52 protein-coding genes, 1 tRNA gene and 1 riboswitch (1 of these 54 running past the window's edge) are annotated in these 55,991 nt (G+C 64.5%); of the genes, 21 read left to right on the top strand and 32 right to left on the bottom strand.

The window, feature by feature from the left end; genetic code table 11:
- Positions 1 to 466 carry the 3' portion of a (2Fe-2S)-binding protein gene (locus tag ACCD11_RS03940; RefSeq protein WP_413312516.1) on the top strand. The gene continues 8 nt to the left of window position 1, outside the view, so 466 of the gene's 474 nt are visible here — the last part of the coding sequence; its start codon lies off the left edge, out of view; its stop codon occupies positions 464 to 466.
- Between the two features lie 10 nt (positions 467 to 476).
- Positions 477 to 2,723 (top strand): molybdopterin cofactor-binding domain-containing protein, encoded by a 2,247-nt coding sequence (locus ACCD11_RS03935; RefSeq protein WP_413312514.1) that lies wholly within the window; start codon positions 477 to 479, stop codon positions 2,721 to 2,723.
- A 47-nt stretch (positions 2,724 to 2,770) separates the two neighbouring features.
- Here ACCD11_RS03935 and ACCD11_RS03930 read toward each other — a convergent pair whose 3' ends face one another.
- Positions 2,771 to 3,724, bottom strand: coding sequence for an alpha/beta hydrolase (locus ACCD11_RS03930; RefSeq protein ID WP_413312513.1), 954 nt, complete (start codon positions 3,722 to 3,724; stop codon positions 2,771 to 2,773).
- Positions 3,725 to 3,911: 187 nt separating this feature from the next.
- A complete protein-coding gene (mutL, locus tag ACCD11_RS03925) occupies positions 3,912 to 5,807 on the bottom strand; it encodes a DNA mismatch repair endonuclease MutL (protein ID WP_413312511.1) in 1,896 nt (631 codons plus the stop codon).
- 115 nt (positions 5,808 to 5,922) lie between these two features.
- On the opposite strand from mutL, the gene ACCD11_RS03920 reads away from it, so the two are divergent.
- Positions 5,923 to 6,582, top strand: a complete 660-nt coding sequence (locus ACCD11_RS03920) for a DedA family protein (protein WP_007836574.1) — start codon at positions 5,923 to 5,925, stop codon at positions 6,580 to 6,582.
- A gap of 60 nt (positions 6,583 to 6,642) precedes the next feature.
- On the opposite strand, the gene ACCD11_RS03915 is transcribed toward ACCD11_RS03920, so the two are convergent.
- From ACCD11_RS03915 to tsaE, 3 genes are all read right to left on the bottom strand, one after another.
- The gene (locus ACCD11_RS03915; RefSeq protein WP_413312509.1) at positions 6,643 to 6,933 is read right to left on the bottom strand and encodes a glycine zipper domain-containing protein; all 291 of its coding nucleotides are present in this window, start codon (positions 6,931 to 6,933) and stop codon (positions 6,643 to 6,645) included.
- 150 nt (positions 6,934 to 7,083) lie between these two features.
- Positions 7,084 to 8,571 (bottom strand): N-acetylmuramoyl-L-alanine amidase, encoded by a 1,488-nt coding sequence (locus tag ACCD11_RS03910; protein ID WP_413312507.1) that lies wholly within the window; start codon positions 8,569 to 8,571, stop codon positions 7,084 to 7,086.
- On the bottom strand, positions 8,568 to 9,074 hold the full coding sequence (gene tsaE, locus ACCD11_RS03905) for a tRNA (adenosine(37)-N6)-threonylcarbamoyltransferase complex ATPase subunit type 1 TsaE (protein ID WP_007836569.1): 507 nt from the start codon (positions 9,072 to 9,074) through the stop codon (positions 8,568 to 8,570). The genes ACCD11_RS03910 and tsaE overlap by 4 nt, the downstream gene beginning before the upstream one ends.
- On the opposite strand from tsaE, the gene queG reads away from it, so the two are divergent.
- A complete protein-coding gene (gene queG / locus ACCD11_RS03900) occupies positions 9,060 to 10,133 on the top strand; it encodes a tRNA epoxyqueuosine(34) reductase QueG (protein ID WP_413312505.1) in 1,074 nt (357 codons plus the stop codon). The two genes, tsaE and queG, sit on opposite strands and share 15 nt — an antisense overlap.
- Positions 10,134 to 10,137: 4 nt before the next feature.
- On the opposite strand, the gene arsC is transcribed toward queG, so the two are convergent.
- The 15 genes from arsC to ACCD11_RS03825 all read right to left on the bottom strand — a co-directional run bounded on the left by arsC (position 10,138) and on the right by ACCD11_RS03825 (position 24,448).
- A complete protein-coding gene (gene arsC, locus ACCD11_RS03895) occupies positions 10,138 to 10,518 on the bottom strand; it encodes an arsenate reductase (glutaredoxin) (protein ID WP_413312503.1) in 381 nt (126 codons plus the stop codon).
- Complete coding sequence (locus ACCD11_RS03890) at positions 10,515 to 11,198, bottom strand: glutathione S-transferase family protein (RefSeq protein WP_413312501.1); 684 nt, start codon at positions 11,196 to 11,198, stop codon at positions 10,515 to 10,517. Before ACCD11_RS03890 ends, arsC begins: the two co-directional genes overlap by 4 nt.
- A 32-nt stretch (positions 11,199 to 11,230) precedes the next feature.
- The gene (locus ACCD11_RS03885; protein WP_007836561.1) at positions 11,231 to 11,743 is read right to left on the bottom strand and encodes a 6,7-dimethyl-8-ribityllumazine synthase; all 513 of its coding nucleotides are present in this window, start codon (positions 11,741 to 11,743) and stop codon (positions 11,231 to 11,233) included.
- A gap of 95 nt (positions 11,744 to 11,838) precedes the next feature.
- Positions 11,839 to 12,002, bottom strand: a riboswitch (FMN riboswitch).
- Positions 12,003 to 12,106: 104 nt separating this feature from the next.
- Positions 12,107 to 13,198, bottom strand: a complete 1,092-nt coding sequence (locus tag ACCD11_RS03880; protein ID WP_413312499.1) for a DNA glycosylase AlkZ-like family protein — start codon at positions 13,196 to 13,198, stop codon at positions 12,107 to 12,109.
- 196 nt (positions 13,199 to 13,394) lie between these two features.
- On the bottom strand, positions 13,395 to 14,273 hold the full coding sequence (locus tag ACCD11_RS03875) for a sugar phosphate isomerase/epimerase family protein (protein WP_413312618.1): 879 nt from the start codon (positions 14,271 to 14,273) through the stop codon (positions 13,395 to 13,397).
- A gap of 8 nt (positions 14,274 to 14,281) precedes the next feature.
- A complete protein-coding gene (locus tag ACCD11_RS03870; RefSeq protein ID WP_413312497.1) occupies positions 14,282 to 15,469 on the bottom strand; it encodes a dihydrodipicolinate synthase family protein in 1,188 nt (395 codons plus the stop codon).
- A 10-nt stretch (positions 15,470 to 15,479) separates the two neighbouring features.
- On the bottom strand, positions 15,480 to 16,643 hold the full coding sequence (locus ACCD11_RS03865) for a Gfo/Idh/MocA family protein (protein ID WP_413312495.1): 1,164 nt from the start codon (positions 16,641 to 16,643) through the stop codon (positions 15,480 to 15,482).
- Positions 16,644 to 16,685: 42 nt separating this feature from the next.
- Positions 16,686 to 18,116 carry an enolase C-terminal domain-like protein gene (locus tag ACCD11_RS03860; RefSeq protein WP_413312493.1) on the bottom strand — a complete coding sequence of 477 codons (1,431 nt, stop codon included), beginning with the start codon at positions 18,114 to 18,116 and terminating at the stop codon, positions 16,686 to 16,688.
- Between the two features lie 11 nt (positions 18,117 to 18,127).
- Positions 18,128 to 18,907: an ABC transporter ATP-binding protein gene (locus tag ACCD11_RS03855; RefSeq protein WP_413312492.1), complete on the bottom strand. Its 780-nt coding sequence runs from the start codon at positions 18,905 to 18,907 to the stop codon at positions 18,128 to 18,130.
- 156 nt (positions 18,908 to 19,063) lie between these two features.
- A complete protein-coding gene (locus ACCD11_RS03850; RefSeq protein ID WP_413312490.1) occupies positions 19,064 to 20,065 on the bottom strand; it encodes an ABC transporter substrate-binding protein in 1,002 nt (333 codons plus the stop codon).
- 38 nt (positions 20,066 to 20,103) lie between these two features.
- On the bottom strand, positions 20,104 to 20,877 hold the full coding sequence (locus ACCD11_RS03845; RefSeq protein WP_042673261.1) for an ABC transporter permease: 774 nt from the start codon (positions 20,875 to 20,877) through the stop codon (positions 20,104 to 20,106).
- Positions 20,878 to 20,904: 27 nt separating this feature from the next.
- Entirely contained in the window at positions 20,905 to 21,870 is a 966-nt protein-coding gene (locus ACCD11_RS03840) for a tripartite tricarboxylate transporter substrate binding protein (protein WP_413312488.1), read from the bottom strand.
- A gap of 143 nt (positions 21,871 to 22,013) precedes the next feature.
- A complete protein-coding gene (locus ACCD11_RS03835; RefSeq protein WP_413312486.1) occupies positions 22,014 to 22,670 on the bottom strand; it encodes a TetR/AcrR family transcriptional regulator in 657 nt (218 codons plus the stop codon).
- A gap of 255 nt (positions 22,671 to 22,925) precedes the next feature.
- Positions 22,926 to 23,369 carry an SWIB/MDM2 domain-containing protein gene (locus ACCD11_RS03830; protein ID WP_007832487.1) on the bottom strand — a complete coding sequence of 148 codons (444 nt, stop codon included), beginning with the start codon at positions 23,367 to 23,369 and terminating at the stop codon, positions 22,926 to 22,928.
- A gap of 155 nt (positions 23,370 to 23,524) precedes the next feature.
- Entirely contained in the window at positions 23,525 to 24,448 is a 924-nt protein-coding gene (locus ACCD11_RS03825) for a DMT family transporter (protein ID WP_413312483.1), read from the bottom strand.
- Positions 24,449 to 24,486: 38 nt separating this feature from the next.
- On the opposite strand from ACCD11_RS03825, the gene ACCD11_RS03820 reads away from it, so the two are divergent.
- The 13 genes from ACCD11_RS03820 (at position 24,487) to ACCD11_RS03760 (ending at position 37,628) form a co-directional block, all read left to right on the top strand.
- Positions 24,487 to 24,900, top strand: a complete 414-nt coding sequence (locus ACCD11_RS03820; RefSeq protein WP_413312482.1) for a gamma-glutamylcyclotransferase — start codon at positions 24,487 to 24,489, stop codon at positions 24,898 to 24,900.
- A gap of 205 nt (positions 24,901 to 25,105) precedes the next feature.
- Positions 25,106 to 26,437 (top strand): isocitrate lyase, encoded by a 1,332-nt coding sequence (aceA, locus tag ACCD11_RS03815; RefSeq protein WP_413312480.1) that lies wholly within the window; start codon positions 25,106 to 25,108, stop codon positions 26,435 to 26,437.
- Positions 26,438 to 26,762: 325 nt separating this feature from the next.
- Complete coding sequence (thrS, locus tag ACCD11_RS03810; RefSeq protein WP_413312478.1) at positions 26,763 to 28,670, top strand: threonine--tRNA ligase; 1,908 nt, start codon at positions 26,763 to 26,765, stop codon at positions 28,668 to 28,670.
- 101 nt (positions 28,671 to 28,771) lie between these two features.
- Positions 28,772 to 29,395, top strand: coding sequence for a translation initiation factor IF-3 (gene infC, locus ACCD11_RS03805; protein ID WP_413312617.1), 624 nt, complete (start codon positions 28,772 to 28,774; stop codon positions 29,393 to 29,395).
- A gap of 154 nt (positions 29,396 to 29,549) precedes the next feature.
- Positions 29,550 to 29,753: a 50S ribosomal protein L35 gene (rpmI, locus tag ACCD11_RS03800; protein WP_007832497.1), complete on the top strand. Its 204-nt coding sequence runs from the start codon at positions 29,550 to 29,552 to the stop codon at positions 29,751 to 29,753.
- A gap of 24 nt (positions 29,754 to 29,777) precedes the next feature.
- Positions 29,778 to 30,137: a 50S ribosomal protein L20 gene (gene rplT / locus ACCD11_RS03795; protein ID WP_007832499.1), complete on the top strand. Its 360-nt coding sequence runs from the start codon at positions 29,778 to 29,780 to the stop codon at positions 30,135 to 30,137.
- Between the two features lie 112 nt (positions 30,138 to 30,249).
- Positions 30,250 to 31,326, top strand: coding sequence for a phenylalanine--tRNA ligase subunit alpha (gene pheS / locus ACCD11_RS03790; protein ID WP_413312474.1), 1,077 nt, complete (start codon positions 30,250 to 30,252; stop codon positions 31,324 to 31,326).
- Between the two features lie 40 nt (positions 31,327 to 31,366).
- Positions 31,367 to 33,808 carry a phenylalanine--tRNA ligase subunit beta gene (pheT, locus tag ACCD11_RS03785; protein ID WP_413312472.1) on the top strand — a complete coding sequence of 814 codons (2,442 nt, stop codon included), beginning with the start codon at positions 31,367 to 31,369 and terminating at the stop codon, positions 33,806 to 33,808.
- A 5-nt stretch (positions 33,809 to 33,813) separates the two neighbouring features.
- Positions 33,814 to 34,185 (top strand): integration host factor subunit alpha, encoded by a 372-nt coding sequence (locus ACCD11_RS03780; RefSeq protein ID WP_042673257.1) that lies wholly within the window; start codon positions 33,814 to 33,816, stop codon positions 34,183 to 34,185.
- 64 nt (positions 34,186 to 34,249) lie between these two features.
- Positions 34,250 to 34,708 carry a MerR family transcriptional regulator gene (locus ACCD11_RS03775; RefSeq protein ID WP_007832504.1) on the top strand — a complete coding sequence of 153 codons (459 nt, stop codon included), beginning with the start codon at positions 34,250 to 34,252 and terminating at the stop codon, positions 34,706 to 34,708.
- Between the two features lie 26 nt (positions 34,709 to 34,734).
- A tRNA-Pro gene (locus ACCD11_RS03770) sits at positions 34,735 to 34,811 on the top strand.
- A 193-nt stretch (positions 34,812 to 35,004) separates the two neighbouring features.
- Positions 35,005 to 36,252 carry a tyrosine-type recombinase/integrase gene (locus ACCD11_RS03765; protein ID WP_413312470.1) on the top strand — a complete coding sequence of 416 codons (1,248 nt, stop codon included), beginning with the start codon at positions 35,005 to 35,007 and terminating at the stop codon, positions 36,250 to 36,252.
- A 506-nt stretch (positions 36,253 to 36,758) separates the two neighbouring features.
- On the top strand, positions 36,759 to 37,628 hold the full coding sequence (locus tag ACCD11_RS03760; protein WP_413312468.1) for a DUF2971 domain-containing protein: 870 nt from the start codon (positions 36,759 to 36,761) through the stop codon (positions 37,626 to 37,628).
- On the opposite strand, the gene ACCD11_RS03755 is transcribed toward ACCD11_RS03760, so the two are convergent.
- The 5 genes from ACCD11_RS03755 to ACCD11_RS03735 form a co-directional block, all read right to left on the bottom strand.
- Positions 37,614 to 38,360, bottom strand: a complete 747-nt coding sequence (locus tag ACCD11_RS03755) for an NYN domain-containing protein (RefSeq protein ID WP_413312467.1) — start codon at positions 38,358 to 38,360, stop codon at positions 37,614 to 37,616. The two genes, ACCD11_RS03760 and ACCD11_RS03755, sit on opposite strands and share 15 nt — an antisense overlap.
- Before the next feature lie 146 nt (positions 38,361 to 38,506).
- Positions 38,507 to 39,742 (bottom strand): NADH:flavin oxidoreductase, encoded by a 1,236-nt coding sequence (locus ACCD11_RS03750; RefSeq protein ID WP_413312465.1) that lies wholly within the window; start codon positions 39,740 to 39,742, stop codon positions 38,507 to 38,509.
- Positions 39,743 to 39,792: 50 nt separating this feature from the next.
- Positions 39,793 to 41,310 carry an efflux transporter outer membrane subunit gene (locus ACCD11_RS03745; RefSeq protein WP_413312463.1) on the bottom strand — a complete coding sequence of 506 codons (1,518 nt, stop codon included), beginning with the start codon at positions 41,308 to 41,310 and terminating at the stop codon, positions 39,793 to 39,795.
- On the bottom strand, positions 41,307 to 44,513 hold the full coding sequence (locus tag ACCD11_RS03740; protein WP_413312461.1) for an efflux RND transporter permease subunit: 3,207 nt from the start codon (positions 44,511 to 44,513) through the stop codon (positions 41,307 to 41,309). Before ACCD11_RS03740 ends, ACCD11_RS03745 begins: the two co-directional genes overlap by 4 nt.
- On the bottom strand, positions 44,510 to 45,685 hold the full coding sequence (locus ACCD11_RS03735; protein ID WP_413312459.1) for an efflux RND transporter periplasmic adaptor subunit: 1,176 nt from the start codon (positions 45,683 to 45,685) through the stop codon (positions 44,510 to 44,512). The genes ACCD11_RS03740 and ACCD11_RS03735 overlap by 4 nt, the downstream gene beginning before the upstream one ends.
- Positions 45,686 to 45,892: 207 nt before the next feature.
- Here ACCD11_RS03735 and ACCD11_RS03730 point away from each other — a divergent pair, with 207 nt between their 5' ends.
- From ACCD11_RS03730 to ACCD11_RS03720, 3 genes are all read left to right on the top strand, one after another.
- Positions 45,893 to 46,837 (top strand): LysR family transcriptional regulator, encoded by a 945-nt coding sequence (locus ACCD11_RS03730; RefSeq protein ID WP_413312457.1) that lies wholly within the window; start codon positions 45,893 to 45,895, stop codon positions 46,835 to 46,837.
- A gap of 283 nt (positions 46,838 to 47,120) precedes the next feature.
- Positions 47,121 to 48,509 carry a glutathione-disulfide reductase gene (gene gor / locus ACCD11_RS03725; RefSeq protein WP_413312455.1) on the top strand — a complete coding sequence of 463 codons (1,389 nt, stop codon included), beginning with the start codon at positions 47,121 to 47,123 and terminating at the stop codon, positions 48,507 to 48,509.
- Positions 48,510 to 48,574: 65 nt separating this feature from the next.
- On the top strand, positions 48,575 to 49,483 hold the full coding sequence (locus ACCD11_RS03720) for a LysR family transcriptional regulator (protein ID WP_018907319.1): 909 nt from the start codon (positions 48,575 to 48,577) through the stop codon (positions 49,481 to 49,483).
- A 78-nt stretch (positions 49,484 to 49,561) separates the two neighbouring features.
- Here ACCD11_RS03720 and ACCD11_RS03715 read toward each other — a convergent pair whose 3' ends face one another.
- The 7 genes from ACCD11_RS03715 to ACCD11_RS03685 form a co-directional block, all read right to left on the bottom strand.
- Complete coding sequence (locus ACCD11_RS03715) at positions 49,562 to 49,906, bottom strand: carboxymuconolactone decarboxylase family protein (RefSeq protein WP_021004317.1); 345 nt, start codon at positions 49,904 to 49,906, stop codon at positions 49,562 to 49,564.
- A 117-nt stretch (positions 49,907 to 50,023) separates the two neighbouring features.
- On the bottom strand, positions 50,024 to 51,115 hold the full coding sequence (locus tag ACCD11_RS03710) for an alkene reductase (protein WP_413312453.1): 1,092 nt from the start codon (positions 51,113 to 51,115) through the stop codon (positions 50,024 to 50,026).
- 26 nt (positions 51,116 to 51,141) lie between these two features.
- Positions 51,142 to 51,756 (bottom strand): glutathione transferase GstA, encoded by a 615-nt coding sequence (gstA, locus tag ACCD11_RS03705; protein ID WP_413312451.1) that lies wholly within the window; start codon positions 51,754 to 51,756, stop codon positions 51,142 to 51,144.
- A gap of 223 nt (positions 51,757 to 51,979) precedes the next feature.
- On the bottom strand, positions 51,980 to 52,852 hold the full coding sequence (gene yghU / locus ACCD11_RS03700) for a glutathione-dependent disulfide-bond oxidoreductase (protein WP_413312450.1): 873 nt from the start codon (positions 52,850 to 52,852) through the stop codon (positions 51,980 to 51,982).
- 509 nt (positions 52,853 to 53,361) lie between these two features.
- Positions 53,362 to 54,273: a PDR/VanB family oxidoreductase gene (locus tag ACCD11_RS03695; RefSeq protein WP_413312448.1), complete on the bottom strand. Its 912-nt coding sequence runs from the start codon at positions 54,271 to 54,273 to the stop codon at positions 53,362 to 53,364.
- A gap of 9 nt (positions 54,274 to 54,282) precedes the next feature.
- Positions 54,283 to 55,206, bottom strand: coding sequence for a pyridoxamine 5'-phosphate oxidase family protein (locus ACCD11_RS03690; RefSeq protein WP_413312446.1), 924 nt, complete (start codon positions 55,204 to 55,206; stop codon positions 54,283 to 54,285).
- 30 nt (positions 55,207 to 55,236) lie between these two features.
- Complete coding sequence (locus ACCD11_RS03685) at positions 55,237 to 55,608, bottom strand: DsrE family protein (RefSeq protein ID WP_413312444.1); 372 nt, start codon at positions 55,606 to 55,608, stop codon at positions 55,237 to 55,239.
- Positions 55,609 to 55,746: 138 nt separating this feature from the next.
- Between ACCD11_RS03685 and ACCD11_RS03680 the strand changes: the two genes are divergently transcribed.
- Positions 55,747 to 55,896 carry a helix-turn-helix domain-containing protein gene (locus ACCD11_RS03680; protein WP_413312442.1) on the top strand — a complete coding sequence of 50 codons (150 nt, stop codon included), beginning with the start codon at positions 55,747 to 55,749 and terminating at the stop codon, positions 55,894 to 55,896.
- Positions 55,897 to 55,991: the final 95 nt, after the last annotated feature.

The raw sequence follows: 55,991 nt of genomic DNA, 5'->3' as shown, positions 1-55,991 counted from the left end.
GCTCCACGTCAATGGCCGTGAACACACGGTCGATGCCGATCCCGGCACCCCCATCCTCTGGGCCCTGCGCGACTCGCTGGGCATGACCGGCACCAAGTTCGGCTGCGGTGCCGCGCTTTGCGGTGCCTGCACCGTGCACATGGACGGCCAGGCCATCCGCTCGTGCATCACGCCCATCGCCGCGGCCGAAGGCAAGAAGATCACCACCATCGAGGCCGCCACCGACGGCAGCGACAAGGTCGGCGCCGCGGTGCACGCCGCCTGGGTGCGGCACGACGTCGCGCAGTGCGGCTACTGCCAGAGCGGCCAGATCATGAGCGCGACCGCGTTCCTGAGGTCGCTCCCCGCGGGCAAGCAGCCCAGCGCCGACGAGATCGACTCGGCCATGGCCGGCAACATCTGCCGCTGCGGCACCTATGCGCGCATCCGCGCCGCCGTGGCCGATGCGGCCCGAACCCTCGCCTGAAGGAGTCCTCATGCTGCCCTCCATCGACTACCACGACCTGCCGCGCGCCCTGCAGCGCCTGATGGCCCAGGCTTCGGCCGAAGAGCCCGCCACGCTGCCTCGCCGCAGCTTCCTCAAGATGGCCGGTGCCGGCGGCCTCGCGCTCGGCGCCTTTCCCCACCTGGCCATGGCGCAGGCCGATGGTGCAAAGCCAGCGGCCGGCGGCCTCAAGCCGACGCAGCAACCCTCGGCCTTCGTGCAGATCGCGCCCAGCGGCGAAGTCACGGTGACCATCAACCGGCTCGAATTCGGCCAGGGCGTGCAGACCGGCCTGCCGATGATCCTGGCCGAGGAACTGGACGCCGACTGGGCGCTGGTGCGCAGCCGCAACGGCACGAACGATGCGGCATACGCAGACCCGCTGTTCGGCATGCACCTGACCGGCGGCTCCAATTCGATCAAGAACAGCTTCACGCAGTACCGCGAACTCGGCGCCCGCGCCCGGGCCATGCTGCTGTCGGCTGCGGCGGCGCGCTGGAAGGTCGACCCGGCCACGCTGCGCACGCAGGCCGGCACGGTGCTGGGCCCGGGCGGCCGCAAACTGGGCTACGGCGAACTGGCCGAGGCGGCCATGGCGCTGCCGGTGCCCGAGAAGGTCACGTTGAAGAACCCCAAGGACTTCCGGATCATCGGCCGCGCAACGACGCGCCTGGACGCGCGCGCCAAGAGCAGCGGAAAGCAGGACTTCGGCATCGACGTGCGGCAGCCGGGCCAGCTCACGGCCGTGGTGGCGCATCCGCCGGTGTTCGGCGCTCGCCTGGCCTCGGTGGACGACAGCGCCGCGCGCGCCGTCAAGGGCGTGAAGGCCGTGGTGCGCATCCCGCTGGACCGCGGCGCCGAAGGCGTGGCCGTAGTGGCCGACGGCTACTGGCCGGCCAAGCTGGGCCGCGACGCGCTGAAGCTGCAATGGGACACGGCCGCCGTGGAAAAGGTGGACAGCGACAAGCAACTGGTCCAATACCGTGACCTCGCCGGCCGCCCCGGCAATCGCAAGTTCGACGCCGACATGGCACCGCTGGCCACCGCGCCGCGCAAGCTCGAGGCCGAGTTCGTGTTTCCGTACCTCGCGCACGCGCCGATGGAGCCGCTGAACTGCACCGTGAAGCTGTCGGACGGACGCGCCGAACTGTGGGTCGGCACCCAGAGCGCCGACCTCGACGGCCAGGCTGCGGCACGCACGCTGAAGCTCGATCCCTCGCAGGTGAAGGTGAACGTGCAGATGGCGGGCGGCGGTTTCGGCCGGCGCTTCGTGGGCTCGAGCGACTTCGTGGTCGAGGCCTGCGAGATCGCCAAGGCCACGCGCGCGGCAGGCCTCGACGCGCCCGTGCGCCTGCTGTGGAGCCGCGAGGACGACATCAAGGGCGGCTACTACCGCCCCATGCACCTGCACCGCGCGCGCATCGGCTTCGACGAGCGAGGCAAGATCCTGGCTTGGGACCACGTCATCGTGGGCCAGTCCATCACCGCGGGCACGGTGTTCGCCGGGATGATGGTGAAGGACGGCATCGACGCCACGGCCGTCGAGGGCATGCGCGATCCGTACCCGGTGCCGATGCGCCTCACGGTGCACCATCCGCAGGTCAACGTGCCGGTGCTGTGGTGGCGCAGCGTGGGTTCCACCCACACCGCCTTCGTGATGGAAACACTGATCGACGAGATCGCCCGCAGCACCAGGCAGGACCCGGTGGCCTACCGCATGCAGCTGTTCGGCGACAAGCACCCGCGCCATCGCGCCGCGCTGCAGCTGGCCGTGGACAAGAGCGGCTACGGCAAGAAGAAGCTGGCGGATGGCCGCGCCTGGGGCGTGGCGGTGCACGAGTCCTTCGAATCTGTGGTGGCCTACGTGGTGGAAGCCTCGGTCAAGGACGGCCAGCCGGTGCTGCACCGCGTGACCAGCGGCGTGCACTGCAACCTCGCCGTCAACCCGCGCAGCGTGGAGGCGCAGGTGCAGGGCGCGGCGGTGATGGGGCTGTCGACCTGCCTGCAAGGCAGCGCGATCACGCTGAAGGACGGCGTGGTGCAGCAGGGCAACTTCGGCGACTTCACCGTGGCGCGCATCACGCAGGTGCCGGAGTTCGACATCCACATCGTGCCCAGCGCCGATGCGCCCAAGGGGATGGGCGAGCCCGGCCTGCCGCCGCTGGCGCCCGCGTTCGCCAATGCCGTCGCGCAGCTGACGGGCAAGCCTTTGCGGCAGCTGCCTTTCAACCTGGCCTGATACGGGATTGCGTTCGAAGGGGGTTGTCCTTTCGAACGCCGTCCGGGCTAGATCGCCGCGGGCACGCTGCTCGTGCGCGCCTCGCCGCGCACGTCCTGCGAAGCCACCGAGGGCGGCGACAGCTTCGGCTGGTTGCGCGCCACCATGCCCTCGGGCTTCATGCGGAACAGCTGTGTCAGCGCCGCGCGGTATTGCGCCTCGCCGACCGAGTTGGTGTTGTGGTGCGAGCCGCCTTCGACCAGCACGAACAGCTTGGGCACGGTGGCCGCGTCGTAGAGCTTGCGGCCCAGCGTGGGGTTGATCAGGCTGTCGGCCGTGCCATGCACCACCAGCAGCGGCGCACCGATGTCCTTGACGGTGTTGATGGCCTCGAAGCGCTGCGTGATGAGGGCCCCGAAGGGAAGCCAGCCCCACTTGAAGCCGCTGACCACGTCGGCGATGGAAGTGAACGTGCTCTCCACGATGGTGCCGCTTTCGTCGTTCACATGCGCCGCCAGGTCGATGCCGATGGCGCCGCCCAGCGAGTGGCCGAAGATGTAGCGGTGCTGCCTGGGATGGCGCGCAGCCAGCCAGGTCCAGGCGGCGCGGGCGTCCTCGCGGGCCGACTCTTCCGAGGGCAGGCCCTTGGAGCTCTTGCCGAAGCCGCGGTAGTCGATCGCCAGCACCGAGAAGCCCAGCTCGTGCATGCGCTGGATGCGCGGCGCCGAGCCGGCCACGTTGTAGCGGGCGCCGTGCAGGTACAGCAGCACGGGCGTGTCAGTGGTCTCGGGCGCGCCGCCCAGCCACAGGCCGTGCAGGCGGGCGGGCTCACCGGTGGTGGACGACTGGAAATCGATCCACACGTCTTCCATGCCCTTGGCCATGGTGGCGGTATTGCCCCAGCTGCTATCGCTGGGCTGAAAGATCCATTCGCGCTGCCGCTCGTCGAGCGTCGAGCAGCCGGCGGCCAGCAGGGCACACAGCGAGAGGACAGACGCGAGGAGGGTCCAGCGTTTCATCATGGGGTTGAAAGACAGCAGAGCCGGCTGAAAAGTTCATCTGCTTTCACCGAGGTGCGCCGACACTGCACTTTGGTAACCCCCCGAAACAACGCTCGCTGGCGCCTTGACGAACCTATGCAACGTACGTGCCCACAATTCCGATGACGGCGGAAAACCCTAGAAAAAAGGCCTAAAAACGCGGATCTGCCTATCGGCCGCGCATGAACAGCGAATCGAGCTCGCGGATCGACAGCTGGCGCCAGGTCGGCCGGCCGTGGTTGCACTGGTCCGAACGTTCTGTTGCTTCCATCTGGCGTAACAGTGCGTTCATCTCGTCGATGGTGAGCTTTCGGTTGGCCCGCACTGCCCCGTGGCAGGCCATGGTGGACAGCAGTTCGTTCTGGGCGCGTTGCACCACGGTGCTCGCGTCGTGCTGGCCCAGCTCGGCCAGCACGCTGCGCGCCAGTTCCACCGGATCGCCGTCGGCCAGTGTTCCGGGCACGGCACGCACCGCGAGGGTGCGCGCCGAGAAGGGGGTGATTTCCAGGCCCAGCGTCGGCAGCACTTCGGCGCAGGCTTCGGCCGTGGCCACTTCCTGCGGCGTGGCGGCGAAAGTGGCCGGGATCAGCAGCGGCTGGCTGGCGATGGCCGCGCCGTCGAGCTGCGTCTTGAGCCGCTCGTAGACGATGCGCTCGTGCGCAGCGTGCATGTCGACGATCACCAGGCCCTGGCTGTTCTCGGCCAGGATGTAGATGCCCTGCAGTTGGGCCAGCGCGCGGCCCAGCGGCCAGGCCCCCTCGTTGGTGGCGAGGGGGGCGGTGTCGGCGCGGTCGTTCGCGGGCAGCTCTGCGGATGGCGGGAACGTCGTCGCAACCGCACTGGCGGAAGGCCAAAGGAGCGAGGCGGTGGGCTCCGCCGTATGCGCCAACTGCTCGCTGCGCCTGGGCCACATGGCCTCGAAGTCGCCGGCGCCGCGTTCCCGCGCCGTGAAATTGATGCCGGGCTGGGCCCAACTGGCGTTCGATGGCAGCGGGGCCTGCTTGAAGAACGGCTGCGGTGCGCCCGCGGCCACCACGGCGTCGCCCGCGCGTGGAGCCGCCAGCGCGTCCTCGATGGCGTGGCGCACCGCCTGGTGCACCTCGCGCCCGTCGCGAAAGCGCACTTCGATCTTGGTCGGATGCACGTTCACGTCGACGCGCGCCGGATCGATTTCGAGGTACAGCGCATAGATCGGCTGGCGCTGTCCGTGCAGCACGTCTTCGTACGCGCTGCGCACTGCGTGCGAGAGCACCTTGTCGCGCACGAAGCGGCCGTTGACGTAGAAGAACTGCTGGTCGCCGCGCGAGCGCGCCGCATCGGGAATGCCGGCGCGGCCGATCACGCGCACCGGGCCGCCTTCGCGCTCGACGGCCACGCTCTGCGCCACGAAATCGTCGCTCAGTGCGTCGGCCAGCCGCTGCTCGCGCGTGGTGGCGGCGCGCCACTGCTCGACCAGCTTGCCGTCATGCCAGACCGAAAAGCCCACCTCCGGCCGTGCCAGCGCGTGGCGGCGCACCGCCTCGATGCAATGGGCCAGTTCGGTGGCGTCGGTCTTCAGGAACTTGCGGCGCGCGGGGGTTGCGAAGAACAGCTCGCGCACCTCGACCGTGGTGCCGGTGGAGCGGGCCACGGGCCGCAATTCGCCGGTGCGGCCGTCGAGTGCGAAGGCACCCTCGGAACCGGCGAAGCGCGAAAGGATGCTGAGTTCGGCGATCGCATTGATGGCGGCCAGCGCTTCGCCCCGGAATCCCATGGTGCCGACCGTTTCGAGGTCGTTGAGGCTCGCGATCTTGCTGGTCGCGTGGCGGCGCAGGGCCACCGTGAGTTCCTCGCGCGGGATGCCCAGGCCGTCGTCCTCGACCGAGATCAGCCGCACGCCGCCCGAGGCCAGCCGCACCGTGATCTGGCCGGCGCCGGCGTCGAGCGCGTTGTCCAGCAGTTCGCGCACCACCGAGGCGGGGCGCTCGACGACTTCGCCGGCGGCGATCTGGCTGATCAGCTCGTCGGGGAGTTCGCGGATGGGGCGGCGTTCGGTGGGGGAGATGGAAGTGGGGAGGGCGCTCACCGGGGCATTCTAAAAGCGGTGCTCGTTCAGGCGCTGGCCCGCATCGGTGGCACGCGTATGTGCGGCATGGGGTGATTGGCAGGGCGTTCGATGGCAGCAAGGATAATCCGCCCCCATGGAAATCATCAGCTTTCTCGTCGACTTCATCCTTCACGTCGACAAGCACCTCGAAGCCTTCGTCATTGCCTACGGGCCCTGGGTCTATGCGCTGCTGTTCCTCATCGTCTTCGTAGAGACCGGCGCGGTGGTGATGCCGTTCCTGCCCGGGGACTCGCTGCTCTTCATCGTGGGCGCGCTGTGCGGCGTGGGGCTCATGAGCTTTCCGCTGGCCTGCGGGATCCTCATCGCCGCGGCCATCCTGGGCGACCAGTGCAACTATTCGATCGGCCGCTACTTCGGGCCGAAGGTGTTCCAGTGGGAGAACTCGCGCTTCTTCAACCGCAAGGCCTTCGACCAGGCCCACGGCTTCTACGAGCGCTATGGCGGCATCACGATCATCCTTGCGCGTTTCATGCCCTTCATCCGCACCTTCGCGCCGTTCGTGGCCGGCGTGGCCGAGATGAGCCGCGCGAAGTTCACCATGTACAACGTGATCGGCGGGCTCCTCTGGGTGCTGGGCATCGCGACCGCGGGTTACTTCTTCGGCAACCTGCCCTTCGTGCGTCAGCATCTGGACAAGATCATCTGGGCGCTGATCTTCGTGCCCGGCCTGCTCGCGATCTTTGGCGCGTGGCGTGCATCGAAGGCAGAGAAGGAGCGCGCGGCGCGGGCCTGACGACTTGCTCCATCAACGACAAAGCGCGCCAATCGGCGCGCTTTGTCGTTCAGGCTGCTATCAGTAGTTCGGCCCGTTGCCCGGGTAGTAGCCGCTGCCCCGCGGATAGCGCTGCTGGTTGTAGTAGTAGTTGCGCTCGTCGGCACTGCGACCGATCTGGTTGCCGATGACGCCGCCGATGGCCGCGCCACCCACCGTGCTTGCGGTGTTGCCGCCGATGGCATTGCCCACCAGCGCGCCGCCTACGGCGCCTACCCCGGTCCCGAGATTCTGGTTAGGGCCGCTCGCGCAGCCTGCAATCGCCATGACCGAAGTGGCTGCGGCTGCAGCGATCCAGAGACGTGTGTTCATGATGTCCACCTTTCGAGGAGTGATGAGTCATCATGTCCGCAAGGCGGTGCCCCGGTGTAGGAGCCTGCCGCACCTGCCTGTGCGGTGTAGCGGGCCGCACGGCGTGGGACGGAAGGCGTGCTTTGGCTTTACAAAAGCCGCAGCGCGAGATCAGAGCTGCCGGCTGCGTGCCAGAGGCGGGTTCTGGGCGAAATAGCGCTGGATGCCGCGCATCAGCGCATCGGCCAGGTTCTCCTGGTAGTCGACACGGCGAAGGTTGGCTTCTTCTTCCGGGTTGCTGATGAAGGCGGTCTCCACCAGCACGCTCGGGATGTCCGGCGCCTTCAGCACCGCGAAGCCGGCCTGTTCGACCTGCCCCTTGTGCAGCCGCGCACCGATGCCCTTGATCTCGCCGAGCATTGCGCCACCGAGCTTCAGGCTGTCGTTGATCTGCGCGGTCGTGCTCATGTCGAGCAGCGCGCGCTGTACCTGAGCCTCGTGATTGCCGACGTTCACGCCGCCAACCTTGTCGGCGTCGTTTTCCTTGTTGGCGAGCCAGCGCGCCGCGCTGCTCGACGCGCCGCTCTGGCTCAGCGCGAAAACGCTGGCGCCGCGCGCGGCGGGCGTGGTGAAGGCATCGGCATGGATGCTCACGAACAGGTCGGCCTGCACGCGCCGCGCCTTCTGCACGCGCACGCCCAGCGGCACGAAGAAGTCGGCGTCGCGCGTGAGAAACGCGCGCATCGGGCTGCCGTTCACGCTGCTCGCGTTGATGCGCTCGCGCAGCCGGTGCGCCACCTGCAGCACGATGTCTTTCTCGCGCGTGCCGTTGGGGCCGATGGCGCCGGGGTCTTCGCCGCCATGGCCGGGGTCGAGCGCCACGATGATGATGCGGTCGGTGCGGCTCGCCGTGGCGTCACCGCGTCCGGCGGCTACCGGCGGCGCGACGGGCCTGGCGGGTGCCGCGGCCACCGCAGGCGGCGGGGGAGTCAGGGGCACGGGCAGTCCCGTCGGGCGCTCGCTGCCGGTCACCACGGGCGGCGGCGGTGCGGGTGGGCCGGGACGCACCGCCTGCTGTGCCATCAGGTCGCCCAGCGGATCGACGGCCGACGGGGCGAGGCGTGCCGGTGCGGGCGGTGCGCCGGCCACGGCTGCGGAGCTGTTGTTGCTGTTGCCGCTGCGGGGCGCATCGCGCAGGCGCTCGGCGATCAGCGCTTCCATCGGATCGACCGCCTGCTCGGGATACAGGTCGAGCACCAACCGGTGCTTGTATGCAGCCACGGGCGCGAGCGAGAACACCTGCGGCACCACGGCCTGCTTCAGGTCGAAAACGATGCGCACCACCTTCGGCGCGTTCTGGCCGACGCGCAGGCCGTTGATGTACGGGTCACCCGGCTTGATCTTGCCGACCAGTTCGCGCAGCTCGGGGCTGAGCTCGATGCCTTCGATGTCGACGGCCAGGCGCGGCGGGCTGCCGACCACGAGCTGCTGCGAACTGAGCCGCGCATCGGACTCGATGGTCACGCGCGTGTAGTCGGCCGCCGGCCAGACGCGAACCGCGAGGATGGTGGCGCCGCGTGCGATCTGGTGCACGCCGAGCATCAGCGCGATGCTGCCGCCCTGCAGCAGCACGCGCCGTTTCAGGCCGCGCCCCTTCATGCGGCGGTGCGCGCCAGCAGATCGCTGCCGCGAGGGGTGTTCGCGAGGAGGGTCACGCTGCGTGTGTCGTCGGTCATTGCTTCTATTTTAATAGCGAGGTCGGCAACTGGTGTGCGGCCCGCGGCGTTCTCCGGCCATTCGGCCAGCTTGAGGCCCGGCCCTGCGAAGATGTCGCGGAAGCCGGCGTCGTCCCATTCGCGCGGATCGGCGAAGCGGTAGAAGTCAAAATGGAAGATCTGCAGGCCGTCGGGCGCTTCGTGGGGCTCGACCACCGCGTAGGTGGGGCTCTTGATGCGGCCCGCGATGCCGAGCGCGCGCAGCAGGTGGCGTACGAAAGTGGTCTTGCCGGCGCCGAGGTCGCCTTGCAGCGCGATGAAGGCGTCGCGCAATGCGGGCGAAGCGGCCAGCGATCGCGCGAAGGCGTCGGTGTCGGCTTCGCTGCACCAGCGCAGGATGCGGGTGTTCTTGTGCGTTTCTACAATCGGCAAGTGATCGTCAGCCATCCACTCGTTGTTCGTATTCGGGCTTTGGCCCGGGAGCTCGGATTCTCCCAAATCGGGATCGCGGGCGTCGATCTATCGAGCGCCGAGGACGGTCTGATGCAATGGCTGGCCCATGGGTTCCATGGCGAGATGCAATACATGGCAACACACGGCACGCGCCGTGCCCGTCCGGCCGAACTGGTGCCGGGCACGGTGAGCGTGATCACTGCGCGCATGGACTACCTGCCGCGCAGCACCGAGTCCGAGTGGCAGGCCATCGAGTTCGACCGCCTCACGCGGCCCGGCGAAGCCATCGTCTCGGTCTATGCGCGCGGCCGCGACTACCACAAGGTGCTGCGCAACCGCCTCGCAAAACTGGCCGAGCGCATCGCGCAAGAGGTCGGGCCTTTCGGCCACCGCGTCTTCACCGACTCGGCCCCCGTGCTCGAAGCCGAGCTGGCCTCGCGCAGCGGGCAGGGCTGGCGCGGCAAGCACACGCTGATACTGGACCGCAACGCGGGCTCGATGTTCTTCCTGGGCGAGATCTACGTCGACATGGAACTGCCGCCGAGCGAGCCCGTCACGGCGCACTGCGGCAGCTGCAGTGCCTGCATCGACATCTGCCCCACGCGAGCCATCCTCGCGCCGCAGCGGCTGGATGCGCGGCGCTGCATCTCGTACCTCACCATCGAGCACGGCGGGCCCATTCCGGTGGAGTTGCGCCCCCTGATGGGCAACCGCATCTACGGCTGCGACGACTGCCAGCTGATCTGCCCCTGGAACAAGTTCGCGAAGAAGAGCGAGCTGCCCGACTTCGATGCGCGCGAAGGGCTCACGGGACGCACGCTGGCCGAGCTCTTTGCGTGGACGGAAGAAGATTTTTTGCGCCGCACCGAAGGCAGTCCCATTCGCCGCATCGGGCATGAGCGCTGGCTGCGCAACATCGCCGTGGCACTGGGCAATGCAGCGAGAGCGGGCGAGGCCGGTGCGCTGGAGGCGCTGGCGACACGCGCCGGGCATTCGAGCGAACTCGTGCGCGAGCATGTCGCGTGGGGCCTGGCGCAGCAGGCCGCGGGCTGACACTTCAGGCCGGCAGGATCTCGCGCACGCGCTCCCACGGCCGACACATCAGCGTGCCGCGCGGCGACACCACGATGGGCCGCTGCAGCAGGATCGGATGCTCGAGGATGGCGTCGAGCAGCTGGTCGTCGGTCCATTTCGGATCGGCCAGCTTCAGTTCTTCGTATGGCGCTTCCTTGGCGCGCAGCAGATCGCGCGCACCCATGTTCATCGCCTTCGCCAGCTCGCGCAGCTTCTTCTTCGATGGCGGCGTCTCCAGGTACAGCACGATCTCGGGCTCCACGCCGCTTTCGCGGATCAGCGACAGCACGTTGCGCGAGGTGCTGCAGTTGGGCTTGTGATAGATCGTCATCGGATAGGCGGTGGTCGGTGTGCGTGCGGTCATGGGGTCGAAGGGGTCGTGGTGAAGGGAAAGCGCGCCGCCCAGAAGTCTGCCAGCCGGGGATCGGCATCCACGAGGCGAACCACCCGCGCCATGCGCGGCGCCACGCGGTAGAAGCGCGTGCGCTGCGGCGTCCAGCGCGACATCACGGTCACGTACAGGTCGAGCATGCTCAGCTTCTCGCCGAGCAGGTAGGGCGCGGGCTCGTCGATCTGTGTGTCCATCAGGTGCCAGCAGTGCGCGATGCGCTCGGCGGTGCGTTCGAGCATCACGGCCTGCGCGGCCGGGTCGGGCGTGAGGCGCGTGGGTTCGTCGCGCACCCAGAACAGCGAATAGATGGACGCCGACAGGTAAACCATCCATCGCAGGTAGCGCGCGCGCAGCGGATCGCCGGGCGCGGGGCAGAGCCCGGCCTCGGGGTAGCGGTCGCCGAGCCAGATCAGGATGGCCGCGCTCTCGGTCATCAACTCGCCCGAAGGCAGCACGAGGGCGGGCACCTGCCGCATCGGATTGATGCTCGACATGCGTTCGCGCTCGGCCTCGCTTTCCCAGGGGGAGATTTCGACGGTTTCGACCTGCGCGCCGATCAGCGTCAGCGCGGCGTGTATGGGGGTGGCGCCCGAACCGGGCGCTCCGTAGAGGGTGTAGCGGTCTTCTCTGGGGGATGGTGATGAAGAACTCATCCCCCCAGATTACTGCAGGCTTGCGCCTGTTGTCACGCCGCCAGCAGCGCGTCGACCTTCTTCAGCCCTTCGAGCGTCTTGAAGCAGGCCTCGGCCACTTCCGTGCCCTTGACCGCGAAGTGGCGGTGGAAGTACTTGCGGTGCTCCACGTGCTCGTGGAAATGATGCGGCGTGAGCACGGCCGAGAAGATCGGCACGTCGGTTTCCAGTTGCAGCGACATCAGCGTGCTGACTACCGTGTTCGCCACGAACTCGTGGCGGTAGATGCCGCCGTCGACCACCAGCGCGCACCCGATGATGGCCGCGTACTTGCCCGAGCTGGCGAGCCGCTTGGCGTGCAGCGGGATCTCGAAGGCGCCCGGCACGTCGAAGATGTCGATGCGTTCGCGGGCCACGCCAAGGCGCGCCATTTCTTCGAGGAAGGCGTCGCGTGCCTGGTGGACGATGTCCGAATGCCATTGCGCTTCGACGAAGGCGATGCGCTCGCCACGCGATGCATTCGACGCGGTGATGGCGGAGAGGGGAAGGTCGTTGATCTGACTCATGGTGTGCCTCTGAAAGCAGGTTTCCTGAATCAGGGCGCACGAAACCGCAAGGCAGGCCGCGCGCTCACGGCAGAACGCGCGGGCTCGCCCGCATTTCGCGCTCTCTTTCATCCGGACTGTGACCGTCGGCTTCGGAATCGCACCGAAATCTGCTGACCCCTAGGCCTGCTTGCGCAGCCTCGGGCGCTCGCGGGCTTGTGCGGTTTTTTACGCCGCCATCACCGCCGGTGGGGAATTGCACCCCGCCCTGAGAACGCTTGCCGTCCGGCGAACCGGACAACGGCGCGATTCTAGAAGCCCGTTGCCGCGCGCGGTTGTCGCCCGCGCGCCAGACCTTCGGGCGCAAGGGGATTTTGTCCGGGCTCAGCGCCCGGCCAGGAACTGCGTCATGCGGTGCAGTTCGTCGTCCAGCGCCGCGCGGAAGGCCGCGTCGCGTGGCTTCTTGCCGGCGTAGCCGAAAGCCGGCTGCAGCCGGCCCTCGGGCGCCGTCACGTTGGCCCAGCCGATCACTCGGTCGTGCACGAGCATCGGCAGCGCGTAGTAGCCGAACTGGCGCTTGGGCGCCGGCGTGTAGGCCTCGAACTTGTACGTCCAGTCCCATAGCAACTCGAAGCGGCGGCGGTCCCACACGACCGGATCGAACGGCGCCAGCAGGCGCACCGCGTCGTCGGGGGCGTGCCGGCGCGAGACGGGGTTCTCGTCGGCAGGCCAGTACCACGTAGTGCCGTCGATGCGGCAGCTCGCGAGTTCTTCGCGGGCGATGCGCAGAGCCGCCTGCGTCTGCTGCGACAGGTGCGGCGCGCCATAGCCGAGCAGCCGCACGAGGTACGTCAGGCTCGCGGCCGGCAGCGGCGCGTACTTGCGCACCACCAGTTCGATCAGCGCGGCGGCGCGTTGGGCGCGGCCGGCGGGGCTGTCGTCGGCGGGCTGGTGCGTCACGGCTTCGTAGACGCGCGTGCCGCTGTCGCGCCGCACCACGCGCAGCATGCCGCGGTAGTGCATCTCGTCGAGAAGGTGCGTGGTCGCGTTGCTGGAACCGCCCCAGTAGTTCTTGATGCGGCCGTGTGCAAAGTGCTGTTCCACCTGCCGCGGGTGCACGGGGCCGTGTTCCCGCACGTAGGCGAGCACATCGGCTGCCTTGCGCCGCGTGTCGGCGTCCCATGCGCGCTTGGCTTCGCGCGGATGCATCAGCGCCAGGTGCTCGCGCGGCAGGAAGCCGTAGTTGACGAGGCAGTCTTCCTCGATGGCGAGCCGCGTGTAGCGGTTCTCGAGATCGCCTGCGCGGTAGTCTTTCACGCGATGGCGCAGGGTGAGGTCTTGCGCGCGCGCCGGTGCGCGGATCGGATCGGCCTGCACGAAGCCGAGCCGGCGGATCGCGCCCGGCAGCGTGGTCGGCTTGAACAGGGTGCGCGCTATTGCGTATCGGCGCAGGTCGTCGAGGGTCGTGGCAGCCATGGGCGAATTGCAGCACAGGTGGCTGCTGTTCGCGAGGTGTTCAGGGCGCGCTCACGCCGACGGGGTGCCTTGCTCCGCGAATGTCCTCCGACCCCTTCGGCCTCCCCCTGTATTTCGCTGCGCAAGGCACCCCGCCGGCGTGAGCGTTCGGCAGAGCGGTTGGACTGCCGGCGCTAGCGGAGCAGAACCCGAGCGCCTAGACGGCCCGCTTGTGCCGCTCGATGCAAACATCCAGCGTCTCTTCGCCGGCCCGTTGCCACCAATCGAGGTTCGAAAAGATCTCGACCTCGCTGAACCCAGCGAAACCCGCGTCCTCCACCCAGCCGCGGATCTTCTTCAGTTCGACCACGCCATCGCCCATCATCCCGCGGTCGGAGAGCAGGTCGCGCGTGGGCGTGAGCCAGTCGCAGACGTGGTAAGCCAGCAACCGCTCGCGGCCGGCGCGGGCGATCTGCTGCTGCAGCTTCGGGTCCCACCACACGTGGTAGATGTCCAGGGCCACGCCGAGCATGCCGGTCTTGTCCGCATCGAGTTCGTCGCACAGGTCGAGCGCGTGTTCCAGCGTGTTGATGCACGCGCGGTCGGCCGCCTGCATCGGGTGCAGGGGCTCGATGGCCAGCGGCATGCCGGCTTCGCGGGCGTATTCGAGCGAGGCTGCGATGCCGTCGTGCACCTCGCCGCGCGCGCGGCCGATGTCCTTGTAGGCGGCCTTGCCTTCGAGCGCACCGGGCAACGCGCCGACCACGAGCACTAGGCAGGGTGCACCGAGCGTCTTCGCTTCGTCGATGGCGCGGCGGTTGTCGTCGAGCGCAGCTTTCAGGCCTGCAGCGTCGGGTGCGGGAAAGAAGCCGCCCCGGCAGTAGCCCGACAGGCCGATGCCGTGCGCTTTCAGCTGCTTGGCCACCTTGTCGAGCCCGACAGCCGTTACCTGGTCACGCCAGGGGCTGATGGCGCGGATGCCGCGTTCGGCGCACTGGTCGATGATTCGGTCGAGCGGCACCTCGGAGCCCGACTGCTTGCGGATGGTGGCGGTGTTGATCGACAGCCAGTCGTGGTTCTGCGAGAAATCGCGCATGGCCTTGCTCATCCTTCCACGCCGTGCAGTGCCAGCAGCGTCTTCATGCGCCGAACGGCCAGCTCGGGTTGCTCCAGCAGGTTCGCCGCATCGGCCAGCCTGAACAGTTCGGCGAAGTGCTGCAGCGAACGCGTGCTCTGCTGGCCGCCCACCATCGTGAAGTGCTTCTGGTGGCCGTTGAGCCAGGCCATGAATACCACGCCGGTCTTGTAGAAGCGCGTGGGCGCCGCGAAGATGTGGCGGGACAGCGGCACCGTGGGGCCGAGGATCGCGTGGAACTTCTCGGTGTGGCCCTGGGCCAGTGCGCCCAGCGCGGCGCTCGCGGCGGGAGCGATGGCGTCGAAGATGCCAAGCAGTGCGTCGCTCTGGCCGTGCGTCGGCTCATTTCCGAACCCGTCGCCCGCAATCAGCTCGGCGTAGTTGAAATCGTCGCCCGTGTACATGCGAACGCCCTGGGGCAGCCGCCGGCGCATCGCGATTTCCTTGTCCTTGTCGAGCAGCGAGATCTTGATGCCGTCGACCTTGCCTGGATGCGCCGCGATGATGCCCACGGCGGTGTCCATCGCTGCATCGACATCCTTCGTGCCCCAATAGCCGGCCAGCGCCGGGTCGAACATGTCGCCGAGCCAGTGCAGCACCACCGGCTGCTTCGCCTGGCGCAGGATGCGGTCGTACACGCGCTCGTAGTCGGCCGGGCTCTTGGCCACGCGGGCCAGCGCTCGGCTGGCCATCACGATGAGCTTGCCGCCGAGCGCCTCGATGGCGGCCATCTGCTCTTCGTAGCCGCGGATCACGTCGTCGGCGCTCTTCACGTCGTCGATGTTGAGGTGGTCGGTGCCGCAACCCGAAGCGACCAGCGCGCCCGGCACGTCCTTCGCGGCATCGAGCGAACGTCGGATCAGCTCCAGCGAGGTCGGCCAGTCGAGCCCCATGCCGCGCTGCGCGGTGTCCATGGCCTCGGCCACGCCCAGGCCCAGCGAGAACAGGTGGCGGCGGTAGGCGATGGTGGTGTCCCAGTCGATCGCGCACTGCAGCCATGGGTCGATGGCCGCGAGCGGGTCGGCTACGACGTGCGCGGCCGAGTAGGCGATGCGGTTGAACTTGACGCACGCATCGGGCTTGACCGGTGCGCTGCCGCGCAGGGCGTAGGGCGCGAGGGTGCCGCTCGCGGTGGGGAGGGTCAGCGAAAGTGCCATGCTGCCTGCCTCAGACTTTCAGCGCGGGCACGTCGACCCAGCGGCGGTCCTTCCACGACTCGAGTGCGGCCTCGACCAGCTGCACGCCCTTGGCGCCTTCGGGCAGCGTCCATTTGTAGGGCTCGTTCTCGACCACGTGGCGAATGAAGTGCTCCCACTGGATCTTGAAGCCGTTGTCGTAGACCTGCGAATCCGGAATCTCCTGCCACTGGTCGAAGAAGTTCATGGTCTGCTTCTCGTCGGGGTTCCACACCGGGCGCGGCGTGGCGACGCGGCTCTGCGCGCGGCAGCTCGACAAGCCCGCGACGGCGGAGCCATCGGTGCCGTCCACATGGAAGGTCACGAGGTCGTCGCGGCGCACGCGCGTCGCCCAGCTCATGTTGATCTGCGCGATCACCGGCTCGCCGTTGTGGCCCGTGAGTTCGCAGGTGGCATAGGCGGCATCGTCGGCGGTGGCTTCGTAGGGTTTGCCGGCTTCGTCCCAGCGCTTCGGGATGTGAGTGGTACCCAGGCAGCTCACCGACTTCACTTCGCCGAACAGGTTGTCCAGCACATAGCGCCAGTGGCACATCATGTCCAGGATCATCCCGCCGCCGTCTTCCTTGCGGTAGTTCCAGCTCGGGCGCTGGATGGGCTGCAGGTCGCCCTCGAACACCCAGTAGCCGAACTCCAGGCGCACGCTGAGCATGCGGCCGAAGAAGCCGGCGCGGCGCAGCATGTCGAGCTTGCGCAGGCCCGGGAGAAAGAGCTTGTCCTGCACCGCGCCATGCTTCAAGCCGGATCCTTCGGCCAGGCGCGCGATCTCAACGGCTTCGTTCAGGTTAGTGGCGATCGGCTTCTCGCAGTACACGTGCTTCCCGGCGCGGATGGCCTTGGCCAACAGCATGGGGCGCATCTGCGTGGTGCCGGCATCGAAGAAGAGGGAGTCGTCCTTGTTCTCGAGCGCCTTGTCGAGATCGGTGCCCCAGCGCGCGATGTCGTGGGCCTTGGCAAGCGCTTCCATCTTCTCGGCGTTGCGGCCGATGAGGATCGGGTCGGGCATGACCTTGTCGCCGTTCGACAGCGTCACGCCGCCTTGCGCGCGAATGGCGCAGATCGAGCGGATCAGGTGCTGGTTCATGCCCATGCGGCCGGTGACGCCGTGCATGATGATTCCTAGACGTTGGGTGGCCATCGTTTTCTTCCTTGAGATGCGAGAGAGATTGAGAAGTTGGCTTCAGTAGACGGAACGCATGGCGTCCCAGGAGATGCCGGCGCCGGGTCTGCCGGTGGCGAAGCCGGGCGCGGTGGTAAGCGAGGACAGGTCGAGCTGGCCCTCGCGGATGGCGAGGCGCACAGCGCCGTCGCTCAGTTCGTACAGGCCCGGGTGGGCGCGCAGCAGGGCCTGCTGTTCGGCTTCGGGCGCCGCGGCCAGGCCGTTGACATAGTGGTGGCCGTTGCGCTCGACGTGCGACAGGCCGAGCCATGCGACCAGTGCCAGGTCTTGCTGCACGCCCAGGCCGGCCTGCATGGTCAAGTCTTCGCCTGAGAGAAAGTAGCGTGCGGCATCATCGGTCGAGTTCCACTGCGCGCAGCGCGCCGCGTTGACGACCGACTTGTAGAAACCCTTGCAACTCTTGCTCGACACCCCGGTGTAGCCCAGCGCGCGGGCCTGCACGAAGGCATCGAGCGTGGCGTCCGATTCGTCGATGAGCAGCGCAATGCGCTTGCCCAGCGCGGACACGTCGCGCTGCAGCGCCGCGTCGCGGCGGATTGGCTGTTCGACGAAGACCGTCTTCTGCGCGAGCTTCCAGAGCACGGGCGTGGACAGCATGCGGTCCAGGAAGGTGGCGAACGCATCGGCGTCGGCGTATTGCTCGTTGCCATCGAGCGTCACCAACTGCGCGTGCTCGTCGATGACGTGGGCGATGCGTTGGAGGCGCGCGATGTCCTGTGCGGTGTTGCCGCACAGCTTGAGCTTGAAGTGCGTGAGGCCGTAGCGGCGCACGGCGGCTTCGAGAGTCCTCGGAAGGCCGTCGGCGGGGGCGTCCGGCAGGGCGTCGTAGTCGTCGATGGCATCGGCCAGGCCCACCGTATGGCGCGCCGCGATGCGAGTGCGCGGCGATTGCTTCGCCAGGAAGGCCGGCATGTCGAAGCCGGTGAGGTCATCCGCGAGGCCGCTGCCTGCGATGTCGAGGCCGCAGAGGTTGCCGCTCATGGCCGTCGCGAAGCTCACGCCACTGCGCAGGCACAGCGCGTCGAGCAGGGCGCGGTCGATCAGTGCAGGGCCGTAGCTGGCCACGAGCGGTTGCAGGCCCTTGGCCTTGGCGCGCGCCTGCAGCGCCGCGTAGTTCGATGCGAAGTGTGTCCACGCGGTTTGCGCATCGGGCTCGGCGATATAGGCCTCGCGCGCATCGCGCAGCGCAAAGCGCAGTTGCTCGAAGTTCTGTTCGTTGGTGAGCGCCGGGTTCTTGTCGAACCACTTGGGCACCATCATCTCGGCGGCGCAGCCCTCGGCCGTGCGGCCGTTTGAAAAGCGGATGCGGGCTTTCACATAGACCTGCGGGCAGGCCGTGACGGTCGCCGCACCGAAGCGGAACGGCAGCCGCAGCGCCACGTCGCGCTCGGCAAAGCGGATCTCCTCGACATGAAAACGGATTGCATCCATGGCCGGTGCCTTCAGTGGTCCAGGATGCCTTGCGAGAAGAAATGCGCGCGCACCAGCTTCGTGTACGCGCCGAACTCGGCTGAGCCCATCATGTCGAGCGTGCGGGGGCGCGGCAGGTCGATGTCGTAAACAGCGGCAATCGAACCTGGCCGCTCGCTCATCACGATCACGCGGTCCGACAGGAAGATCGCCTCGGGGATGCTGTGGGTGATCAGCATCACCGTCTTCTTCGACGCCATCCAGATGCGCTGCAGCTCAAGGTTCATCTTCTCGCGCGTCATCGCGTCGAGCGCACCGAAGGGCTCGTCCATCAGCAGCACCGACGGGTCGTGCAGCAGCGCGCGGCAGATCGAGGCGCGTTGCTGCATGCCGCCCGAGAGCTGCCAGGGGTACTTGCCCTCGAAGCCCTTGAGGCCAGCCATTTCCATCAGCTCGCGTGCGCGGGCTTGCGAGGCCGCCTTGGGCAGGTGGCGCATCTCGGCCTGCAGCAGGATGTTGTCTTCCACGCTGCGCCAGGGGAGCAGCACCGCGCTTTGGAACACAATGCCCACGTCCTTCTGCGGCCCCTTGATCGGCTTGCCCGCCAGCGTGAGCTCGCCGCCGCTGATGGGCAGCAGGCCCGCCACCATCTTCAGCAGCGTACTCTTGCCGCAGCCCGAGGGGCCGACGACGGAGACGAACTCGCCTTCCTTGACGGAGAAGGCTAGAGGCTTGAGCGACTCGACCGGGCCGTCCTTGCTTTGGTAGGTCTTCGAGACGCCGCGCGCCTCGATCAGGACATCACTGGACATGGAGAGTAGTTAAAGGACGGAAGCGGACGAGGCGCCGGGATGCTGAGGTCTTTTCGGGGAACACCGCGGAACCGGCTTTGCCGGGCCGCAGGTGTTGCCCCCGGTAGGGGGAAGGAGAAGCGACACGAAGTGCGCGGAGCCTGGGGGCGAGCCTGCTTACGGCAGGAAGTCGAGGGTCACATAGTCTTCAGGCTTGCCGCGCGTCGACGGGTCCATGCCGCCGTACTGCACCAGCAGGTCGAGCGAGTCGTTCACGTTCTTCATCGCGACGCGGAACGGGCGCTGGTTGGCCGTTTCCTTCGTGTGATAGAGCGCCACGCTCTGCTTCATGCCCACGATCAGCGTGTCGCGCACGCCTGCTTTAGGGTTGGCCTTGAGCATCGCATCGACAGCGGCTTCGGGGCTCTTCTCGGCGGCTTCGGCGGCCTTGGTCGAGGCGCGCATGAAGCGCTTCACGAGGTCGGGGTTCTCGGTCAGAAGGTTCTTGTTGGCGATGATTCCGGAGCTGATCTGGTTCACGCCGGAGTCGGCAAAGCGGATCGGCGTCACCGGCTTGCCGGTAGCGTCCTGCAGCTTGATCGCCTGGTCCATCACATAGCCCAGCAGCAGGTCGGCCTGGCCGTTGGTCACTGCATTGAGCTTGGTCTGGGCGTCCCCCGAGACGATCTTCACCTGGTCCGGCGAGATGTTGTTGACCTTGAGGAACAGCGGCCACATCTGGGACATCGAATCGCCGGGCGTGACGGCCACGGTCTTGCCGACGATGTCCTTCGGCACCCTGATGTTCTTCTCGGTGAAGCCCATGACCGACATCGGACTCACCTGGAACAGCACGCCGGTCGACTTCAGCGGCGCGCCCTTGGCGGCGGCCTTGATCATGGTCGTGACGTCGATGTAGCCGAAGGTGGCCGACTTGGCGGCCACCGCTTGCGCGGTGACGGCGGAGCCGCGGCCCTCCTGGATCTCGAGGTCGATGCCTTCGTCGGCGTAGAAGCCCTTTTCCCTGCCGAGGAAGAAGGGCGCGTGCTCGCTGTAGAGGTACCAGTTGAGCATCAGCGTGACCTTGTCCTTGGGCTTGTCGGCCTGCGCGTGGGCGGGAGCGATAGCGAAGGTGACGAGCGCTGCGGCGGCGAGCAGCGAGGAAAGCAGCTTCTTCATGGTCTTGTCTCCGGGAGTTGTTGGCTTGGCGAAGGAACTCATTGGGCGTGGCGCTGCGAGGCGTGCCACGGAATCATCACGCGCTCGATGAGGTCGACGGCGACGAAAAGAATCACGCCGATGCTCGACAGCACGACCAGCGCGGCGAACATCAGCGGCAGGTCGAAGTTGCCGTTGGCCACCTGCAGCACGTAGCCGATGCCCGAGTTGGAGCCGACGAACTCGCCGACCACCGCACCCACCACGGCCAGCGTGACCGACACCTTCAGGCCGCTGAAGATCGCGGGCATGGCTTGCGGCAGGCTGATCTTGAAGAAGGTCTGCAGGCGGCTCGCGCCCATCGAGCGGGCCAGGTCGAGCATGTCGGGCTCGACCGACTTGAAGCCCATCACCGTGGACACGACCACCGGGAAGAAGCCCAGCAGGAAGGCGCTGATCACCTTCGGGAAGATGCCGAAGCCGAACCACACCACGAACAGCGGCGCGATCGCCACCTTGGGGATGCTCTGCGAGAACACCAGCAGCGGGTACACGTACGACTCGACGACGCGCGAGTAGGCGATGACCATCGCGATCGGAATGCCGATCAGGATCGTCAGGCCGAAGCCGCCGAGCGTGGCGAGCGTGGTCTTCCAGCTCTCGCCGAGCAGGCGCGGCCATTCGGCGACGAGCTGCTTCACGACCTCCCACGGCGGCGGGATCAGGTAGGCCGGAATCCTGAAGAGGCGGATTGCCAGGTCCCACAGCACCAGCAGCAACAGGATCAGGATGAAAGGACGCAGGGCCGGAGAGAGCAGGAGCTTGCGGAACATGGCGGGCATCGAGGCGTGCGTGCGTGTTTACTGCTGCACCGACAGGCCGGCGGCCTTCACGAGCTGCGCGTTGCTGGCGATTTCTTCCTTGATGTAGGCGTCGAACTGCTCGGGCTTGAGCGTCCATGCATCGGCGCCGAGCTTGGCGAAGCGCTCCTTCACCTCGGGCGAGGCCAGCGCCTTCGCCACTTCGGCGTTCAGCCGCTCGACGATGTCGCGCGGGGTCCTGGCGGGCGCCATCATTCCGATCCAGAAGTTGAATTCGGAGCCGGGCACGCCGGCTTCGGTGGTCGTGGGCACGTCGGGCAGGGCGGCGGCGCGCTTGGGCGAACCGACGGCCAGCGCCAGCAGCTGGCCTTCCTTGATCTGGCCGATGACCGGTGCGATGGGCGAGAAGTAATAGTCGACGCGGCCCGAGAGCACCTCGGTGACGGCCTCGCCCGATCCCTTGAAGGGGATGTTGGTGGCGTCTATCTTCGCGGCCATCTTGAATTTCTCGGCGTTCAGGTGCGTGGCGCTGCCTTGGCCGGCAGAGGCGAAGTTCATGCTGCCGGGCTTGGCGCGCGCGGCGGCAAGCAGCTGCGGCAGCGTCTTGATGTTCTTCGTGGGCGAGATGACCAGCGCGTTGGGCAGCGACGAGATGGGGGTGACGCCTGCGAAGTCGTGCAGCGTGTCGAAGGGCAGCTTGGCGAAGGTCGAGGGGCTCACCGTATGCGACGACGAGTGGATCATCACCGTGTAGCCGTCGGGCGTGGCCGTGGCCACCGCCTGCTGGCCGATGGTGCCGCTCGCGCCGCCTCGGTTGTCGATGACCAGCGCCTGGCCCATGCTGAGGCTCATCTTGTCGGCGATGGCACGCGCAATGATGTCGGTGGTGCTGCCGGCCGCGAAGGGCACGACCACACGGATCGGCTTGCTGGGGTAGGCGCCCTGCGCGGAGGCCACGCACGGCAGCAGGGCAAGGACGCAGGTCAGCGAGGCAAGGAACTTCATGGAATGTCTCCGCGCGGTCGGGCCGTCTTCTCGAATCGATCAATTCACCATTGAGTGAATTATTCATTGTAGAAACGGCTGCGCCGCAGCGTCAACGGCTGCTGCCTAGTGAATACCCGGGGTGTGCGAAGGTGCGCTGAGGCTCAGTGCAGGACGTAGCCCAGCACGAGGTCGGTCATGTGCGAGAGGCGTTGCGCCATCGCCTTGGGTGCGCGCAAGTCGCGCCCGAAGATGGCCGACAGCGTGTGGTTGTTCGAGAGATAGAAGTAGCAGAGCGACGCGATGGAGATGTACAGCTGCACCGGGTCCACGCCGGCGCGGAACAGCTTGTCGCGGCGGCCGCGCTCGAGCACCGTGTCGAGCAGCTGCACCAGTGGCGAGTTCATTTCCTGGATGCGTTCGGAGCGTTTCAGGTGTGCCGCGCAGTGCAGGTTCTCGCTGTTGAGCAGCGTGATGAACTCGGGGTGCTCGAGGTAGTAGTGCCAGGTGAACGACACCAGCTGGCGGATGGCCTCGACCGGCTCGATCTCGTCGAGGTGCAGGCGCTGCTCGGCCGCGCGGATGTCGGCGTAGACGCGCTCCAGCACCGCGAGGAACAGATCGTCCTTGCTGCCGAAGTAGTAGTAGATGAGGCGCTTGTTGAGGCCTGCGCGCTCGGCGATGCTGTCCATGCGCGCACCGGCAAGGCCGCGCTCCGCGAACTCGTCGCGTGCGGACGCGAGGATGGCGAGCTGCGAACGGTCTGCGTCGCGCGAGCGGGGCTCGAGCGCTTCGGGCGTGGGTTCCTTGAGGGCCTTCATGGCGAGAATTTAACCAATTGGTGAATTAACGCAAGGCGCCTGGAGTGGGCACAGAGAATTGCCGAGGACATTGCAGCTGAGGTTCTACTTCTCATGAGTACATCACAACCCGCGGGCCACCTGATCGTCGAGTGCCGGGTCGGATCCCGCGCTCGGCGAAGCAGCGGCACTCGCAGGGTCGAACGCGGCGCTGCAGGCGAAAAAAAAGCCCGCAGAGCGGGCTTCTTGATTCAGGAGCGCGAAGCCCCCGAGCGCTTACTTGACGTGCTTGCCGATCAGCGCGGCCAGCTCGAACATCGACACTTGCGGCTTGCCGAAGATTTCCTTCAGCTTGGCGTCGGCGTTGATGTTGCGCTTGTTGGCCTTGTCTTGCAGGTTGTTCTTCTTGATGTAGTCCCACAGCTTGCTCACCACAGCGGTGCGCGGCAGAGGCGTCGAACCGACCACAGCGGCCAGGGCCGGGCTGGGGGTCAGGGCCTTCATGAACGCAGCGTTGGGGGTGCGCTTCTTGGCGGGAGCGGCCTTCTTTGCAGGAGCCTTCTTCGCCGGAGCAGCCTTCTTTGCAGGAGCAGCCTTCTTGGCGGGTGCCGCTGCCTTCTTGGCCGGAGCGGCCTTCTTTGCAGGAGCCGCAGCCTTCTTCGCGGGAGCGGCCTTCTTTGCCGGAGCTTTCTTGGCCGGAGCCTTCTTTGCAGTTGCCATGGTTGATTTCCTTTTTTGGTTGAACGTTCACCAATGAAAAACTTGCGTCTCCAGTGGCAATGCGGATGCTAAATGAGAAGAAACGCGTTTCCAAGGGAAAAAGCGCTTTTTTCATTGGGAGCTGTTGTTTTTTCAGAGGGGAGAAGCGCGCTTTTTCACGTTCGGCGACCGGGCCACGTTGCAAGCACCACGCCCACGAGCGCGATCACGAACGCAACCAGCTGTGGCGAAGAGAGGCTTTCACCCAGTACGAGCACGCCCACGAGGGCCGCGCTCACGGGCAGCATCACGGCGAAAACGCCCGCCTGTGCGGCTGGTACGTTGCGAAGTCCGGTCATCCAGAGCCACACCGTCCAGATGCTCGCGGCAAGCGCGTAGGCCACGAGCAGCGCCCAGGTGCCGAAGCGCACCGAGGTGAAGTCGAACTGCAGCGCGAACCAGATGCCGAAGGGCATCGAGAGCACGAAGCCCCAGAGATTGATGAGCGAGGCGATGCGCTTGGGCCCCAGCCGCCCCGTGAGCGACTTGCCGATCACCGCATACGCCGTCTCGCACAGCACCGCGCAGAACACCAGCAGGTTGCCGAGCCAGGGCATGGACGATTGCGTGGAGGCGGGCGATGCCTGCGCGTGCGCTGGCGACAACGCGAGCAGGCCGATGCCGAGCGCGGCGCAGCCGATGGCCAGGCCGATGCGCACGGTGATGCGTTCGCGCAGGAAGAGCCAGCTCGCGACGGCCACGCATGCGGGGATCGACGCCATGATGACGCCCGCGGACACAGCACTCGTCAGGCTCACGCCGAACAGCATGCAGATCGAGAACATGAAGTTGCCGAGGAAGGACTCGAGGAACACCAGCCAGCGCGTGCGCGCCGCCATCGGTGGCTCGTCGGTCGCGCGCTTGAGCCAATGCGGCATGGCCAGCGCGGCGATGCCGAAGCGCAGCCAAGCAAGCAGCAGCACCGGAAAGGCCGCAACAAGAGGTTTGGAAAGGGCGACGTAGCCGCCGACGAGCGACATGCTCAAGGCCAGGCAGCCGTAGGCCACGAGGCGGCCTGATGCAGGGGTAGCGGAGTTCAATAGACTGCAGCCATGTAGTTGCGGAGAAAGCGATTTCGATGATGCCCCACGTTTTTGTCTACGGCACGCTGCGCCGCGGCGGGCGCAACGACATCGCGCGCTACCGGCCCGCGCCGGCGTGGATCGGCGAGGCGGGCATCGCCGGCACGCTGTACGACCTGGGCGCCTATCCGGGCGTCGTGCTGGGCGGGACGCGGCGTGTGAGGGGCGAGGTCTACGTCATCGAGCCCGCCGTCGAGGCGGCGCTCGATGTGCTCGAAGAGGTGGCTGCCGACGGCTCGGGTGAGTACGTCAAACGACAGGTGCGGGTGGAGGTTGGCAGCCATTGGTTCGACTGCCTGGTCTACGAGATCCATCCAGCGCGCATCGCGGGCCGTCGTGTGATCGAAAGCGGCGACTGGATCGCACATGCGGCGCGCGACGATGCCTGGTTTTCACAACCGAAAGACTGATTGCGCATAGCGAAATCCACGGCTGTTGCGCTGCAATATTTTTTCTCAATATGAGAAAAATAATTTTGCATTGAGAAATATCTCCATAAGTTGTTGATTTTGTTTGATGAAAAATATGTCTTATATAAGACATAAGAGTCTGCGATTCGATTAAAGTAACTCCACGGCCGCAGCGCCAAACTTCAATCAACCTCACGGAGTGACCATGCCCCAGACCCTCACAGAACAACTGAGCCGAGAACAGCAGATCGCCGCCCTCGAAAAAGAATGGGCCACCGACCCCCGCTGGAAGGGTGTCAAGCGCGGCTACAGCGCGGCAGACGTCGTGCGCCTGCGCGGTTCCTTCCCCATCGAGCACACGCTGGCCAAGCGCGGTGCCGAGAAACTCTGGGACAAGATCAACGGCGGCGCCAAGAAGGGCTACGTGAACGCGTTCGGCGCTATCTCCGCCGGCCAGGCGATGCAGCAGGCCAAGGCCGGCCTGGAAGCCGTGTACCTGTCGGGCTGGCAGGTCGCCGCCGACGGCAACACGTCGGAGACGATGTACCCCGACCAGTCGCTCTATGCGTACGACTCGGTGCCGACGATGGTCCGTCGCATCAACAACACCTTCCGCCGCGCGGACGAAATCCAGTGGGGCCGCGGCATCAACCCCGGCGACAAGGAATTCATCGACTACTTCCTGCCCATCGTTGCCGACGCGGAAGCCGGTTTCGGCGGTGTGCTCAACGCCTTCGAACTCATGAAGAACATGATTGCCGCGGGCGCGGCCGGCGTGCACTTCGAAGACCAGCTGGCCGCCGTGAAGAAGTGCGGCCACATGGGTGGCAAGGTGCTCGTGCCGACACAGGAAGCCTGCGAGAAGCTGATCTCGGCACGCTTTGCCGCCGACGTCATGGGCGTGCCCACCATCGTGCTGGCCCGCACCGACGCGGAAGCCGCGAACCTGATCACCTCCGACCACGACGCCAACGACAAGCCCTTCCTGACGGGCGAGCGCACGCAGGAAGGCTTCTACCGCGTGAAGAACGGCCTGGAGCAAGCCATCAGCCGCGGCGTGGCCTACGCGCCCTACGCCGACCTGGTGTGGTGCGAAACCGGCGTGCCGGACATCGGCTTCGCCCGCGAATTCGCACAGGCGGTGCACGCTGCCTGCCCCGGCAAGCTGCTGTCGTACAACTGCTCGCCTTCCTTCAACTGGAAGAAGAACCTCGACGACAAGCAAATCGCCTCGTTCCAGGAAGACCTGTCGGAGCTGGGCTACAAGTACCAGTTCATCACGCTGGCCGGCATCCACGTCAACTGGTTCAACACCTTCCAGTTCGCCCACGCCTATGCCCGCGGCGAAGGCATGAAGCACTACGTCAACATGGTGCAGGAACCCGAGTTCGCCGCGCGCGACAAGGGCTACACCTTCGTGTCGCACCAGCAGGAAGTGGGCGCGGGTTACTTCGACGACGTGACCACCGTGATCCAGGGCGGCTCGTCCAGTGTGAAGGCGCTGTCGGGTTCGACCGAGGAAGAGCAGTTCCACTGATCCGCGGACGCGGTTTTCGCTGTCACTCTCGAGCCCGGCCACGCGCCGGGCTTTTTTATGGGCAACCCGACGAGGCGCCGGGGCTCCACGGCGCCGCGGCCGCGGCTTGAACGGGCAGAAGTTAGAATCCCCGCCTCTGCACTCAACAAGAGCGAGAAAGGCATCTTGGTTATGACACCGCGAACTACTCCGCAAGGATTCAGCGGCTTTTTCTTCTTCGAAGGAAAAGGCCGGTAGCCCCGCGCTCGCTGGTTTCCGCCAGCTCTTCAACCAGGCAAAGCGCGGCATCCACCGCGCTTTTTTGTTTTTCTCCCGAGGTTTCCACATGATCCAGATCACGCTCCCCGACAACTCGCGCCGCGAGTTCCCCGGCCCGGTTTCGGTGGCCGAAGTCGCCCAGTCCATCGGCCCCGGGCTCGCCAAGATGACGGTGGCCGGCAAGATCGACGGCCGGCTGGTCGATGCCAGCGACGTCATCGACCACGACGCCAGGCTGCAGATCATCACGCCCAAGGACGACGAGGGCCTGGAGATCATCCGCCACTCGACGGCCCACCTGGTCGGCCACGCGGTGAAGCAGCTCTATCCGGCGGCCAAGATGGTGATCGGGCCCGTGATCGACGAGGGCTTCTACTACGACATCTCGTACGAGCGCCCCTTCACGCCCGAGGACATGGCCGCCATCGAGGCGCGCATGCGCGAACTGATCGCGCAGGATTACGACGTGATCAAGAAGATGACGCCCCGCGCCGAAGTCATCGAGGTCTTCAGGTCGCGCGGCGAAGACTACAAGCTGCGCCTCGTCGAGGACATGCCCGACGAGCAGGCCATGGGCCTGTACTACCACCAGGAATACGTCGACATGTGCCGCGGCCCGCACGTGCCGAACACGCGCTTCCTGAAGGTCTTCAAGCTCACGAAGCTGGCCGGCGCCTATTGGCGCGGTGACGCCAAGAACGAGCAGCTGCAGCGCATCTACGGCACGGCCTGGGCCGACAAGAAGCAGCTCGACCAGTACATCCAGCGCATCGAGGAAGCCGAGAAGCGCGACCACCGCAAGCTTGGCAAGGAACTCGACCTGTTCCACATCGACGAAGTGGCGCCGGGCGTGGTGTTCTGGCACCCCAAGGGCTGGGCCGTGTGGCAGCAGGTCGAGCAGTACATGCGCGGCATCTACCGCGACACGGGCTACTGGGAAGTGAAGGGTCCGCAGATCCTCGACAAAAGCCTGTGGGAGAAAACGGGCCACTGGCAGAACTACCGCGACAACATGTTCACGACGGAGTCGGAAAAGCGCGAATACGCGCTCAAGCCGATGAACTGCCCGGGCCATGTGCTGATCTTCAAGAGCGACCTGCGCAGCTACCGCGACCTGCCGCTGCGCTACGGCGAGTTTGGCCAGTGCCACCGCAACGAGCCCAGTGGCGCGCTGCACGGCATCATGCGCGTGCGCGGCTTCACGCAGGACGACGGCCACATCTTCTGCACGGAAGACCAGATCCTCGACGAGTGCATCGCGTACACGGAGCAGCTGCAGAAGGTCTATGCCGACTTCGGCTTTACGGACATCCTCTACAAGGTGGCCACGCGGCCCGACAACCGCGTCGGCTCCGACGAACTGTGGGACAAGGCCGAGCATGCGGTGATGGAGGCGCTGCGCCGTTCGGGCGTCGACTTCATCATCTCGCCGGGCGATGGTGCCTTCTACGGCCCGAAGATCGAATACACGTTGAAGGACGCGCTGGGCCGCCAGTGGCAGTGCGGCACGATGCAGGTCGACTTCAACACGGCCGAGCGCCTGGGCGGCGAGTACGTGACGGAATCGAGCGGCCGCGCGCACCCCGTGATGCTGCATCGCGCCATCGTCGGCAGCCTCGAGCGCTTCATCGGCATGCTGATCGAACACCATGCCGGCGCACTGCCCGCATGGCTCGCTCCGGTGCAGGTGGCGGTGCTCAACATCAGCGAAGGGCAGGCCGACTACGCTGCTTCAGTGGCGAAAACGCTGCAGAATCAAGGGCTTAGGGTCCAGCTGGATCTGCACAACGAGAAGATTACGTATAAAATACGGAAGCATTCGTTGCAAAAGCTCCCTTACATCCTCGTCGTGGGCGACAAGGAAAAGGAAGCAGGTGCCGTCGCAGTGCGCGCCCGGGGCAATCAAGACCTCGGAGCAATGTCCCTCGAATCGTTCGTGCAACGGCTCGTCCAGGACGTTGCCGACAAGCGTTGATTTGCCTCTGAAACACCCCATATGTTTCCTAGCCAGATCGTCCCGCTTGTCCGCGAGGACTGACCGGCGTTCGCTACAGATTTTGTAGCAATTTTTGAAGGATTCTGACCATCGCTACTGCATTTCGCGACCGCCGCCACCGCGAGGAACGCCAACACCGCCTGAACCGGGAAATCATGGCCCCGGAAGTCCGCCTTGTAGGCCCGGAAAACGAGCCATTGGGTGTTATGAGCCTCTCGGAGGCCTTGCGCCTCGCCGGCGAGGCCGATGTGGATCTGGTGGAGGTCGTCGCGGCGGCCAACCCGCCGGTATGTCGCCTGATCGAGTACGGCAAGTTCAAGTACCACGAGCAGAAGAAGGCAGCCGAGGCGAAGTCGAAGCAGAAGGTCATCGAGGTCAAGGAAATCAAGTTCCGGCCCGGTACCGACGATGGCGACTACAACATCAAGATGCGCAACATCAAGCGCTTTCTTGAGGACGGCGACAAATGCAAGATCACGCTGCGCTTCCGCGGCCGCGAGATCACGCACCAGGAGCTGGGTCTGGCATTGCTGCAGCGCATTCGCGACGAACTGGGCGACCTGATCATGGTCGAGCAGTTCCCGAAGCTCGAAGGCCGGCAGATGATCATGATGATCGCGCCGGGCCGCAAGAAGGCCGGCGGCGGGGTTCCCAAGCCGGCAGCAGACGCTGCGCCGGCAACGGCGCCGGCTGCAACTGCCTGAGGCGTTTGCAGCAGTCAGGGTTTTGAAGGGATTTCGCCGTTGCCGGCACTTTGAAAGAAGAGCGGGCAGGGGCGAGATAAAGAAGTGTCTCGGGGCCAACAAGTCCGTGGAGCATCCATGGCGCCTCACGAGCACAAACTAAAGGAGCATTCACATGCCCAAAATGAAGACCAAGAGCAGCGCGAAAAAACGTTTCCGCGTTCGTCCCGGTGGCACCGTCAAGCGCGGTCAAGCCTTCAAGCGTCACATCTTGACGAAGAAGACCACCAAGAACAAGCGTCACCTCCGTGGTGCAGTCGCAGTGCATGAGACCAACATGGTTTCTGTCGCCGCCATGCTGCCCGGCCGTGGCATTTAACTCAGACGAACAAGGAGTACACACATGCCTCGCGTCAAACGTGGTGTAACGGCTCGCGCCCGCCACAAGAAAGTTCTCGCACTCGCCAAGGGTTTCCGCGGTCGCCGCGGCAATGTCTTCCGCGTCGCCAAACAGGCGGTGATGAAGGCGGGCCAATACGCCTACCGTGACCGTCGTACCAAGAAGCGCGTGTTCCGTCAGCTGTGGATCGCGCGTATCAACGCCGCCTCGCGTGAACTGGGCCTGACCTACAGCCAGTTCGCCAACGGCATCCGCAAGGCCGGTATCGAGATCGACCGCAAGATGCTTGCGGACATCGCCGTGCACGACAAGGCCGCTTTTGCCGGCATCGTGGAGCAGGTCAAGGCCAAGCTGGCTGCTTGATTTTGCACAGCAGGTCGCCGTCTCCGGACGGCTTCTTGCGCCCACGGCTCAAGGGCTGGCGCTTGAAAAGGCTCCAGCTCTTTTTTATTTCCCCTCGAAGATTTTTGTTGCTATGAACGAGTTGGACTCCCTGGTCGACACCGCACGCGCCGCTTTCGCCGAAGCGAAGACGCCCGCCGAGCTCGAAAACGCCAAGGCGCAGTTCCTCGGCAAGTCGGGCCGCATCACCGAGCTGATGAAGGGCATGGCCGCGCTGAGTGTCGAAGAGAAGAAGTCCCGCGGCGCCGCGATCAACGTGGGCAAGCAGTCCATCGAGGCCGCGCTGACCGACCGCCGCCAGCAACTGGCCGACGAAGAACTCTCGCTGCAACTGCGCGCCGAAGCGCTCGACGTGAGCCTGCCCGGCCGTCGCCGCATTTCCGGCGGACTGCATCCCGTGAGCCGCACCCTGGAGCGCATCGAGGAGATCTTCTCGAGCATGGGCTTCGACGTGGCCGACGGCCCCGAAATCGAGAGCGACTGGCACAGCTTCACCTCGCTCAACAACCCGCCGAATCATCCTGCACGTTCGATGCAGGACACCTTCTACGTCGACCTGAATGGCGACGACGGCATTCCCTACAACCTGCGTCCGCACACCAGCCCGATGCAGGTTCGCTACGCGCATCAGCACATCAAGAAGTACGCGGCCGAATTCGCCGCTGCTGCAGCCGACACCACCGGCACCGTGAAGGCGCCCGAGATCCGCGTGATCGCGCCGGGCCGCACCTATCGCGTCGACAGCGATGCCACCCACTCGCCCATGTTCCACCAGTGCGAAGGCCTGTGGCTCGGCGAGAACGTGAGCTTCAAGGACCTGAAGGTTGTCTTCACCGACTTCTGCCGCACCTTCTTCGAGCGCGATGACCTCGTGCTGCGCTTCCGCCCGAGCTTCTTCCCGTTCACCGAACCGAGCGCCGAGATCGACATCCAGTTCGCGAGCGGCCCGCTGGCCGGCCGCTGGCTCGAGGTGGCCGGCTCGGGCCAGGTGCATCCGAACGTGGTGCGCAACATGGGGCTCGACCCCGAGCGATACATCGGCTTCGCCTTCGGCATGGGCCCCGACAGGCTCACCATGCTGCGCTACGGCGTGAACGACCTGCGCCTGTTCTTCGACGGCGACCTGCGTTTCCTCTCGCAGTTCCAGTGAGCCCCTCCACAGATAGAAAAACCAGATCGAGATCGAAGAGATGCAATTCCCGGAATCCTGGCTGCGCGAGTTCTGCAACCCGCCCATCGACAGCGCCGCACTGGCCGAAACGCTCACCATGGGCGGCTTCGAGGTCGAGGAGCGCCGACCGGTGGCGCCGCCTTTCACGCGCATCGTGGTCGGCGAGATCAAGGAAGCGGTGCAGCACCCCAACGCCGATCGCCTGCGCGTGTGCCAGGTCGACGCGGGGCAGGGCGCCTTGCTCAACATCGTGTGCGGCGCGCCGAATGCGCGCGTCGGCATCAAGGTGCCGTGCGCGCTGGTCGGTGCCGAACTGCCGCCGGGCGAAGACGGCAAGCCCTTTCTCATCAAGCTGGGCAAGCTGCGCGGCGTCGAGAGCCAGGGCATGCTGTGCTCGGCGCGCGAACTGAAGCTGAGCGAAGACCACGGCGGTCTGCTTGAACTCGCTGCCGATGCGCCCATCGGCGCCGACGTGCGCGACGTACTCAAGCTGGACGACGCGTTGCTCACCCTGAAGCTCACGCCGAACCTGGCGCACGGCCTCAGCGTGTACGGCGTGGCGCGCGAACTCGCCGCACTCACCGGCGCACCGCTGAAGACGCCGGCCATCGCGGCCGTGGCCACGTCGTTCTCTGATGTGCTGCCCGTCAAGGTCGAGGCGCCCGACCTGTGCGGCCGCTTCTCGGGCCGCATCGTACGCGGCGTGAACACCAAGGTCGCCACGCCGGCATGGATGGTCGAGCGCCTCGCGCGCTGCGGCCAACGCAGCGTGACGCCGCTGGTCGACATCTCGAACTACGTGATGTTCGAGTACGGCCAGCCCAGCCACATCTTCGACCTCGACAAGATCCACGGTGGCCTCACGGTGCGCTGGGGCAAGGCGGGCGAGCAGCTCAAGCTGCTCAATGGCAACACGATCACTGTGGACGACAAGGTCGGCGTGATCGCCGACGACCGCGAGGTCGAGTCCCTCGCCGGCATCATGGGCGGCGACGCCACTTCGGTGTCCGACGACACGCGCAACATCTACGTCGAAGCCGCTTTCTGGTGGCCGGAGGCGGTGCAGGGCCGCTCGCGCCGCTTCAACTTCTCGACCGACGCGGGTCACCGCTACGAGCGCGGTGTCGATCCGAGCCGCACGGTGCAGATCATCGAGCGCATCACGCAGCTGATCATTGAAATCTGCGGCGGCGAGGCTGGCAGGATGGACGACCAGACGCTGCGCGTGCCCGAGGCCGTGCCCGTCACGCTGCGCGTCGAGCGTGCGGCGCGCGTGATCGGCATGCCGCTGACGCAAGCGCAATGCGCCGACGCGCTGAATCGCCTCGGCTTCGCGATCACCGAAGGCGAGGGCACGTTGACTGTGACCCCGCCGCCGCACCGCTTCGACCTGCTGATCGAAGAAGACCTGATCGAAGAGGTCGCGCGCCTGATCGGCTTCAACAACCTGCCGACCATCGCACCGCTCGCACCCATCACCGCCCGCGTGCGGCCCGAGGCGCAGCGCAGCCGGTTCGCGGTGCGCCGCAGCGTCGCAGCGCTGGGCTATCAGGAAACGATCAACTTCAGTTTCGTCGAAGCGCATTGGGAGCAAGACCTCGCAGGCAATGCCAACCCGATCAAGCTGCTGAACCCCATCGCCAGCCAGATGAGCGTGATGCGCTCGTCGCTGCTCGGCTCGCTGCTGCAGGTGCTCAAGTTCAACCTCGATCGCAAGGCGCCGCGCGTGCGCGTGTTCGAGCTGGGCCGCGTGTTCATGCGCGACGACAGCGTCGTCACCACCGACAGCACCGTGCGCGGCGTGAATCAGCCGATGCGCGTGGCGGGCCTCGCCTGGGGCGATGCCGACGAGGCGCGCTGGGACGGCAAGCCGAACCGCGTCGACTTCTACGACGTCAAGGGCGACGTCGAGGCACTGCTTGCACCGCTCGTGCCGGTCTTCGAAGTGGCTGAGCATCCTGCGCTGCACCCGGGCCGTTCGGCACGTGTGCTGGTCGATGGCAAGGCCATCGGCTTCGTCGGTGAACTGCATCCGCGCTGGCGCCAGAAGTGGGACTTCGCCCAGGCGCCAGTGCTGTTCGAACTCGACCTCGACGCCGTCACTGCACGCCCCGTGCCGGTTGCGCAGCCCGTGCCGAAGCACCAGGCCGTGGAGCGCGACCTCGCCGTCGTCGTGGCCGAAGCCGTCACGCACGATGCACTGGTACAGGCCATTCGCACGGCAACAGCCGCACAGGGTCTGCTGCGCGACGTGACGCTGTTCGACATCTATCGTCCGCAGCCATTGCGCGATGGTGCCGTGGTTGCGCCCGGTGCACTGGCCCAAGGAGAGAAGAGCATGGCGGTTCGCCTGACCTTCCAGAACGACGGCGCCACCTTGACGGACGAGCAGGTCGAACCTGCGGTCCGCGCAATCGTCGAACAATTGGGCGCCTCGCTCGGCGGCCGCTTGAGGGGATGACGGGAATGAACGCTGCCGAATTCACGCTCGAGGCTCTCGAAACGCCCGCGCTCACCAAGGCGCATCTGGCCGACCTGCTGTTCGAGCAGATCGGCCTGAACAAGCGTGAGTCCAAGGACATGGTCGAGGCGTTCTTCGAACTCGTGGCCAACAGCCTCATCGAGGGCACGGACGTGAAGATCTCGGGCTTCGGCAACTTCCAGATCCGCGTGAAGGCGCCTCGGCCGGGCCGCAATCCGCGCACCGGCGAGGCGATTCCGATCGGCGAGCGCCGCGTGGCCACGTTCCACGCGAGCGCCAAGCTCAAGGAACAGATTCACGGAAGCATCGACCAGAACGGCGCAGCCGAAGTCGAGTGGAGCTTGGGCGCGGAATAGTGCTTGGTGCTGTGCGCCCGGGTGGAGTAATCTCTAAGGTTTCCCGCGCACAGTCTTGATTTCAATGGAGAAAACGCTCCCACCGATTCCCGTCAAACGCTACTTCACCATCGGTGAGGTCGGCGAGTTGTGTGGCGTCAAGCCGCACGTGCTGCGCTATTGGGAGCAGGAGTTCACGCAGCTGCGGCCGATGAAGCGGCGCGGCAACCGCCGCTACTACCAGCACCACGAGGTGCTGATGATCCGCCGCATCCGCGATCTGCTCTACGACCAGGGCTTCACGATCAGCGGAGCGCGCAACAAGCTGCAGGAACTCGTGCAGGGCGAGCGCGACCGTCGCAAGGCAGGAGAGGTGCCGCTTGAAGGCGTGGAGGCCATCGAGATCGATCAGGAAGAATTCGACGCCGCGGTGGTGCAGGAGTCCGCTGCACCCGCTGCTGCGCAGACGGTCGATCTGTCGCAGTTGTTGCACCTGCGGCGCGAACTCTTTGAAATTCGTGAGCTGTTGACCATCGGACGCTGAATTTCAACCGCTATAATCGAGAGCTTCGGTGTGTGGCGCAGCCTGGTAGCGCACTTGCATGGGGTGCAAGGGGTCGAAGGTTCGAATCCTTTCACACCGACCATTTAAATGTCCAAGGGCGTCCGGTTTCATCCACCGGACGCCCTTTTTCATTGGGAAGCTGGGCGAAAGGAGTCCGGAGGCATACACTGAAATCCGGTGACTGCCAGCGCCAAGTGGGGGTACAGAAGGGGGTACAAACCTCTTGAACGCCCCGGGACGGCAGTTTTGTACCCCCACCCCCCTGGATGTACCCCATGCCGTTGACCGATGCCGCATGCCGCAATGCCTCCTGTCCGCCTGACCGCAGGCAGGCACGCTATTCCGACGCAGGAGGCCTCTATCTGGAAGTCACGGCCTCGGGCTCTCGCCGATGGTTCTGGAAGTTCAGGATCGAGGGAGTCGAGAAGAAATTCGCCTTGGGCTCCTATCCCGACGTGAGCCTCGCTGCGGCGCGCAAGGCGCGTGATGCGGCCAAGGCGCAGAAAGCGGCCGGGATCAACCCCATTCAGGCGAGGCAGGTCGTCAAGCTCAAGGCGGCCGTGAACACCGGCGACACTTTTCGAGAGACCGCGCTCGAGTGGTTCGACAAGCACCATACACGGTGGAGCGGCCACTACGCCACGCGCGAGAAGCGCAACCTGGAAAAGGATCTTTTTCCGTACTTTGCTGCTCGTCGCATCAGCGAAATCGAGGCCATCGAGTTGTTGGCGGCCCTACGCCGTGTCGAGGAGCGTGGCGCTCTCGACATGGCCGGCCGCGTCCTGATGACGGCACGCGCGGTGTGGCGCTACGCGGTGGCGACTGCGCGGGCGCCGCGCGATATCACGGCGGATCTCAAGGGGGCACTCACGCCCCACAAGAAGCGGCACTTTGCGGCGATCACCGATCCGGCCCAACTGGGGACGCTGATACGCGTCATCCGGGGCTACCAAGGCGGAGCCATCGTGCGTACGGCGCTTCAACTGGCGCCCATGCTTTTTCAACGCCCCAGCGAACTTCGAGCGGCGGCCTGGGCCGAGATCGATCTCGACGGAGCGCTCTGGACCGTGCCCGCTGCGCGGATGAAGCGGCGCATCGATGGCAAGCAACATGGTGATCCGCACTTGGTACCGCTGCCCAGGCAGGCTGTGGAGCTGCTGCGCAAGCTGCATCCCATTACAGGCCACAGTACGCTGGTCTTTCCGGGCGAGCGTAGTCATGAACGGTCGATCTCGGACAACACCCTGCGCGCAGCGCTTCTGACCCTGGGGTACGGCCCGACCGTGCAGACGGTTCATGGCTTCCGGGCGACAGCCCGAACCCTGCTGGCCGAAACGCTGGAGATCGATCCACTGGTGATCGAAGCTCAGCTGGCGCACGCCGTCAAGGATGCCAATGGGCGCGCCTATAACCGTACTCAGTACCTCAAGCAGCGCGCCGTGATGCTCCAGCGGTGGGCGGACTATCTGGACGTGCTGGCTACCAAAGCGAGTTCGGCGGTTGAGTTGAAAGCGGCCGCATGAGAACGGCTCCTGTCGGGTGTTAGTGCGGCACTCCGATCCGCTGTGGCGTGGAGCGCCGCCGACGACCGTTTTTTTGTCGGGGGCGCGACGCATCACCGCTGCGGAAATCGGCCCTTCGCTAACTAATCCGATCGAGAGGGGAATATCGCCTTTCTGCCGCTGTAGCGGACGGAAAGTCTCGGCCAAGATCGAAATTTCTCGACTGACCGCTTAGAGTGGCGGCGCTGTGGCAAGTGAATCGAGCCGGCTGCGTACCGCCGCACACGACCCACCCTTAGGTCATGAGTGGTCGCCACTTCCCACTCCTTGTCAACGCCGATTTAGATCTGCCCCACAGTGGGTCAGTATTACTTCGGCACCAACAGCAACTCCTACCCCAGCCCATTGTCAGCGACGTGCTTCACTAGGGCCGTGGAACGGACGCCTCGTCAGGCGAGGGAAGACGCTCGCACTATTATTGTCGAGCACCGCCCAACAACAACGCCCCCCGGGGTATGGAGAACCGGATGGCAAACGGCCCTGTAGATCTGGTTTTTGACAAGTTCGCGCCCGATCACGTACCTGCGACTTTGCATCATTACTGTAGCACCGAGACATTCATGGCCATCGTGGCTGGCAAGAGCATCAGGCTGTCGGCCCTGTCCATGTCTAATGACAGCGAGGAGGGCCGATTGGTACTCCGGCTTACGGAGAAGTTAGGGCAGGCCAACCGCACGGACCCTGCGGTCATCGCATCCCTCACGGCTCATTGGAATGAAGTAATGGCGGCCAACGAGGGGCTGGGCTTTTGTCTATCTGAGCGGGGCGATCTCCTGAGCCAGTGGCGGGGCTATGCGACTCAAGGCCGTGGGGTTTCCATCGGCTTTTCGACCGATTTTCTTAAACGCATTTCTGTTGCAGATGAAGCAGATGCGCATTTCGCCACTCTAGAGCGAGTCGAGTACGGCGAGGGACAGCAGTTGCACGAATACGGGCCGACGTTCAGGACGCTAGTCAATGCAATAGAAGAGGCACAGGGATACCTGCAGTACGGTCACGTATCGATCAGCGAAAAGCTCAAGGCCGCGCTGAACCGCAAGCTCCGTCCATGGACGCGAAAGATCTACACGTTCAAAAATGACGGATTCGCCGAGGAGCGTGAGTGGCGGATGCTCGCGCTTCTCACTAGCGAGGAGCAAGAAGCCTGCAGTTACCGTGCCATCGACGACAAGATTGTGGCTTTCAGGGAACTACGATTGGACGCTCAGCCAGGCCCCGCGATCGTGAGCGTGACATTGGGCCCGAAACATGTGACTCCGGTCGATCAGGTGGAGCGAATGCTGCTGCGCAATGGAATCGTGGCAACCGTTGCCAAGTCCGGCTTAACCTACCGCTAGATAGGGTTGTTTCCTGATGAGCTCGCTGAGTTTCTTGAAGCCGTAGTTTCGTGAGTCGAACGACGTGTGGTTCTTGCCAATATACGACCCCACGGTGGCCAAGCGAGTCCAGCCGTTGTCCCGGACCGTCTCTCGAATCGCGTGAAGCAAGAGTTCCTTTAGGTCAGGAACATCGAGCACCGGCTGCGTCGCGGCCGACTCGGCCGGTTTCTTCAGTACTTCAAAGAAGACGAACTTATCGCATGCGGCAATAAACGGTTCGGGGGTCTTGCGTTCGCCGAGGCCATAGACCACCTTCCCGGCTTCCCGCATGCGCGTTGCCAAGCGAGTGAAATCGCTGTCACTCGAGACAATGCAGAAACCGTCCAGGTTACCGGCATACAGCAGGTCCATCGCATCGATGATGAAAGCCGAGTCCGTGGAGTTCTTGCCTTGGGTGTACGTGAACTGCTGGATTGGCTGGATCGCATGGCGATGCAGGTGCGCTTTCCAGCCGGTGAGATTGGTAGTCGTCCAGTCCCCGTAGGCACGCTTGACCGTCGCTGTCCCGTACTTCGCGACCTCCTCAAGCAACTCCTGGATGACCGACGAGGACGCGTTGTCGGCGTCGATCAAAACCGCCAGCCGGTTGGAATCTGTATTTGCCAAGGCCGTCCTTCTGTTGATAAATTGGGATGCGCGTTCTGCATCAACCTCGCCGAGATTTTGCGCCAATGACGATGACAACGTCATGCATCCGTCAAGCTCAAGCCGCTGTAACCGATGTCTGCCGCGTCGAATCTTAGTCGTGGAAAATCTGGCTGCGTAAGTTCTAGTGTCTCTATCGAGTGCTATTCACAGGCTGCCAGCACGCGACGCAAAATCAACCGTAGCCAAACCTACTGCGAGCCGTGCAGGACAAAGGTTTGCCATCCCCGCATATGGTCGATAAAGCGCTCGCTCAGCCCGCGCTCGCGCAGGTACTCAGCCGGCACGGGCAGCTCGGGACTGTCGTAGGTCGGATTGGCCATGACCTGCAGGGGAAAGTCCCGCTGAAGAATGCCGGCTCGGGCAATCAACACGAAGTCGCAGCCCTCGTCCAGCAACTCGCCGGCACGCTTGGCACTCATGATCTTGCCGGCGGTCCCCAGGCGAACTCCCTTGCGAGGCAATTCTGTGAAAAGACTGAGCATGGTCCTGCCGCGGAATGGCCCTTCTCTGACGACCTGAGCTGAGTCCCACAAGGCCAGGTCAAGATAATCTATCAGCTCGCGATCGAAGATATAAGCGGTGACCTCGCGCAGTTCCTCCAGGCGCAACCCGTACCGCTCGATCGACAGCCGCCAGCCAATCTGAAAATCAGGGCCGCATTCTCGGCGAATGCCTTCGATCACCTCCAGGGTCAGGCGAGCCCGGTTCTCGAGGCTGCCGCCGTATTTGTCTTTGCGATCGTTCAGGAACGGCGACATGAACTCCGAAAGGATCCAACCGAATGCGCCATGCACCGCGACGCCGTCGAACCCTGCCAGTTGCGCCCTTTTCGCAGCGGCGATGAAGCTGTCGCGGATCCGCTCCACCACTTCGGTCGAGATCGCCTGAATGCCCGGCAAAGTGTCACTCGAAGCAGGAGCTGGAATGCCCCCTAGCAGCGGGTTGGCACGGTGGCCGGCGTGGTGCAGTTGCACCGCCGACAGACCACCGCCACTCCGAATGGTTGTGGCCATCCGCGTCAGGCCCGGCAGGTGGTCATCGCTGTGGATTCCCAACTGCCGCGCAAACGCAATGCCGCCCGCTTCTACGGTCGTGGCACAGGTCTGGATCAACGCATAGCCACTTTGAGACAGCTGCTCCATCCAGAAATGGTCGTACACGGAGGCAGTGCCGTCGAGCTCGCTTTGCTGGTTGGTCAGCGGCGCCAACATGAAGCGATTCCTCATCGCCGGACCGTGCAGGAGAGTGAGCGGTTTGAAGAGATCAGAAACAGACACAGGAAAGCTCCAAAAGATGGTTAGGAAATGCAGATCGGGATCGGGCAACGACCTTGACCAGCCACACCCGAGCTCGAACTGCCAGCGCAGCGGATGCCATCGCTCGCACGCGCAGGCTTCATATGCCTTCGAAATCGAGCTCGGCATGCGGCCGTGTGGAAGGAGGCAGCCTTGGCCGCTCCTGCGACACCGTCGGATCAGCCTTTGATGTCGGACTTCTCGGTTTTTGAGAGGTCCCAGCCACCGCCGAGCGCTTTGACCAGATCAACGGTCGCGCGCGCTCGCTCACCCTCGGCTTGGATGCGCAACTGGCGGCTGCGCAGGCGAGTGCGCTCGGCGTCGACCACGACCAGGTAGTCGATGTCGCCTTCGTCGAATCTCGCCTTGGCAGATCGCGCAACGCCAGACGATGCGTCTTCTGCTCCCCGCTGTAGGATGATTCGCTCGTCAAGGGTTCTTATCGAGACTAGGGAGTCCTCAACCTCGCGGAAGGCCTGGAGCACCGTCTTGCGGTACTCGGCGACCCTCTCCTCATAGACGCCGCGCACGCGGGCCAATTCGGCGCTTCGCCTTCCTCCATCGAAGATTGGTATGCTGAGGACTGTCCCCACCAGGGGACCCAGCAGGAACGTGCGTTGAGACCAATTGGCCAGGTTTCCCAGGTCGGCCGACTCGTAGCCCAGGGACCCCGTCAGCGAGAGCGCCGGAAAGAATGCTGCCCTCGCAACGCCGATGCGCGCGTTCTCCGCGGTCATGGCGCGTTCGGCGGCTGCGATGTCCGGCCTGCGCTCGAGCAACGTCGAGGGCATGCCTGGCGGAAGCTTGACCATGACGTTGTCCAGAGGCCGCGCCTCGACGGCGAACGCTGCAGGCACCTTGCCCAGCAGGATCGCCAAGGCATGCAAGGCCAGGGCATGCTGCTGCTCGACAGCCAGTTGCTCCGAGCGGGCCGAGAACAATTCAGTCTTCACCTGGTCAACGACGTAAGGGGCCACAGCGCCCACATCGAGCTTTCGTTCCAACAGCGACATGGCGTCTTGTCTCAGCTTCACGGTGTCCCGGAGCAGGCGAAGCTCGCCCTCGGACTGTCGCAGGCTGAAATACGTCTTTGCGACGTCGGCTTGGACCAGCAGCAGCATCTGGTGCGCCAGCGCCTGCTGCCGCGCCGCATCGGCCCGTGCGGCAGCGACCCCCGACGAGACCCGGCCAAAAATGTCCGCTTCGTATGCCAAGGAGACCTGCCCGCGCCACAAGGTTTGCGTAGTTCCCGGTGCACCGTCCCCGCGCCCCGCAGCTGTGCCGCTGATGCGCTGTCGAGTGGGGCCGAAACCTACGCCCACTTCGGGAAGCTGCGCTGACTCGCTTTGCGAAATCAGTGCGCGAGCCTGTTTGAGCCTTGCCATCGCGATGGACACATCCGGATTCGCCTTGAGCGCCTCCTCCTCGAGCTGCACAAGGACAGGGTCACCGAAGACTCCCCACCACGGAGATGGCGCCTGCTGGTCTGCCGGTTCAGCCGGCCGCCACCGGCCTGGGTCTTCTGTGGGCTGGAGCGCGACCGTGCGTGCCTCGTACTCGGCGAAGTTCGCGGGAATGTCGATGCCAGGACGATTCTCGACGGGCGTGAGGGAGCACGCGGACAGCAGGAACAGGCTTGCTGCCAAGGCAAGCGCACTTCTGGAGAGTTGCTGGATCGCTTGGGTTGAGCGGGTCATGCCTGAACCTCCGGCTGTTGATTTCCAAGGTGATGCGGAGCGATCACAGGCGCCTCATGATGCGCGGCAGATCGCAGCGGCCTTCCTCCGCCAAGCGCCCGGGCGAGCACGTAAAAGAGGGGGGTGAGAAACAGGCCGAACAGCGTGACGCCGATCATTCCGAAGAACACCGAGATGCCCATCGCCTGGCGCATTTCTGCACCTGCGCCTGTCGAAAGAACAAGAGGGATCACGCCCATGATGAAGGCCAGCGACGTCATCAGGATGGGCCGCAGCCGCAAGCGGCAGGCCTCGATCACGGCCTTCAACGTGGACATCCCCGCCATCTCGAGCTCGCGCGCGAACTCGACGATTAGGATGGCGTTCTTCGACGCCAGGCCGACAAGCACGATGAGTCCGATCTGGGTGAAGATGTTGTTGTCGCCCTTCGTGAGCCACACACCGAGCAGCGCGGAGAAGATGCTCATCGGAATGATGAGGATGATGGCCAGCGGCAGCGTCAGGCTCTCGTACTGGGCCGCCAATACGAAGAACACCAAGAGAACGCAGAGTGGAAGAATCCAGACCGCGCTGTTGCCGGCAATGATCTGCTGGTAGGTCAGGTCGGTCCATTCGAACGTCATCCCTGGTGGCAAGGTTGCAGCCGCAATCCGCTGGATGGCCTCCATTGCCTGGTCCGACGAGTAGCCCGGCGCCGGGCTGCCGCCCACGTCGGCCGACGTGAAGCCGTTGTAACGGGTGACCTGGTCGGGGCCATAGGTCTGGCTGACCTTCGCGAACGACGCGAGCGGAACCATCTGCCCGGACTCGCTGCGAACGTGCAGTTGCCCGATGTCGTCCGGCTTGGAGCGGAACTGGCCATCGGCCTGCATGCGCACTTGGTACACGCGGCCCAGGAAGTTGAAGTCGTTCACGTAGTAGGAACCAAGGAACGACTGCATCGCACTGAAGGCCGCTGGCGTATCCACGCCCAGCTGCTGTGCTTTCGCACGGTCGATGTCCACCTTGAGCTGGGGTGCGTTCACGTTGTAAGTCGAGAAGAGCGGGCCGAGCTCAGGCGCTTCGGACGCCTTCTTGATGAAGGCTTGCGTCGCCTTGTAGAGCTCGTCGTAACCCAGGTCCGCTCGGTCCTCGATCTGCAGCTTGAAGCCGCCCAGGGTTCCGAGGCCGTAGACCGGCGGTGGTGGAAAGATCCCGGTGAAGGCGTGTCCGATGCTGCCGAACTCACGGCCCAGGTCGGCCGCGACCTGGTCGGCGCTGATCCCCTTTCGCTCCTTGAACGGCTTGAGCAAGACAAATGTCAGCGCCGTGCTCGAGCTCTTGGTCACCCCATTGATCGAAAGACCGCTGTAGCTCGATGTTCCGAGGACGGCAGGGTGCTTGAGCGCCATGGCATTCATCTTGTTCATGGTCGCCTCGGTGCGGTCCAGCGTCGAGCCCTCGGGCAGTTGCGCCAGGCTCACGAGGTACTCCTTGTCCTGTGCAGGAACGAACCCACCCGGGACATGATCGGTAAGCCACCAGGTTCCCCCCAGCAAGAGTGCGTACACGACGAGCAACGCCCCCTTGTGCCGCAGCAGACGGCCGACGCCTCCTCCATATGCCTCTGAGGTGCGATCGAAGGTGCGATTGAAGCGCCCGAAGAAGCGGCCGAACACCTTCTGCGTTACCCGGGTCACCGCGTCTGGCGCATCGCCATGTCCCTTCAGCAGCAAGGCCGACAGCGCCGGAGACAGCGTGAGCGAGTTCACCGCCGAGATCAGCGTGGAAATGGCGATGGTCACCGCGAACTGCTTGTAGAACTCGCCTGTCAGTCCGCTGAGAAAGGCCAGCGGAAGAAACACCGCAGACAGCGTCAATGCGATGGCGATGATGGGCCCACTGACCTCGCGCATGGCCTGGTAGGTCGCCTCACGGGGACTGAGCCCGCGTGCGATGTTCCGCTCCACGTTCTCGACGACCACAATGGCATCGTCCACCACGATGCCGATGGCCACCACCAAGCCGAACAGCGACAGCGTGTTGATGGAGTAGCCCGCCAGCAGCAGGAAGGTGAACGTGCCGACGATCGAAATGGGAACCGCGATAAGCGGGATGATGGAAGCGCGCCAGGTCTGCAGAAAGAGAAACACGACCAGCACCACGAGCGCCACCGACTCCAGCAGAGTTTCAATGACGGCGTCGATGCCGGACTGGACTGCGCGGCTCGGCTCATAGACGATGCGATAAACCACGTCTTCGGGGAAATCTTTCTCGAGCTCCTTCATGGCCTTGTGCACGTCGCGGGAGATCTGAAGCGAGTTCGCGCCAGGTGATTCCTGCACGGTCACGGCGACGGCGGGCGAGTTGTCCAGCGTGGCGCGGATGCCGTAGTCTTCTGCGCCGAGTTCCACGCGCGCCACGTCGCCCAGGCGCGTGATCGCTCCACGAGCATCGGACTTGATGACGATGGCCTTGAATTCATCGGGCGACTTGAGCCGGCCGTCGGCGTTAACGTTGAGTTGGAAGGCTGTGTCCGCGGACGTGGGTGCACTTCCGATCGTTCCGACAGCGGCCTGGATGTTCTGGCGTCGAATGGCGCTGGCGACATCGCTCGCACTCAGTCCCCGCTCGGCCAGGGCGGCCGGATCCAGCCAGACACGCATGGCATAGCCGCCGGGGCCCCAGATCGCCACGTCGCCGACTCCCGTGATCCGGGCCAGACGATCCTTCACGTGAAGGATGGCGTAGTTGCTGATGTAGTTGTTGTCGTAGGTCCCCTTCGGCGACACCATGTGCACGGCGATGGTGATCATCGGCAGGTTCTTGACCGCCGTCACGCCCAGGCGCTGAACGTCCTCGGGCAGTCGCGCCTGGGCTTGGGAGACCCGGGTCTGCACCAACTGCTGGGCCCTGTCCGGATCGGTTCCCAGCTTAAAGGTCACGGTCAGGTACAGGTGACCATCGCCGCTGGCCTTCGAGTCCATGTAGAGCATGTCCTCGACACCGTTGACAGACTGCTCCAGCGGAGCCGCGACTGTTTCTGCAATGGTCTTGGCGTTGGCCCCAGGGTATTGCGCGTGCACCACGACCGACGGCGGAATGACCTGCGGGTATTCGGACACCGGCATGTTGAACGACGCCACGATGCCCGCAAGGAGAATCAACGCCGACAGGACGGCCGCGAAGATCGGCCGGTCGATGAAAAATTTCGAGATGTTCACGACCGGCCTCCATTGGCGGTGCCAGCGGAGGCCTCGGGGGCCTCTGCAGCGACGGCCGAGACTGACGCGCCGGGGGACGCGCGGAAAGAGCCGTCCACGATGACCTTTGCACCTGGCGCGAGCCCGCTGCGCACGACCCGCTGTGTTCCTTGCAGCACGCCAAGGTCGATGGCGCGGCGTTCGACCTTGTTCTCTGCGTTGACGACCAGAACGTACTTCCGGTCCTGGTCGGTGCCCACGACGGCCTCGTCCACCAACACGGCGTCGTAAGGCGCACCGCCTTGCAGACGGATGCGTGCCCGCAGACCAGGAAGCATCTCGGGATTCACCTTGTCGATGCGTGCTCGAACCCGCACGGTTCCCGACCGGACATCCATCTGGTTGTCGATCGCTTCGATGGATGCTGAGTAGGGAAAGTCGGTGTCGGTGGCCAAACCGATCTTCACTACAGGCTGCGTGCCCGCCCTCAGCGAAGGGGCGATGATCTGGAGGTAGCTCTGCTCGTCCACGTTGAAGGATGCGTAGAGCTTGCTGTCAGAGACGATCCTGGTGAGCGGGGTCGCTTCCCCGCCTGCCGTCACCACATTGCCCGCCGTGATTTCCGCCCGGGAGATCCGTCCCGCAATAGGGGCGCGAACCTGGGTGTAGCTGAGCTGCAGTTGAGCCTGCGCGAGGGCGGCCTGCGCTCCCTTCAGTGACGCGGCAGCCTCGCGCGCCGCATTGTCGAGCGTGTCGAACTCCCTGCGCGCGATTGAATTCGATTCCAGCAGCCTCTGTCCGCGGGCGCGCTCCGTGTCTGCCAGCCGTTGCCGTGCTTCGGCACCTGCCAGGGTGGCCTGCGCCTGGCGCACCTGGGTCTCGAAGGGTGCTGGGTCGATGACGAAAAGAATGTCACCCTGGCGAACATGCTGGCCCGGCTTGAAGTGCACCGCGAGCAGCGAGCCCGGTACCTTGGCGCGAACGTCGACGAGGTCCACGGCTTCGATCCGCCCCGTGTAGTCCTGCGCATCGGACACCGAGCGCTGCAAGGCTGGCCGGTACTTGACGATGGGGAGTGCGGCGGCGGCTTGAGCATGCGCTTCGGAACCGTGCTTCCAAAACATGCTGCCAGCAACGACCACCGCAACGGCAGTCGTGACGACCGCCAGGTGCTGTTTCTTGAGGGTTTTCATGCGACGTGCTCTACAAAATTGAACGGTTTGCAGTCTGTGCGCGCGGCGCATGAAGATCGAGCCCGGAACCTGGGTTACTTTGTTGCCTCCGTTGGAACAATCACTTGTCGTCGCCCCCTGCCAATACGATAAAAATGGTATTTCTCGCGGTGCAAGCAACACCTAGTTCCGTACCGTGCAATAGTCGTCCTACAAGGAGAGAAGCCCGTGGACCGTCTCCAGTCGATGCAGATCTTCGCCCGCGTGGTCGAAATGCACAGCTTCACTCGTGCTGCGGACAGCCTGTTCCTGCCCAAGTCTCGGGTCACGCGAGCCCTGAAGGACCTGGAGAAGTTCCTGGGCGCCCGACTTCTGCAGCGGACCACGCGCCACATCAGCCTGACCCCGGAGGGAGCGCTGTACTTCGAGCACTGCAAGCGGTTGCTCGCGGACATCGAAGGCGTCGAGTCGAGCTTCCCGGGACGGGCCGGGCAGCCTCGCGGCTGCCTTCGAGTCGACATGACGCTCTCGCTCGCGCGCTTGGTCGTCCTGCCTTGCATCAAGGACTTCCAGACTCGTTTCCCGGACGTCGAACTCACGCTGACGGCGTCTGATCGCACGGTGGAGCTCGTGCAGGAGGGCATTGATTGCGTCATTCGAGCGGGGACCCCCGAAGACTCCGCCACGCTCGTTGCCAAGCGCATAGGCTCGTTCGAATGGGTGACCTGCGCCTCGCCGGAATACCTGGCCCGTCACGGCACGCCAAAATCGCTGGAGGATTTGGCGAACCACGAGGCGGTTGGCTACCTGTCCAGCCGCACCGCGCGCACCCTGGATTGGAATTTCGAGGTGAATGGCGAGCACCGCAGCGTCAGGATGCGAGAACGTCTCATCGTCAACGATACGGATGCCTACGTGACATGCGGCCTCGAAGGCCTTGGGCTCATCCGTGCGGGGAGCTACATGGTGCGGCCCTACCTTCTGAGCGGCCGCCTTCGGCAGGTGCTCGCCGACTACGCGTCGCCGACTGTGCCGCTTTCGGTCCTATACCCCCAGAATCGTCAGTTGTCCCCGACCGTGCGAGCGTTCGCAGACTGGGTTGCAGAAGTCGTGCGCAGGGAGGAAGCCGGATGGCGGGTCGACTCCTACGAGTCCGCACGATGGCAAGCTTAGTCCCAGGATACCTGACGCTCGCTTTCATATGTCATGCGGCTGGTTGTGCACGCCGTTGTTCAGTCGCCTGAACATTCAATTCGTCGTCCGGGTCTTTATCGAGTTCTGGAACATGCTCAGAATTCGCGCTCAAGGTCGTGGGTGCTGTGTCGCTTGACGCTCAAAGCCACTTGGCGGGAAAAGGACGCGGCGAAGCCCATGGGTCGGTCACCAGACCGCCAAGAAATTCGACGAGAGGGCGCTTTGCGCGCCTTCGCGCGTCAGTCAAAAAAAGGAATCTCTCATGGCCGCGTATGACTACGATCTGTTCGTGATCGGAGGTGGCTCGGGCGGCGTGAGGGCCGGGCGTGTTGCTGCCGCGCTGGGCAAACGTGTCGCGATCGCGGAAGAGCACCGGTTCGGCGGCACCTGCGTCATTCGGGGCTGCGTTCCCAAGAAGCTTTTCGTGTACGCCTCCCAGTATCGCGAGCACTTCGAGGATGCTGCAGGGTACGGATGGAAAGTCAGCGAGACCGCGTTCGACTGGGGCACCTTGCTTGCCGCCAAGGACAAGGAAATCCAAAGACTCGAAGGCTTGTACCGGCGTGGGCTCGAGAGCAACGGCGCCCGGATCATCGACAGCCGCGCCGAGTTGGTCGACGCGCACACCGTGCGCCTGGTGCAGACCGGCCAGACCGTCACCGCCGACACGATTGTCATTGCCACAGGCGGCACGCCGAACCCCCATGCAGCGCTCCCTGGCCATGAGCTGTGCATCTCGTCCAACGAAGCTTTCGATCTTCCGCAACTGCCGCGCTCGATACTGATTGCCGGCGGCGGCTACATCGCGGTCGAGTTCGCCAATGTGTTCCACGGCCTTGGTGTGGCTGTAACGCTCATCTACCGCGGCAAGGAAATCTTGTCGCGTTTCGATCACGACCTGCGCCAGGGCTTGCACAAAGCCATGGTCGACAAGGGCATCCGCATCATTCTCACCGACGTCATGGAGAAGGTGGAACAGAAGGTTGACGGCAGTTTGTTGGTCAGGACGATGTGCGGCGAGTCGATCTCGGTCGACACCGTCATGCTGGCGCTCGGCCGCGAGCCGAACACGCAGGGGTTGGGCCTGGAAGCTGCCGGCGTGAAGGTGGATGGGCTTGGCGCGATCGTCGTGGACGATTACTCCCGCACAAATGTGCCCAACATATTTGCGCTGGGAGACGTCACCCACCGGGTGCAGCTGACACCCGTCGCCATCCATGAAGCCATGTGCTTCATCGAGACCGAGTACAAGAACAATCCGACCTCGCCCGATCACGACCTGATTCCCACGGCCGTTTTTTCGCAGCCGGAGATCGGCACCGCGGGTCTGTCGGAAGAAGAGGCCGCCAAAAAGTACTCCGAGATCGCGGTCTATCGCGCCGAGTTCCGTCCGATGAAGGCGACGCTCTCGGGCCGCACGGAAAGGATGCTCATGAAGCTCATCGTCGACGCCGCAAGCCGCAAGGTGGTCGGCGCCCACGTCCTCGGTCACGAGGCCGGCGAGATGGTGCAGTTGCTCGGCATCTCCCTGAAGGCAGGGGCCACGAAGGATGACTTCGATCGGACCATGGCTGTCCACCCCACTGCAACCGAGGAACTCGTGACCATGTACCAGCCGAGCTACCGCGTCAGGGACGGCGTGCGCGTTTGAACCTTGATGGCTCGAGTGCGCCTTGCGGCGCGGACCGCTTTCACCCGATTCGCTCAGGACCACGGATGAACAAATTTTTGGCGATGGAAGTGTTTGTCCAGGTCGTGGACACCGGCGGATTCACCCGCGCGGCCGAGAACATGAAACTTCCCAAAGCGACGGTGTCAACCTTGATCCAGTCGCTGGAAGGTTCGCTGTCGGTCAAGCTTCTGAACCGGACCACCCGGCACGTCAGCGTCACCGCTGAAGGCGCCGCCTTCTACGAACGCTGCATGCGCATTCTGTCGGAGGTGCGCGAAGCCGAGGACTGCGTGTCTCAAACAAGGGGCAGCCCCGCGGGAAGGCTGCGTATCGACGCCCCCACCGGCCTGGCCAGCGAGGTGATCATTCCCGCGCTTCCCGACTTCGTCGAGCGGTATCCGGACATCCGGCTCGAACTGGGTTGCAGCGACCGGCAGGTGGACCTGGTCGAGGAAGGGGTAGATTGCGCGATTCGCGGAGGCCGTCGCCTGACCGATTCCAGTCTGATCGCGCGCCGCGTCGGCACGATGCACTACACCACTTGTGCCTCGCCGGCCTACCTCAAACGCCATGGCCGGCCCATGCATCCCAACGATCTGGTACACCACAGCTGCGTCAATTATTTCTCCGCACGTTCGGGCAAGATGTTCGATTGGTACTTTAAGAAGGACGGCGAGAAAATCCAGGTCGCCTTGTCCAGTCACATCGCATTGAGCGACAGCTATGCGTACACGGCTGCAGGGCTGGCCGGGTTGGGTATCGTGCAGATGGCAGACTTCCTGATGGCGCCAATGCTCAAAGACGGGCGGCTCGTATCCGTCCTGGACGACTGGACCAACGAACCACTGCCGATCCACGTGGTGTATCCGCAGAACCGCCACCTTTCGGCCAAGGTGCGTGTGTTCGTCGAGTGGGTAGCGCAACTGTTCTTGAACCACGCCACCATGCGCTGACGAAGGGCTGCCACCCGCCGGCACAGGCAAGAACTTGCGGCCACCGGGGACGAAGCGAAAGGCGCTTCCTGCAGGGGCTTACTTGCCGGGCAGTTGCTGGTACGTTTCGACCACGCGGGCCGAATACGTGAGCGCCGCTCCAGCGTTCATCGCAATGGCCACGCCCAGTGCCTCGGAAACTTCCTCGAGCGAGGCGCCAGCCTCCGCGGCCTTCTTGGTATGCACGGCGATGCAGCCGTCGCAGCGCGTGGTGACGGCGACGGCCAGGGAGATCAGTTCGTGGATCTTGGGCTCCAGATGGCCAGTTTTTGCGGCGGCGTTGTCCAGGGCCGCCATCCCGCGCATCACGTCGGGACTTTGCTTGGCGAAATCGCCCACGCGCTCCAGCAGGGACGTCCGGTAGCCGTTCCAATCTTGCATCATGATCCTTGTTCCTTTTCTAGGGTTGTGGGTGCCGGCGCCAACCTGGCGTCCGGCGGGAATGGAAGAAATTTCGCTGTCCCAAATCACGCCGGGATGGCGCGCGCAGCGGCCAGTCGCTCAATCAAAGGCTTTGCTGCACATCAGCGTCTCGTAGTCGGTGTAGCCCTCAGCTCCCTGGCTGTAGTAGGTCGCCACCTCGTCCTTGGTTAGGGGTGCGCCGTGGCGCAGGCGCCAGACCAGGTCAGGGTTGGCCAGGAAGGGACGTCCGAAGCTGATCGCATCGGCCAAGCCGGTGTCGAGGTCGGCCTTGGCGCGCGCCACGTCGTAGTCGCTGTTGAGCACCAGGGCGCCCTTGAAATGCCTGCGAATCTGGGGCGACAGTCTGGGGACGTCGGTTGCGCCAAATGTCCCGTCCGGGCCAGGCTCTCGCAACTCCAGGAAGGCGATACCGATAGCGTTCAGCATCTCCGCCGCGGCGGTGAACAGCGGCGCCGGGTTGCTGTCGTCCACGCCGTAGCTCTCGCCATTGGGCGACAGGCGCACGGCCGTGCGATCGGCGCCCACCTCGTCTGCAACGGCCTGCGTGACCAAGCGCAGCAACCGCACCCGGTTGTCGATGCTGCCGCCGTATTCGTCGGTCCGGGCGTTGGTTCCGTCCCGCAGGAATTGATCGAGCAACTGGCCATTGGCGGCGTGGATCTGAACGCCGTCGAAGCCCGCGGCCATGGCGTTGCTTGCGGCGCTGACGTAGTCGGAGATCAGGCTTGGGATTTCCTCAGTCGCCAGCGGTCTTGCGATTTCGAACGGCATCTTGCCTTCATAGGTGTGCGCATCTCCCGGCATGGCCGTGGCACTGGCCGATACAGGCTGACGGCCCGTCACGGCCGAGTGGGCCATGCGGCCCATGTGCCAAAGCTGCGCGAAGATGAGCCCGCCTTTGTCATGCACCGCCTGCGTGACGGGCATCCAGGCCATGACCTGCTCGGCGGACCACAGTCCCGGTGCATAGGGCCAGCCAACGGCCTGGCGCGAAATGCCAGTGGCCTCTCCGATGATCAACCCGGCCGTGGCGCGCTGCGCGTAGTAGTCGGCCATGATCGGCGTCGGCACATGGTCGCGGGTGGCGCGCGCCCGGGTCAGGGGCGCCATGAAGGTGCGATTGGACGCGTTGAGCGCGCCCAGCGCGATGGGATCAAAAAGTGTCGGCATGAAGGTTCCTCGGGAGGGCTTGGATTTCAGTCGTTCGCCAGCAGGCCTTCGGCTTGCAAAGCCGCGCGCACACTTGCCCGTTGCTCCATGCGTGCCATGAACTTCTGGATGGAGGCATAGCCGGTGACGTCGATCCTTACCCGCGACGGCCATGACAGGACGTTGTAGAGATACGCATCGGCGACCGAGAATTGCGCGCCCAGGACGTAGTCGTTCCGGGACAGGTGCTCGTCGATGTATTCGAACTTGCTGGTCAGGTTGCCATCCGCAAATCTTTTCTTCGTTACTTCATCGAGGAATGGCGAAAACATCACGGCCATGCCCTTGTGCAGATCGCTTGCCACGAAATTGAGCCACTCCAGCGCCGTGTAGCGCTCCCGGGTTCCGAACGGTGGGAGAAGGTTGGCGGCCGGGTTCTTGTCTGCGATCCACTGCAGGATGACCGCCCCCTCGGTGAGCAGGTCGCCGTCGTCCATCTTCAGCACAGGGATGAAGCCCTTGGGCGATACCTTGAAGTAGTCGCCTTCGACCGTCGTCTTGGTTTTGAAGTCGACCTTGATCAGGTCGTACGTCTGTCCTGCCTCGCGCAACGCGATTTGAGAAGCAAGCCCGCAAGAGCCGGGGGAGTAATACAGTTTCATACTTAAAAAAGTCTTGGTGGTTGAAAAGCGCAGCCGTTAACAGCGGCTTGCTGGACTGGAAAATTGCCTAGATGCTTGCGTGCGCCGCGGGGACGTCCATGCGGCAGCTCCAAGGGCGAAGGCATCGCCCTGGGAGACACGGTTGAATCTTTGAGAGCCCGGACCAGGGCGCGCGACGCGTGCGGGGAGCGTGGTCGTGCAGCCTTGGGGCTGGGCGCGCTGACTATTCGCCCTGCTGTAGTGACTCGAAGTCCTTGGCGTCGTGGCGTTCGCGAAGGAAGGTGCCCGGCTCTCCGGAAACGCGGTTGACGACCCTGCCGCGCGCAACTGCGGGGCGAGTTGCTATCGCCCTGTACCAGCGCAGCAGATGCGTGTATTCCTCGACGGCCAGGAACTCGTGCGTGTTGTAGACGCCATAGAGGCTGCCTGGATACCACGGCCAGACCGCCATGTCCGCGATCGTGTACTGATCCCCAGCGAGGAACTCGTGCGTGGCCAGATGCGTGTCCAGCACATGCAGTTGCCGTTTGGTCTCCATCGCGTAACGGTCGATTGCATACTCGATCTTTAGCGGTGCATAGGCGTAGAAGTGGCCCAGTCCTCCGCCGACAAAGGGGGCCGAGCCCATCTGCCACATCAACCAGTTGAACGTCTCCGTCCGCGCCCGACCTTCGGTCGGTAGGAATGCGCCGAATCGTTCTGCAAGATGAACGAGGATGGAACCGCTCTCGAAGACGCGCGTGACTGGATCCGTGGAGTGATCAACGAGCGCCGGAATCTTGCCATTGGGATTGATGTCCACGAAGCCGTTTCCGAATTGATCGCCTTTGAAGATATCGATCAGCCACGCGTCGTATTCGGCGCCCCGATGCCCTGCCGCCAGAAGCTCCTCCAGCATGATTGTGATCTTCTGTCCGTTCGGGGTCCCCTGCGAGTACAGCTGCAGAGGATGCTTGCCGACCGGCAACTCCTTCTCGAACCTCGCGCCGGAAACCGGGCGATTGATGCTGCCGAACGTACCGCCATAGTTCTTCGGGCTCCAGACTTTGGCTGGAACATAGTCGGAAGGTTGATTTGGAAATATGGAATCGGTCATCGGTTGCTCCGTGTGAGACAGGTATCCGGAATTAGGCGGTTCGAGGTGGCGAATTCAATGGGTGAGCATCTAGTGACTTGCATACTTTGATCGTTGCGTTACTCAGAAGGATCGTCGTCACTCTCGAATTGCGTTGTCGGCACTGCCGGGTCGACCACCATGAGCACAGCAATGGCGGAAGTGAGATCCCCGATGCTCAAGCTTTTTAGATACTTTTTTAAAGAATAGTTAGCCGATTGACTGGTTTCTCACCGCATGCAAAAAATTCTACAGAGTCGGTTAAATTGATAAACCAGTTGAAGACGAATTCACCGTTCAGTCAGCGGAACAGTGCCAACGGAGATCCAGACTGCTTCCGATTTCGGTGCGCTGGTCTTGTGCAGGCTGTGCGGCCATCGGGTTGCACGAACGCTGGATTCGCTTGGTATGCGAGGTAACCCCGTGCCGAGCCGCTCTGGACAACGCGCAAGGCCGCATTCTTCGGAAGGACAGGGGTCGGCAGTTCGCGATTACAGGCTGAGCTCAAGTTCCGGGCCCACGGCCCAAGAGACGCACGTGCACATTCCGCCGACGCGCAGGCCGGGGGAAAGAGTGTCACGGTGGATGGGCTGTCCTCGCACGACCTCTGTGAGGCACGAGCCGCAGACGCCACGGCGGCATTCGTAGCTTGTCCAAACGCCCGCGGCAAGCAACGCATCAAGCAACGACGTACCGGGGGCGACGTCCAATGTCAAACCTGACTGTGTGAGCGTCACGCGCAGCGGTGCGTCCGTCGCGTCGGCAGCCATGCCGAAGCTCTCGGCGTGGATGCGGTGCGTCTCCCAGCCGAGTCCGCGGGAAGCTGTGCGCACCGCATCAGTGAGGCTCGTCGGGCCGCAGACATAGACATGCGCTCCCGCCGGTTGCTCCGCAAGGAGCTTTCGCAGGTCCAGGCCGGCACGGCCGATGTGAACGGACATCTGCAGGCTTGGCGGTTTTGGCCACTGCCTCGACGAATCGCGGACTACCTGGTGCAGTGCGAAGCTGCGTTCTTGGGCGCTGAGCCGAAGAGCCATGCTAAGCAATGGCGTGATGCCGATGCCACCGCCGAGCAGCAAAACATGAGGTGCTCCGGTGTCCAGCGCGAACTCGTTGGCTACCGCCAGCAGGCTCAGGCGATCGCCCACCATGAGCCGGTCATGCACGAAGTGCGTGCCGCCCAGGCTGTTCGCCGTGCGCAGCACGCCGATCTCGTAGTGCGTGGGCGCCGAGTCGGCGTCAAGGAGCGAGAAGCGTCGCACACGGCCATCCAAGTCCAGCACGACGTGCGCGCCCGGCTGCGAAACGGGCAGGGACCCTCCATCGACGCGCTGCAGTCTCAGCTTGACAGTGTCCGCAGCAACCATCTCTTTGCCGACGACAATCAATTCAAGCGGTTCCACGTTGATAGCTCAAGGATTGAAAGGCGAAGCCTCGATGAGGCGCCAGCGCAACGGTCGGTTGAGTGGGGAGATGCGCCAGGACTCAAGGGTGAATTCGATCCACCGCCGCGTGCCACCGGTCGATTCGGCCTCGTCGAGCACATCGAAGCAGACCCGTGCGCGCCCGTTCAATTGCAGTTGGTGCACCCCGTCTTCATTGGGCATGACAAGGCCGCAGCGCGAGTCCACGGCGAGGTTGCCCAGCGTATTGAACATGCTGTTGCCGTTGTAGTCCGGAATACGCAGCACGTTGCCGACGATCTGCACGAAACCGGGCCGGCCGCCGCGATGCGACACGTCGGCTTCGCCGGACGGGCCAAGGCTCGCAATGAACAGCGTGTCTGCGGCGGTGATCCATTTCGCGACCGCCCCGTCAAGTGCAGAGCCCGCCACTGGCAGCGCCGGCGGCCACGCGGTATCGGGGCTGTCGAATTCCGGCTCGCGCTTTTGGATGTACCGGGGGCAGACCGGAAAGGCCTGCCCCACCGTCACGTCGAGCAAATTGGCCGACACCGAGGCGACGTGCCCGTTCACTCGCAAGCGCCTGCGCGTCTGCAAGTCGATGAGCAACACAGCGATCGACTGGCCTGCTTCTAGCGTGCCGATCGGCGCAGCAACTCGCAAGTGATCATGTGGATCATCGAGCGCCATGCGCAGACCGGCGAGTTCGTCTACGGTCTGCACGAAGCCGGGCTCGCCGGTCAACAGACTGGCACTGACGGAGCCGCCCTCGTCGGCCGCGCCGATGACACACCACCGCTGCTGGGCGACGAAGTTGCTGGCGGCAGCCGGGATGTGCGCAGAGATGTTGCGCCCATTGAGCAGCGCGATGGCGCGCTCTCCGGTCCGCTCCTGCACCATCCGCTCGCCAGGATGAAAGAGGGTGTCGTCCATGTCGTCGATCCGAAGCTCGAGCGCGTGCCGTTAGAAAGTCACGAGGCGGTGGCCGGCGTCGAGGTGTTGCGACAGATCCAGCACGCCGGTCGTGCCGGGGATCGACTTGTCGCGAACAAGGTTGATGCCCGTCGGCGCAAGGCTGCCGGCGGCGCCGAAGACGTCGGCGCAGCCGCCACAGGCCACGATTCGATCCAAAACGGCCTCGTAGAGCGCATGGGCAGGATGCTCTGGTTGCGCGAGTTCTGCGGGCCAGCGAACGCCCGCACCTTGAAAGACGAGATCGAAGTCCCGTTGCTTTTCCTTCAGCTCATAGGCGAGAAACAGGGCGTTGAAGACGCGGCCCAGGGCCTCCTCACTGCCGGACTTGGGATCGGAGAAGACAACGATGATGGTTTTCACAGGGTTTCCTTTCGATGGCGGCGATGACTGGAGGTAGATGAGGTGCCGCCTCGAAGGCAAATTTATTGCTCCAGATGGAATAGATAAATGCCAGGAAAGCCATTTAAGTACTGCGCGAGGCGCAGTAATCTGGGACGCATGGATCTCCTGCATGCAATCGAAGTCTTTATCGCCATTGCCGAGCGCGGGAATCTGACCCGCGCCGCTGAAGCCCTATCTCAGTCGCTGCCCAGCGTCGTTCGCACGCTGGCCGCGCTGGAGAATCACCTCGGCGGGGGGGGGTTTTAAAACCCCCCCCACCCGGGGATATATTAATGAAAAGGTGTTGGGTGTAACAAGAAAAACCAAAGGAAAAGAGAAGGGCGATGGGGGAAAAAGAGAAA

This window comes from Variovorax sp. Varisp36, from assembly GCF_047304235.1.
Taxonomy (GTDB): Bacteria; Pseudomonadota; Gammaproteobacteria; order Burkholderiales; family Burkholderiaceae_C; genus Variovorax.
The sequence above is the reverse complement of the archived record's forward strand: the minus strand, read 5'-3'. Positions and strand labels throughout refer to the sequence as shown.

Bases quoted from the DNA above. Each gene is read 5' to 3' on its own strand.
- ACCD11_RS03935 (WP_413312514.1), top strand. From the start codon at position 477: ATGCTGCCCTCCATCGACTACCACGACCTGCCGCGCGCCCTGCAGCGC.
- ACCD11_RS03930 (WP_413312513.1), bottom strand. From the start codon at position 3,724: ATGATGAAACGCTGGACCCTCCTCGCGTCTGTCCTCTCGCTGTGTGCC.
- ACCD11_RS03920 (WP_007836574.1), top strand. From the start codon at position 5,923: ATGGAAATCATCAGCTTTCTCGTCGACTTCATCCTTCACGTCGACAAG.
- ACCD11_RS03915 (WP_413312509.1), bottom strand. From the start codon at position 6,933: ATGAACACACGTCTCTGGATCGCTGCAGCCGCAGCCACTTCGGTCATG.
- ACCD11_RS03910 (WP_413312507.1), bottom strand. From the start codon at position 8,571: ATGAAGGGGCGCGGCCTGAAACGGCGCGTGCTGCTGCAGGGCGGCAGC.
- tsaE (WP_007836569.1), bottom strand. From the start codon at position 9,074: ATGGCTGACGATCACTTGCCGATTGTAGAAACGCACAAGAACACCCGC.
- arsC (WP_413312503.1), bottom strand. From the start codon at position 10,518: ATGACCGCACGCACACCGACCACCGCCTATCCGATGACGATCTATCAC.
- ACCD11_RS03890 (WP_413312501.1), bottom strand. From the start codon at position 11,198: ATGAGTTCTTCATCACCATCCCCCAGAGAAGACCGCTACACCCTCTAC.
- ACCD11_RS03885 (WP_007836561.1), bottom strand. From the start codon at position 11,743: ATGAGTCAGATCAACGACCTTCCCCTCTCCGCCATCACCGCGTCGAAT.
- ACCD11_RS03880 (WP_413312499.1), bottom strand. From the start codon at position 13,198: ATGGCTGCCACGACCCTCGACGACCTGCGCCGATACGCAATAGCGCGC.
- ACCD11_RS03875 (WP_413312618.1), bottom strand. From the start codon at position 14,273: ATGCGCGATTTCTCGCAGAACCACGACTGGCTGTCGATCAACACCGCC.
- ACCD11_RS03870 (WP_413312497.1), bottom strand. From the start codon at position 15,469: ATGGCACTTTCGCTGACCCTCCCCACCGCGAGCGGCACCCTCGCGCCC.
- ACCD11_RS03865 (WP_413312495.1), bottom strand. From the start codon at position 16,643: ATGGCCACCCAACGTCTAGGAATCATCATGCACGGCGTCACCGGCCGC.
- ACCD11_RS03860 (WP_413312493.1), bottom strand. From the start codon at position 18,116: ATGGATGCAATCCGTTTTCATGTCGAGGAGATCCGCTTTGCCGAGCGC.
- ACCD11_RS03855 (WP_413312492.1), bottom strand. From the start codon at position 18,907: ATGTCCAGTGATGTCCTGATCGAGGCGCGCGGCGTCTCGAAGACCTAC.
- ACCD11_RS03850 (WP_413312490.1), bottom strand. From the start codon at position 20,065: ATGAAGAAGCTGCTTTCCTCGCTGCTCGCCGCCGCAGCGCTCGTCACC.
- ACCD11_RS03845 (WP_042673261.1), bottom strand. From the start codon at position 20,877: ATGTTCCGCAAGCTCCTGCTCTCTCCGGCCCTGCGTCCTTTCATCCTG.
- ACCD11_RS03840 (WP_413312488.1), bottom strand. From the start codon at position 21,870: ATGAAGTTCCTTGCCTCGCTGACCTGCGTCCTTGCCCTGCTGCCGTGC.
- ACCD11_RS03835 (WP_413312486.1), bottom strand. From the start codon at position 22,670: ATGAAGGCCCTCAAGGAACCCACGCCCGAAGCGCTCGAGCCCCGCTCG.
- ACCD11_RS03830 (WP_007832487.1), bottom strand. From the start codon at position 23,369: ATGGCAACTGCAAAGAAGGCTCCGGCCAAGAAAGCTCCGGCAAAGAAG.
- ACCD11_RS03820 (WP_413312482.1), top strand. From the start codon at position 24,487: ATGATGCCCCACGTTTTTGTCTACGGCACGCTGCGCCGCGGCGGGCGC.
- aceA (WP_413312480.1), top strand. From the start codon at position 25,106: ATGCCCCAGACCCTCACAGAACAACTGAGCCGAGAACAGCAGATCGCC.
- thrS (WP_413312478.1), top strand. From the start codon at position 26,763: ATGATCCAGATCACGCTCCCCGACAACTCGCGCCGCGAGTTCCCCGGC.
- rpmI (WP_007832497.1), top strand. From the start codon at position 29,550: ATGCCCAAAATGAAGACCAAGAGCAGCGCGAAAAAACGTTTCCGCGTT.
- rplT (WP_007832499.1), top strand. From the start codon at position 29,778: ATGCCTCGCGTCAAACGTGGTGTAACGGCTCGCGCCCGCCACAAGAAA.
- pheS (WP_413312474.1), top strand. From the start codon at position 30,250: ATGAACGAGTTGGACTCCCTGGTCGACACCGCACGCGCCGCTTTCGCC.
- pheT (WP_413312472.1), top strand. From the start codon at position 31,367: ATGCAATTCCCGGAATCCTGGCTGCGCGAGTTCTGCAACCCGCCCATC.
- ACCD11_RS03780 (WP_042673257.1), top strand. From the start codon at position 33,814: ATGAACGCTGCCGAATTCACGCTCGAGGCTCTCGAAACGCCCGCGCTC.
- ACCD11_RS03775 (WP_007832504.1), top strand. From the start codon at position 34,250: ATGGAGAAAACGCTCCCACCGATTCCCGTCAAACGCTACTTCACCATC.
- ACCD11_RS03765 (WP_413312470.1), top strand. From the start codon at position 35,005: ATGCCGTTGACCGATGCCGCATGCCGCAATGCCTCCTGTCCGCCTGAC.
- ACCD11_RS03760 (WP_413312468.1), top strand. From the start codon at position 36,759: ATGGCAAACGGCCCTGTAGATCTGGTTTTTGACAAGTTCGCGCCCGAT.
- ACCD11_RS03755 (WP_413312467.1), bottom strand. From the start codon at position 38,360: ATGACGTTGTCATCGTCATTGGCGCAAAATCTCGGCGAGGTTGATGCA.
- ACCD11_RS03750 (WP_413312465.1), bottom strand. From the start codon at position 39,742: ATGCCGAGCTCGATTTCGAAGGCATATGAAGCCTGCGCGTGCGAGCGA.
- ACCD11_RS03745 (WP_413312463.1), bottom strand. From the start codon at position 41,310: ATGACCCGCTCAACCCAAGCGATCCAGCAACTCTCCAGAAGTGCGCTT.
- ACCD11_RS03735 (WP_413312459.1), bottom strand. From the start codon at position 45,685: ATGAAAACCCTCAAGAAACAGCACCTGGCGGTCGTCACGACTGCCGTT.
- gor (WP_413312455.1), top strand. From the start codon at position 47,121: ATGGCCGCGTATGACTACGATCTGTTCGTGATCGGAGGTGGCTCGGGC.
- ACCD11_RS03720 (WP_018907319.1), top strand. From the start codon at position 48,575: ATGAACAAATTTTTGGCGATGGAAGTGTTTGTCCAGGTCGTGGACACC.
- ACCD11_RS03715 (WP_021004317.1), bottom strand. From the start codon at position 49,906: ATGATGCAAGATTGGAACGGCTACCGGACGTCCCTGCTGGAGCGCGTG.
- ACCD11_RS03710 (WP_413312453.1), bottom strand. From the start codon at position 51,115: ATGCCGACACTTTTTGATCCCATCGCGCTGGGCGCGCTCAACGCGTCC.
- gstA (WP_413312451.1), bottom strand. From the start codon at position 51,756: ATGAAACTGTATTACTCCCCCGGCTCTTGCGGGCTTGCTTCTCAAATC.
- yghU (WP_413312450.1), bottom strand. From the start codon at position 52,852: ATGACCGATTCCATATTTCCAAATCAACCTTCCGACTATGTTCCAGCC.
- ACCD11_RS03690 (WP_413312446.1), bottom strand. From the start codon at position 55,206: ATGGACGACACCCTCTTTCATCCTGGCGAGCGGATGGTGCAGGAGCGG.
- ACCD11_RS03680 (WP_413312442.1), top strand. From the start codon at position 55,747: ATGGATCTCCTGCATGCAATCGAAGTCTTTATCGCCATTGCCGAGCGC.